The 57,671-nt window shown below is 62.4% G+C and carries 44 protein-coding genes, 1 other RNA gene and 1 pseudogene (2 of these 46 running past the window's edge); 34 read left to right on the top strand and 12 right to left on the bottom strand.

Annotated elements, in window-relative coordinates; translation table 11 throughout:
* The 6 genes from ACZ6YA_RS14760 to ACZ6YA_RS14735 form a co-directional block, all read left to right on the top strand.
* Positions 1-12,632 carry the 3' portion of an immunoglobulin-like domain-containing protein gene (locus tag ACZ6YA_RS14760; protein WP_465897853.1) on the top strand. The gene continues 2,131 nt to the left of window position 1, outside the view, so 12,632 of the gene's 14,763 nt are visible here — the last part of the coding sequence; its start codon lies off the left edge, out of view; its stop codon occupies positions 12,630-12,632.
* 156 nt (positions 12,633-12,788) lie between these two features.
* Complete coding sequence (locus ACZ6YA_RS14755) at positions 12,789-13,130, top strand: tryptophan synthase subunit beta (protein ID WP_465897864.1); 342 nt, start codon at positions 12,789-12,791, stop codon at positions 13,128-13,130.
* A gap of 192 nt (positions 13,131-13,322) precedes the next feature.
* Positions 13,323-14,222 (top strand): TauD/TfdA dioxygenase family protein, encoded by a 900-nt coding sequence (locus tag ACZ6YA_RS14750; RefSeq protein WP_465897852.1) that lies wholly within the window; start codon positions 13,323-13,325, stop codon positions 14,220-14,222.
* A 17-nt stretch (positions 14,223-14,239) separates the two neighbouring features.
* Entirely contained in the window at positions 14,240-15,259 is a 1,020-nt protein-coding gene (locus ACZ6YA_RS14745; RefSeq protein WP_465897851.1) for an ABC transporter substrate-binding protein, read from the top strand.
* Positions 15,260-15,265: 6 nt separating this feature from the next.
* Positions 15,266-16,129: an ABC transporter ATP-binding protein gene (locus ACZ6YA_RS14740; RefSeq protein ID WP_465897850.1), complete on the top strand. Its 864-nt coding sequence runs from the start codon at positions 15,266-15,268 to the stop codon at positions 16,127-16,129.
* A gap of 14 nt (positions 16,130-16,143) precedes the next feature.
* A complete protein-coding gene (locus ACZ6YA_RS14735) occupies positions 16,144-17,007 on the top strand; it encodes an ABC transporter permease (RefSeq protein WP_465897849.1) in 864 nt (287 codons plus the stop codon).
* 17 nt (positions 17,008-17,024) lie between these two features.
* Here ACZ6YA_RS14735 and ACZ6YA_RS14730 read toward each other — a convergent pair whose 3' ends face one another.
* The gene (locus tag ACZ6YA_RS14730; protein ID WP_465897863.1) at positions 17,025-17,582 is read right to left on the bottom strand and encodes a WYL domain-containing protein; all 558 of its coding nucleotides are present in this window, start codon (positions 17,580-17,582) and stop codon (positions 17,025-17,027) included.
* A gap of 206 nt (positions 17,583-17,788) precedes the next feature.
* Here ACZ6YA_RS14730 and ACZ6YA_RS14725 point away from each other — a divergent pair, with 206 nt between their 5' ends.
* The 8 genes from ACZ6YA_RS14725 (at position 17,789) to ACZ6YA_RS14690 (ending at position 26,467) form a co-directional block, all read left to right on the top strand.
* Positions 17,789-18,583, top strand: a complete 795-nt coding sequence (locus ACZ6YA_RS14725; RefSeq protein ID WP_465897848.1) for a tetratricopeptide repeat protein — start codon at positions 17,789-17,791, stop codon at positions 18,581-18,583.
* Between the two features lie 244 nt (positions 18,584-18,827).
* The gene (locus tag ACZ6YA_RS14720) at positions 18,828-19,280 is read left to right on the top strand and encodes a MarR family winged helix-turn-helix transcriptional regulator (RefSeq protein ID WP_465897847.1); all 453 of its coding nucleotides are present in this window, start codon (positions 18,828-18,830) and stop codon (positions 19,278-19,280) included.
* Entirely contained in the window at positions 19,277-21,364 is a 2,088-nt protein-coding gene (locus tag ACZ6YA_RS14715) for an FUSC family protein (protein WP_465897846.1), read from the top strand. The genes ACZ6YA_RS14720 and ACZ6YA_RS14715 overlap by 4 nt, the downstream gene beginning before the upstream one ends.
* Positions 21,361-21,573: a DUF1656 domain-containing protein gene (locus tag ACZ6YA_RS14710; RefSeq protein ID WP_274908143.1), complete on the top strand. Its 213-nt coding sequence runs from the start codon at positions 21,361-21,363 to the stop codon at positions 21,571-21,573. Before ACZ6YA_RS14715 ends, ACZ6YA_RS14710 begins: the two co-directional genes overlap by 4 nt.
* Positions 21,570-22,445, top strand: a complete 876-nt coding sequence (locus ACZ6YA_RS14705; RefSeq protein WP_465897845.1) for an efflux RND transporter periplasmic adaptor subunit — start codon at positions 21,570-21,572, stop codon at positions 22,443-22,445. Before ACZ6YA_RS14710 ends, ACZ6YA_RS14705 begins: the two co-directional genes overlap by 4 nt.
* Positions 22,442-23,860 (top strand): efflux transporter outer membrane subunit, encoded by a 1,419-nt coding sequence (locus tag ACZ6YA_RS14700; protein WP_465897844.1) that lies wholly within the window; start codon positions 22,442-22,444, stop codon positions 23,858-23,860. Before ACZ6YA_RS14705 ends, ACZ6YA_RS14700 begins: the two co-directional genes overlap by 4 nt.
* Positions 23,861-23,957: 97 nt before the next feature.
* Entirely contained in the window at positions 23,958-25,898 is a 1,941-nt protein-coding gene (locus ACZ6YA_RS14695) for an FTR1 family protein (RefSeq protein WP_465897843.1), read from the top strand.
* A 116-nt stretch (positions 25,899-26,014) separates the two neighbouring features.
* Entirely contained in the window at positions 26,015-26,467 is a 453-nt protein-coding gene (locus ACZ6YA_RS14690; protein ID WP_400803978.1) for a YaiI/YqxD family protein, read from the top strand.
* Here the strand turns inward: ACZ6YA_RS14690 and elbB are convergent, their stop codons facing one another.
* A complete protein-coding gene (gene elbB / locus ACZ6YA_RS14685; protein ID WP_465897841.1) occupies positions 26,468-27,133 on the bottom strand; it encodes an isoprenoid biosynthesis glyoxalase ElbB in 666 nt (221 codons plus the stop codon).
* Positions 27,134-27,247: 114 nt separating this feature from the next.
* Here elbB and ACZ6YA_RS14680 point away from each other — a divergent pair.
* Positions 27,248-27,826 (top strand): annotated as a pseudogene (locus tag ACZ6YA_RS14680) (sterol desaturase family protein); the annotation flags it as partial.
* 549 nt (positions 27,827-28,375) lie between these two features.
* Here the strand turns inward: ACZ6YA_RS14680 and ACZ6YA_RS14675 are convergent.
* Complete coding sequence (locus ACZ6YA_RS14675; protein WP_465897840.1) at positions 28,376-29,020, bottom strand: DedA family protein; 645 nt, start codon at positions 29,018-29,020, stop codon at positions 28,376-28,378.
* 214 nt (positions 29,021-29,234) lie between these two features.
* Between ACZ6YA_RS14675 and ppk1 the strand changes: the two genes are divergently transcribed.
* On the top strand, positions 29,235-31,487 hold the full coding sequence (ppk1, locus tag ACZ6YA_RS14670; RefSeq protein ID WP_465897839.1) for a polyphosphate kinase 1: 2,253 nt from the start codon (positions 29,235-29,237) through the stop codon (positions 31,485-31,487).
* Here the strand turns inward: ppk1 and ppx are convergent.
* Positions 31,474-32,976 carry an exopolyphosphatase gene (gene ppx / locus ACZ6YA_RS14665; RefSeq protein ID WP_465897838.1) on the bottom strand — a complete coding sequence of 501 codons (1,503 nt, stop codon included), beginning with the start codon at positions 32,974-32,976 and terminating at the stop codon, positions 31,474-31,476. The two genes, ppk1 and ppx, sit on opposite strands and share 14 nt — an antisense overlap.
* Before the next feature lie 243 nt (positions 32,977-33,219).
* Here ppx and trxA point away from each other — a divergent pair, with 243 nt between their 5' ends.
* The 5 genes from trxA (at position 33,220) to ACZ6YA_RS14640 (ending at position 38,568) form a co-directional block, all read left to right on the top strand.
* On the top strand, positions 33,220-33,549 hold the full coding sequence (gene trxA, locus ACZ6YA_RS14660) for a thioredoxin TrxA (protein WP_009684153.1): 330 nt from the start codon (positions 33,220-33,222) through the stop codon (positions 33,547-33,549).
* 227 nt (positions 33,550-33,776) lie between these two features.
* The gene (rho, locus tag ACZ6YA_RS14655) at positions 33,777-35,036 is read left to right on the top strand and encodes a transcription termination factor Rho (protein WP_003253661.1); all 1,260 of its coding nucleotides are present in this window, start codon (positions 33,777-33,779) and stop codon (positions 35,034-35,036) included.
* Between the two features lie 200 nt (positions 35,037-35,236).
* A complete protein-coding gene (gene ubiD, locus ACZ6YA_RS14650) occupies positions 35,237-36,703 on the top strand; it encodes a 4-hydroxy-3-polyprenylbenzoate decarboxylase (protein ID WP_465897837.1) in 1,467 nt (488 codons plus the stop codon).
* Complete coding sequence (locus tag ACZ6YA_RS14645; RefSeq protein ID WP_465897836.1) at positions 36,703-37,671, top strand: CDP-6-deoxy-delta-3,4-glucoseen reductase; 969 nt, start codon at positions 36,703-36,705, stop codon at positions 37,669-37,671. Before ubiD ends, ACZ6YA_RS14645 begins: the two co-directional genes overlap by 1 nt.
* A gap of 246 nt (positions 37,672-37,917) precedes the next feature.
* On the top strand, positions 37,918-38,568 hold the full coding sequence (locus ACZ6YA_RS14640) for a gamma-glutamylcyclotransferase (protein ID WP_465897835.1): 651 nt from the start codon (positions 37,918-37,920) through the stop codon (positions 38,566-38,568).
* A gap of 134 nt (positions 38,569-38,702) precedes the next feature.
* Here ACZ6YA_RS14640 and ACZ6YA_RS14635 read toward each other — a convergent pair whose 3' ends face one another.
* Positions 38,703-39,680 carry an NADPH:quinone oxidoreductase family protein gene (locus tag ACZ6YA_RS14635; protein ID WP_465897834.1) on the bottom strand — a complete coding sequence of 326 codons (978 nt, stop codon included), beginning with the start codon at positions 39,678-39,680 and terminating at the stop codon, positions 38,703-38,705.
* A 157-nt stretch (positions 39,681-39,837) separates the two neighbouring features.
* Here ACZ6YA_RS14635 and ACZ6YA_RS14630 point away from each other — a divergent pair, with 157 nt between their 5' ends.
* Together ACZ6YA_RS14630 and ACZ6YA_RS14625 are read left to right on the top strand one after the other, a co-directional pair.
* Complete coding sequence (locus ACZ6YA_RS14630; RefSeq protein WP_465897832.1) at positions 39,838-40,242, top strand: flagellar basal body-associated protein FliL; 405 nt, start codon at positions 39,838-39,840, stop codon at positions 40,240-40,242.
* Positions 40,243-40,372: 130 nt separating this feature from the next.
* Positions 40,373-40,813: a type II toxin-antitoxin system PemK/MazF family toxin gene (locus tag ACZ6YA_RS14625; protein WP_465897831.1), complete on the top strand. Its 441-nt coding sequence runs from the start codon at positions 40,373-40,375 to the stop codon at positions 40,811-40,813.
* A gap of 161 nt (positions 40,814-40,974) precedes the next feature.
* Here ACZ6YA_RS14625 and ACZ6YA_RS14620 read toward each other — a convergent pair whose 3' ends face one another.
* Positions 40,975-41,427 carry an EVE domain-containing protein gene (locus ACZ6YA_RS14620; protein ID WP_465897830.1) on the bottom strand — a complete coding sequence of 151 codons (453 nt, stop codon included), beginning with the start codon at positions 41,425-41,427 and terminating at the stop codon, positions 40,975-40,977.
* A gap of 178 nt (positions 41,428-41,605) precedes the next feature.
* Between ACZ6YA_RS14620 and ACZ6YA_RS14615 the strand changes: the two genes are divergently transcribed.
* A complete protein-coding gene (locus tag ACZ6YA_RS14615) occupies positions 41,606-41,755 on the top strand; it encodes a hypothetical protein (protein ID WP_403133620.1) in 150 nt (49 codons plus the stop codon).
* A gap of 17 nt (positions 41,756-41,772) precedes the next feature.
* On the opposite strand, the gene ACZ6YA_RS14610 is transcribed toward ACZ6YA_RS14615, so the two are convergent.
* The 4 genes from ACZ6YA_RS14610 to ACZ6YA_RS14595 all read right to left on the bottom strand — a co-directional run bounded on the left by ACZ6YA_RS14610 (position 41,773) and on the right by ACZ6YA_RS14595 (position 43,141).
* Positions 41,773-42,381 (bottom strand): 5-formyltetrahydrofolate cyclo-ligase, encoded by a 609-nt coding sequence (locus tag ACZ6YA_RS14610; protein WP_465897829.1) that lies wholly within the window; start codon positions 42,379-42,381, stop codon positions 41,773-41,775.
* Positions 42,382-42,444: 63 nt separating this feature from the next.
* Positions 42,445-42,624, bottom strand: a non-coding RNA gene (ssrS, locus tag ACZ6YA_RS14605) — 6S RNA.
* A gap of 17 nt (positions 42,625-42,641) precedes the next feature.
* Complete coding sequence (locus tag ACZ6YA_RS14600; protein ID WP_465897828.1) at positions 42,642-42,962, bottom strand: cell division protein ZapA; 321 nt, start codon at positions 42,960-42,962, stop codon at positions 42,642-42,644.
* Positions 42,959-43,141 (bottom strand): TIGR02449 family protein, encoded by a 183-nt coding sequence (locus ACZ6YA_RS14595; protein ID WP_029886233.1) that lies wholly within the window; start codon positions 43,139-43,141, stop codon positions 42,959-42,961. The genes ACZ6YA_RS14600 and ACZ6YA_RS14595 overlap by 4 nt, the downstream gene beginning before the upstream one ends.
* A 184-nt stretch (positions 43,142-43,325) precedes the next feature.
* On the opposite strand from ACZ6YA_RS14595, the gene ACZ6YA_RS14590 reads away from it, so the two are divergent.
* The 10 genes from ACZ6YA_RS14590 to gcvP all read left to right on the top strand — a co-directional run bounded on the left by ACZ6YA_RS14590 (position 43,326) and on the right by gcvP (position 55,711).
* On the top strand, positions 43,326-43,880 hold the full coding sequence (locus tag ACZ6YA_RS14590; protein WP_465897827.1) for a YecA/YgfB family protein: 555 nt from the start codon (positions 43,326-43,328) through the stop codon (positions 43,878-43,880).
* 22 nt (positions 43,881-43,902) lie between these two features.
* Positions 43,903-45,237, top strand: coding sequence for a Xaa-Pro aminopeptidase (pepP, locus tag ACZ6YA_RS14585; RefSeq protein ID WP_465897826.1), 1,335 nt, complete (start codon positions 43,903-43,905; stop codon positions 45,235-45,237).
* On the top strand, positions 45,234-46,433 hold the full coding sequence (gene ubiH, locus ACZ6YA_RS14580) for a 2-octaprenyl-6-methoxyphenyl hydroxylase (protein ID WP_465897825.1): 1,200 nt from the start codon (positions 45,234-45,236) through the stop codon (positions 46,431-46,433). The genes pepP and ubiH overlap by 4 nt, the downstream gene beginning before the upstream one ends.
* Positions 46,430-46,912, top strand: coding sequence for a DUF4442 domain-containing protein (locus tag ACZ6YA_RS14575; protein ID WP_465897824.1), 483 nt, complete (start codon positions 46,430-46,432; stop codon positions 46,910-46,912). Before ubiH ends, ACZ6YA_RS14575 begins: the two co-directional genes overlap by 4 nt.
* A gap of 9 nt (positions 46,913-46,921) precedes the next feature.
* Positions 46,922-48,139 (top strand): 2-octaprenyl-3-methyl-6-methoxy-1,4-benzoquinol hydroxylase, encoded by a 1,218-nt coding sequence (locus ACZ6YA_RS14570; protein ID WP_465897862.1) that lies wholly within the window; start codon positions 46,922-46,924, stop codon positions 48,137-48,139.
* Positions 48,140-48,236: 97 nt separating this feature from the next.
* Complete coding sequence (locus ACZ6YA_RS14565; protein WP_465897823.1) at positions 48,237-49,238, top strand: extracellular solute-binding protein; 1,002 nt, start codon at positions 48,237-48,239, stop codon at positions 49,236-49,238.
* Between the two features lie 144 nt (positions 49,239-49,382).
* Positions 49,383-51,005: an ABC transporter permease gene (locus ACZ6YA_RS14560; protein ID WP_465897822.1), complete on the top strand. Its 1,623-nt coding sequence runs from the start codon at positions 49,383-49,385 to the stop codon at positions 51,003-51,005.
* A gap of 123 nt (positions 51,006-51,128) precedes the next feature.
* Positions 51,129-52,211 carry a glycine cleavage system aminomethyltransferase GcvT gene (gene gcvT, locus ACZ6YA_RS14555; RefSeq protein WP_465897821.1) on the top strand — a complete coding sequence of 361 codons (1,083 nt, stop codon included), beginning with the start codon at positions 51,129-51,131 and terminating at the stop codon, positions 52,209-52,211.
* A gap of 47 nt (positions 52,212-52,258) precedes the next feature.
* Positions 52,259-52,642 carry a glycine cleavage system protein GcvH gene (gcvH, locus tag ACZ6YA_RS14550; RefSeq protein ID WP_465897820.1) on the top strand — a complete coding sequence of 128 codons (384 nt, stop codon included), beginning with the start codon at positions 52,259-52,261 and terminating at the stop codon, positions 52,640-52,642.
* A gap of 195 nt (positions 52,643-52,837) precedes the next feature.
* Complete coding sequence (gene gcvP, locus ACZ6YA_RS14545; RefSeq protein ID WP_465897818.1) at positions 52,838-55,711, top strand: aminomethyl-transferring glycine dehydrogenase; 2,874 nt, start codon at positions 52,838-52,840, stop codon at positions 55,709-55,711.
* An 83-nt stretch (positions 55,712-55,794) separates the two neighbouring features.
* Here gcvP and ACZ6YA_RS14540 read toward each other — a convergent pair whose 3' ends face one another.
* Both ACZ6YA_RS14540 and ACZ6YA_RS14535 read right to left on the bottom strand, forming a co-directional pair.
* Positions 55,795-56,109, bottom strand: coding sequence for a DUF2388 domain-containing protein (locus ACZ6YA_RS14540; protein WP_465897816.1), 315 nt, complete (start codon positions 56,107-56,109; stop codon positions 55,795-55,797).
* A gap of 89 nt (positions 56,110-56,198) precedes the next feature.
* Positions 56,199-57,671 carry the 3' portion of a GspE/PulE family protein gene (locus ACZ6YA_RS14535; RefSeq protein ID WP_465897815.1) on the bottom strand. The gene runs 213 nt beyond the window's last position, so the window shows 1,473 of its 1,686 coding nt (coding positions 214-1,686); its start codon lies beyond the right edge, outside the window; it ends in the stop codon at positions 56,199-56,201.

The raw sequence follows: 57,671 nt of genomic DNA, 5'->3' as shown, positions 1-57,671 counted from the left end.
AGCCTGCGATTATCAACAAGCTGGAATCTGTTGAGGGTGCGGACAGCTTCGAGAAGTTGACCCTCGGCCAGGAACAAGTGAAGACCGAAGTCACCGACGAACCCGGCACCGGCACGCCGGGCACGGGTAACGAAGGCGACAAGGTGTCGGTCACCATCGTCAGCAACGGCAATGTCACTGAAGACCAGCAGCCAAGCTTCACCGTCAAAGTCAGCCAGAAGCTCGACCACGACCTGACCGTCAACCTGTCTAACGGCGGCCAGGTGGTGATCGCTGCCGGCCAGACCGAGGCGATCTACAAGGCCCCGGCCCAAGGCGACGACGTCTTCAAGGACGGCGGTTCGCTGACCGTCGGCATCACTGACGCCACTGTTGTTGGGGAAACCTTCGAGAACCTGGAGCTGGATGGCAACGCCACGGTGCAGATTACCGACACCACCAGCGAAGTTGTCGCCACCCTGACGGCCGACAAGACCACCGTCGCCGAAGGTGGTCAGATCACTTACACCGTGACCCTGACCAACGCCCAAGGTCTGTCGGTCACTGGCCACAATGGCCTGACCTTCACCCTGTCCGATGGCACCAAAGTCACCGTTCCGGCCAACAGTGCCACCGGCACCTTCACCATCACCGCTAACGATGATGTGTATGTTGGCGGCCAGCCGGCGATTACCAACAAACTGGAATCGGTCGAGGGTGCGGACAACTTCGAGAAACTGACCCTCGGTCAGGAACAAGTGAAGACCGAAGTCACCGACGAACCTGGTACCGGCACGCCGGGCACGGGTAACGAAGGCGACAAGGTTTCGGTCACCATCGTCAGCAACGGCAATGTCACTGAAGACCAGCAGCCAAGCTTCACCGTCAAAGTCAGCCAGAAGCTCGACCACGACCTGACCGTGAACCTGTCCAACGGCGGCCAAGTGGTGATCGCTGCCGGCCAGACCGAAGCGATCTACAAGGCGCCGGCCCAAGGCGACGACGTCTTCAAGGACGGCGGTTCGCTGACCGTCGGCATCACTGACGCCACTGTTGTTGGGGAAACCTTCGAGAACCTGGAGCTGGGTGGCAACGCCACCGTACAAATCACCGACACCACCAGCGAAGTTGTCGCCACCCTGACGGCAGACAAGACCACCGTGGCCGAAGGCGGTCAGATCACTTACACCGTGACCCTGACCAACGCTCAAGGTCTGTCGGTAACCGGCCACAATGGCCTGACCTTCACCTTGTCTGACGGCACCAAGGTTACCGTCCCGGCCAACAGCGCCACCGGCACCTTCACCATCACCGCTAACGATGATGTGTATGTCGGCGGTCAACCCAATATCGTCAACAAGCTGGAATCGGTTGAGGGTGCGGACAACTTTGAAAAACTGACGCTGGGCGACAGCTCCGTCACCACCACCGTGACTGACGAGCCGGGTACGGGCACTCCTGGCACTGGCAACGAAGGCGACAAAGTGTCGGTCACCATCGTCAGCAACGGCAATGTCACTGAAGATCAGCAGCCGTCGTTCACTGTAAAAGTCAGCCAGAAGCTGGATCACGACCTGACCGTCAACCTGTCCAACGGCGGCCAGGTAGTGATCGCTGCCGGCCAGACCGAGGCGATCTACAAGGCCCCGGCGCAAGGCGACGACGTCTTCAAGGACGGCGGTTCGCTGACCGTTGGCCTCACTGACGCCACTGTCGTTGGGGAAACCTTCGAGAACCTGGAGCTGGGTGGCAACGCCACCGTACAAATCACCGACACCACCAGCGAAGTCGTTGCCACTCTGACTGCGGACAAGACCACCGTCGCCGAAGGCGGCCAGATCACTTACACCGTGACCCTGACCAATGCCCAGGGTCTGTCGGTCACCGGCCACAATGGCCTGACCTTCACCTTGTCTGACGGCACCAAGGTTACCGTCCCGGCCAACAGCGCCACCGGCACCTTCACTATCACCGCTAACGATGATGTGTATGTTGGCGGCCAGCCTGCGATTACCAACAAACTGGAATCGGTCGAGGGTGCGGACAACTTCGAGAAACTGACCCTCGGTCAGGAACAAGTGAAGACCGAAGTCACCGACGAACCCGGTACCGGCACCCCGGGCACCGGCAACGAAGGCGACAAGGTGTCGGTCACCATCGTCAGCAACGGCAATGTCACTGAAGATCAGCAGCCGTCGTTCACTGTAAAAGTCAGCCAGAAGCTGGACCACGACCTGACCGTCAACCTGTCCAACGGCGGCCAGGTAGTGATCGCTGCCGGCCAGACCGAAGCCATCTACAAGGCCCCGTCCCAAGGCGACGACGTCTTCAAGGACGGCGGTTCGCTGACCGTCGGCATCACTGACGCCACTGTCGTTGGCGAAACCTTCGAGAACCTGGAGCTGGGTGGCAACGCCACGGTGCAGATCACCGACACCACCAGCGAAGTCGTTGCCACTCTGACTGCGGACAAGACCACCGTCGCCGAAGGCGGCCAGATCACTTACACCGTGACCCTGACCAATGCCCAGGGTCTGTCGGTCACCGGCCACAATGGCCTGACCTTCACCTTGTCTGACGGCACCAAGGTTACCGTCCCGGCCAACAGCGCCACCGGTACCTTCACCATCAATGCTCCGGACGACGTTTTCGTTGGCGGCCAGCCTGCGATTACCAACAAACTGGAATCGGTCGAGGGTGCGGACAACTTCGAGAAACTGACCCTCGGTCAGGAACAAGTGAAGACCGAAGTCACCGACGAACCCGGCACCGGCACGCCGGGCACTGGCAACGAAGGCGACAAAGTCAGTGTCACCATCGTCAGCAACGGTGACGTGAACGAGGCTGAACAGCCAAGCTTCACCGTCAAGGTCAGCCAGAAGCTCGACCATGACCTCACCGTGAACCTGTCCAACGGCGGCCAAGTCGTGATCGCTGCCGGCCAGACCGAAGCGATCTACAAGGCGCCGGCGCAAGGCGACGACGTCTTCAAAGACGGCGGTTCGCTGACCGTTGGCATCACTGACGCCACTGTCGTTGGGGAAACCTTCGAGAACCTGGAGCTGGGTGGCAACGCCACTGTACAGATCACCGACACCACCAGCGAAGTTGTCGCCACCCTGACCGCCGACAAGACCACCGTGGCCGAAGGCGGCCAGATCACTTACACCGTGACCCTGACCAACGCCCAAGGTCTGTCGGTCACTGGCCACAATGGCCTGACCTTCACCTTGTCCGATGGCACCAAAGTTACCGTTCCGGCCAACAGTGCCACCGGTACCTTCACCATCAGTGCTCCGGACGACGTCTTCGTCGGCGGCCAGCCTGCGATTATCAACAAGCTGGAATCGGTCGAGGGTGCGGACAGCTTCGAGAAGTTGACCCTCGGCCAGGAACAAGTGAAGACCGAAGTCACCGACGAGCCCGGTACCGGCACCCCGGGCACCGGCAACGAAGGCGACAAGGTGTCGGTCACCATCGTCAGCAACGGCAATGTCACTGAAGATCATCAGCCGTCGTTCACTGTAAAAGTCAGCCAGAAGCTGGATCATGACCTGACCGTGAACCTGTCTAACGGCGGCCAGGTAGTGATCGCTGCCGGCCAGACCGAAGTCATCTACAAGGCCCCGGCGCAAGGTGACGACGTCTTTAAAGACGGCGGTTCGCTGACCGTTGGCATCACTGACGCCACTGTCGTTGGGGAAACCTTCGAGAACCTGGAGCTGGGTGGCAATGCCACCGTGCAGATTACCGACACCACCAGCGAAGTGGTCGCGACCCTGACGGCCGACAAGACCACTGTGGCCGAAGGCGGTCAGATCACTTACACCGTGACCCTGACCAACGCCCAAGGTCTGTCGGTCACTGGCCACAATGGCCTGACCTTCACCTTGTCCGATGGCACCAAAGTTACCGTTCCGGCCAATAGCGCCACCGGCACCTTCACTATCACCGCTAACGATGATGTGTATGTTGGCGGCCAGCCTGCGATTACCAACAAACTGGAATCGGTCGAGGGTGCGGACAACTTCGAGAAGTTGACCCTCGGTCAGGAACAAGTGAAGACCGAAGTCACCGACGAACCTGGTACCGGCACGCCGGGCACTGGCAACGAAGGCGACAAGGTGTCGGTCACCATCGTCAGCAACGGCAATGTCACTGAAGATCAGCAGCCGTCGTTCACTGTAAAAGTGAGCCAGAAGCTGGATCATGACCTGACCGTGAACCTGTCTAACGGCGGCCAGGTAGTGATCGCTGCCGGCCAGACCGAAGTCATCTACAAGGCCCCGGCGCAAGGTGACGACGTCTTTAAAGACGGCGGTTCGCTGACCGTTGGCATCACTGACGCCACTGTCGTTGGGGAAACCTTCGAGAACCTGGAGCTGGGTGGCAACGCCACGGTGCAGATTACCGACACCACCAGCGAAGTGGTCGCCACCCTGACGGCCGACAAGACCACTGTGGCCGAAGGCGGTCAGATCACTTACACCGTGACCCTGACCAACGCCCAAGGTCTGTCGGTCACTGGCCACAATGGCCTGACCTTCACCTTGTCCGATGGCACCAAAGTTACCGTTCCGGCCAATAGCGCCACCGGCACCTTCACTATCACCGCTAACGATGATGTGTATGTTGGCGGCCAGCCTGCGATTACCAACAAACTGGAATCGGTCGAGGGTGCGGACAACTTCGAGAAACTGACCCTCGGCCAGGAACAAGTGAAGACCGAAGTCACCGACGAACCTGGCACCGGCACGCCGGGCACTGGCAACGAAGGCGACAAGGTCAGTGTCACCATCGTCAGCAACGGTGACGTGAACGAGGCTGAACAGCCAAGCTTCACCGTCAAGGTCAGCCAGAAGCTCGACCATGACCTGACCGTCAACCTGTCCAACGGCGGTCAAGTCGTGATCGCTGCCGGCCAGACCGAAGCCATCTACAAGGCCCCGGCCCAAGGCGACGACGTCTTCAAGGACGGCGGTTCGCTGACCGTCGGCATCACTGACGCCACTGTCGTTGGCGAAACCTTCGAGAACCTGGAGCTGGGTGGCAACGCCACCGTGCAGATTACCGACACCACCAGCGAAGTCGTCGCGACCCTGACTGCGGACAAGACCACCGTTGCTGAAGGCGGCCAGATCACCTACACCGTGACCCTGACCAACGCCCAAGGTCTGTCGGTCACCGGCCACAATGGCCTGACCTTCACCTTGTCTGACGGCACCAAGGTTACCGTCCCGGCCAACAGCGCCACCGGCACCTTCACCATCACCGCTAACGATGATGTGTATGTCGGCGGTCAACCGAATATCGTCAACAAGCTGGAATCGGTTGAGGGGGCGGACAACTTCGAGAAACTGACGCTGGGCGACAGCTCCGTCACCACCACCGTGACTGACGAGCCGGGTACGGGCACTCCTGGCACTGGCAACGAAGGCGACAAGGTTTCGGTCACCATCGTCAGCAATGGCAATGTCACTGAAGATCAGCAGCCAAGCTTCACCGTCAAAGTCAGCCAGAAGCTCGACCACGACCTGACCGTGAACCTGTCCAACGGTGGTCAAGTGGTAATCGCCGCCGGCCAGACCGAGGCGATCTACAAGGCCCCGGCGCAAGGCGACGACGTCTTCAAAGATGGCGGTTCGCTGACCGTTGGCATCACTGACGCCACTGTTGTTGGGGAAACCTTCGAGAACCTGGAGCTGGGTGGCAACGCCACCGTACAAATCACCGACACCACCAGCGAAGTTGTCGCCACCCTGACGGCCGACAAGACCACCGTCGCCGAAGGCGGCCAGATCACCTACACCGTGACCCTGACCAACGCCCAAGGTCTGTCGGTCACTGGCCACAACGGCCTGACCTTCACCCTGTCCGACGGCACCAAAGTCACCGTTCCGGCCAACAGCGCGACCGGCACTATCACCATCACCGCCAAGGATGATGTGTATGTCGGCGGTCAGCCAACCATCGTCAACAAGATCGAAACGGTCACCGGTGGCGACAACTTCGAGAAACTGACCCTGGGCAGCAACACCGTGACCACCGCGGTCACCGACGAACCAGGCTCGGGCACTCCAGGCACCGGCAACCAGGGCGACAAAGTCAGCGTAACCATCGTCAGCAATGGCAATGTCACCGAAGACCAGCAGCCGTCGTTCACTGTAAAAGTGAGCCAGAAGCTGGATCAGGACCTGACCGTGAAGCTGTCCAACGGCGGCCAGGTAGTGATCGCTGCCGGCCAGACCGAAGCCATCTACAAGGCCCCGGCCCAAGGCGACGACGTCTTTAAAGACGGCGGTTCGCTGACTGTTGGTATCACTGACGCCACTGTCGTTGGCGAAACCTTCGAGAATCTGGAGCTGGGTGGCAACGCCACCGTGCAGATCACCGACACCACCAGCGAAGTCGTCGCCACCCTGACCGCCGACAAGACCACTGTTGCCGAAGGCGGTCAGATCACCTACACCGTGACCCTGACCAACGCTCAAGGTCTGTCGGTCACCGGCCACAACGGCCTGACCTTCACCCTGTCCGACGGCACCAAGGTCACCGTTCCGGCCAACAGCGCGACCGGCACTATCACCATCAATGCCCCGGACGACGTCTTCGTCGGTGGTCAGCCAGCGATTGCCAATAAACTGGAAACCGTCACCGGCGCGGGCAACTTCGAAAAGCTGACCCTGGGCAGCAATACCGTGACCACTTCGGTCACCGACGAACCAGGTTCGGGTACTCCAGGCACCGGCAACCAGGGCGACAAGGTCGGCGTGACCATCGTCAGCAATGGCAATGTCACCGAAGACCAGCAGCCAAGCTTCACCGTCAAAGTCAGTCAGAAGCTGGACCGCGACCTCAACATCACGCTGTCCAACGGCGGCAAGGTAACCATCCTCGCGGGCCAGACCGAAGCGATCTACAAGGCCACAGCGCAGGGCGATGACGTCTTCAAAGATCCAGGCTCGCTGACCGTGGGTATCACCGAGGCGAGCGTGGCGGGCAAGACCTTCGAGAATCTCGAAATCGGCGGTTCGGCCACCGTGCAGATCACCGACACCTTCAGCGAAGTGGTCGCGACCCTCACTGCCGACAAGACCACCGTCGCTGAAGGTGGCCAGATTACCTACACCGTCACCCTGAGCAACGCCCAGGGCCTGTCGGTCACCGGCCACAACGGCCTGACCTTCACCTTGAGCGATGGCACCAAGGTGACCATCCCGGCCAACAGCGCGACCGGCACCATCACCATCACCGCCAAAGATGATGTGTATGTCGGTGGCCAGCCGAACATCGTCAACAAGATCGAATCGGTCACCGGTGGTGACACCTTCGAGAAACTGACCCTGGGCAGCAACACCGTGACCACTTCGGTCACCGACGAACCCGGCTCGGGCACCCCAGGCACCGGCAACCAAGGCGACAAGGTCAGCGTGACCATCGTCAGCAATGGCGATGTGAACGAGGCCCAACAGCCAAGCTTTACCGTCAAGGTCAGCCAGAAACTGGACCAGGACCTGACTGTCAAGCTGTCCAACGGCGGCCAGGTGGTGATTGCCGCTGGCCAGACCGAAGCCATCTACAAGGCGCCGGCGCAAGGCGACGATGTTTTCAAGGACAATGGTTCGCTAACCCTGAACATCAGCGAAGCATCCGTCGCGGGCAAAACGTTCGAGAACCTGGAACTGGGTGGCAGTGCCACCGTGCAGATCACCGACACCCTCAGTGAAGTGGTCGCCACCCTGACGGCGGACAAGACCACCGTTGCCGAAGGCGGCCAGATCACCTACACCGTGACCCTGAGCAACGCCCAAGGCCTGTCGGTCACTGGCCACAACGGCCTGACTTTCACCCTGAGCGATGGCACCAAGGTCACCATTCCGGCCAACAGCGGGACCGGCACCATCACCATCACCGCCAAGGATGATGTGTACGTCGGTGGCCAGCCGAACATCGTCAACAAGATCGAAACGGTCACTGGCGGGGATAGCTTCGAGAAGCTGACCCTGGGCAGCAACACTGTGACCACCTCGGTCACCGACGAGCCCGGTTCGGGCACCCCAGGCACCGGCAACCAGGGTGACAAGGTCAGCGTGACCATCGTCAGCAATGGCAATGTCACCGAAGACCAGCAGCCAAGCTTCACCGTCAAGGTCAGCCAGAAGCTGGACCGCGACCTCAACATCACGCTGTCCAACGGCGGCAAGGTGACCATCCTCGCGGGCCAGACCGAAGCCATCTACAAGGCTTCGGCTCAGGGCGATGACGTGTTCAAAGACCCAGGCTCGCTGACCGTGGGTATCACTGACGCCACTGTCACCGGCAAAACCTTCGAGAACCTGGAGCTGGGTGGCAACGCCACCGTGCAGATCACCGATACCACCAGCGAAGTCGTTGCGACCCTGACGGCCGACAAGTCCACTGTCAACGAAGGCGGTCAGATCACCTACACCGTGACCCTGACCAATGCCCAGGGTCTGTCGGTCACCGGCCACACCGGCCTGACCTTCACCCTGAGCGACGGCACCAAGGTGACCATCCCGGCCAACAGCGCGACCGGAACCATTACCATCACCGCCAAGGATGATGTCTATGTCGGCGGCCAAACTGCCATTGCCAACAAACTGGAAGCGGTCACCGGCGCGGACAACTTCGAAAAACTGACTTTGGGCAGCAACACCGTGACCACTTCGGTCACCGACGAGCCAGGTTCGGGCACCCCAGGCACCGGCAACCAGGGTGATAAAGTCAGCGTCACCATCGTCAGCAATGGCAATGTCACCGAAGACCAGCAGCCAAGCTTCACCGTCAAGGTCAGCCAGAAGCTGGACCGTGACCTCAACATCACGCTGTCCAACGGCGGCAAGGTGACCATCCTCGCGGGTCAGACCGAAGCCATCTACAAGGCCCCGGCCCAAGGCGATGACGTCTTCAAGGACCCAGGTTCGCTGACCGTCGGCATCACCGAGGCCACTGTCACCGGCAAAACCTTCGAGAACCTGGAGCTGGGTGGCAATGCCACCGTGCAGATCACCGACACCACCAGTGAAGTGGTTGCGACCCTGACGGCCGACAAGTCCACCGTCGCCGAAGGCGGCCAGGTCACCTACACCGTGACCTTGACCAACGCCCAAGGCCTGTCGGTCACTGGCCACAACGGCTTGATCTTCACCTTGAGCGATGGCACCAAGGTCACCATCCCGGCCAACAGCGCCACTGGCACCTTCACCATCACCGCCAAGGATGATGCGTATGTCGGTGGCCAAGCGAATATCGTCAACAAGATCGAAACGGTCACCGGGGGCGACAACTTCGAGAAGCTGACCCTGGGCAGCAATACCGTCACCACTACCGTCACCGACGAACCAAGCGGCCAGGGCGACCTGACCACCGTGGGCATCAGCGGCGATACCTCGGTGGACGAAGGCAATACTGCCCACTACACGCTGACCCTGAGCAACCCGTCGAAAACGGAAGTTACCGTCACCCTGAGCTACAGCGGCACAGCCAGCAACGGCCAGGACTACACGGGTGTGGTTACGGTGAAGATCCCTGCCGGCAGCAGCAGTGCGACCTTCGACATCAAGACCATCGACGACCAGCTCGTCGAAGGTTCGGAAAACTTCGTGGTCAAGATCAGCGGTGCCACCGGCGGTGGCTTCGAGAACCTGCAGGTCGACCCGAGCAAGACGTCGGTCACCACCACGATCGTCGACAACGACCACGCGCCAGTGTCGACCGGTGGTGCCGTGACGGGCAACGAAGATACTGACTACGTATTCCAGTGGAACAACTTCAACGTCACCGATGCCGATGGCAACACCGGCCTGGGCGTGACCATCACCAAGCTGCCGGACCTCGGCAGCCTGAAGTTCTTCAACGGCACCGCATGGGTCGACGTGGCCCTGAACCAGACCATCAGCCAGAGCGACATCGCCGCCGGCAAGCTCAAGTTCGTGCCGCTGGCCAACCAGTCGGGCGTTGATGGCTACGGCGGCACCGGGGTGGGCAACAAACAGGCCGACTACGCACAGATCAAGTTCAAGCCGTTCGATGGCACCAACTCGGGCAGCGAAGCGACGCTGAAGGTCGACATCACGCCGGTCGCCGACAGGCCGGACCTGGCTATCGGCAACAACAACGTCAACTCGCTCGGCCTGACCAAGGAAACCTGGACCAGCCTCACCGGCCTGGGCACCAACGGCAACGGCATCACAGGCGATGCGTTGAAGAACGTGTTCGCTAATTCCGGTAGCGCCAGCAAGAGCGAGCAGGTGACCACCGTCGACACCGTGGCCACCGTCACCCCTGGCACAGGCTCGAAGACCTCCGGCCTGATCTACCTGGAAGCCGGCAAGACCTACACCTTCAGCGGCACCGCCGACGACAGCCTGCAGATCGTGATCGGCGGCAAGAACGTCGCCGGCGCCACCTGGGGCTCGGCAAGCGGCAGCATTTCCGGCAGCTTCACCCCGACCACCAGCGGTTATTACACCCTGGAAATTTACAACGCCAACCAGGCCGGCGCAGGCAGCCTCGACGTCAACATCAAGGTGGGCAATGGTGCGGTCACTGACCTCAACAGCGCCAACATCCCGATGTACCCGAACGTCGGTGCGCTGGCCAATGCCGGTGTGACCGTCTCGGACCTGCATGGCAGCAACGGCCAGGGTTACTACGACGGCTACAAGCTCAACGAAGGCGGCGAGAACGGCGCGCCGGTCAAGCTGGTGAGCATCAGCACCGGGCTGACCGACACTGATGGTTCGGAAAGCCTGAGCGTCAAGCTCAGCGGTATCCCGGCAGGTTCCGTGGTTGCCGACAACGCCGGCCACACCTTCACTGTCGGTACCGCTGCGGTGGACGTGACCGGTTGGAACCTCGGCAGCCTGACCATCAAGCCACCGGCCTACTATTCCGGCCAGTTCGACGTTAAGGTCACCTCGACCTCCACCGAAAGCGTCGGCGGCAGCACCGCGACCAACGAAGGCAGCATCAAGGTCACGGTCTACCCGCAGAGCTACACCACCAGCAACCTGTCGGCCGACAACGACAACATCACTGGTACCGATGGCAATGACATCGTCGTCGCGGATGTCAGCGGTCTGCACGTGGTGCCGGGCAAGGACTACAACATCGCCTTTATCGTCGACACTTCGGGCAGCATGGGGTCGTCCGGTGTGAACGCAGCCAAGTCGTCGCTGGAGTCGGTGTTCAAGACCCTGGCAGCGAGCGTCAAGGGAGCGCAGTCCGGTACCGTGAATATCTTGCTGGTGGACTTCGCCAGCCAAGTGAAGACCAGCGTATCGGTGTCCCTCAACGATGCTGGCCTGAAGACGCTGCTGAACGCGCTGAACAGCATGAGCTCCGGTGGCGGTACCAACTACGAAGATGCGTTCAAGACCACTGCCAATTGGTTCACCAACCTCAAGGCTGCGGGCAGCACCGGTGACAACCAGACCTTCTTCATCACCGATGGCAAGCCGACCTATTACCAGAGCGGTGAGCAAGGCAACCCGACCCTTGGCAGCACCAACCAGACGTTCGACAGCTACCTGGCCTCGATCAACTACAAGGCAGGGGTGACGGTCAGCAAGTATCTGGATAATACCAACTACCTGACCATCGACAGCGATGGCAGCTTGACGGTGCAAACCTACAGCTACTGGAGCGGCAGGTGGACCACCAGCCTGTCCGGCGACATTCGCGCCGAAGGCAACGGCGGCTACGAGCTGTCCAACCGTTCTGGGTCCGGCAGCAGCACCAGCGATGCCACCTGGAACAACTCTACCGACAGCTTCAAGATCTTGTCCGGCCTGTCCAGCGTCGAAGCCATTGGTTTGAACGACGACGTCAAGACCAGCGATCTGAAGCCGTTCGACTCCGACGGCAAGCCGCAGACCAACATCGATCCGAGCAAGCTCGCCGATGCCATCCTCGGCCATACCGAAGTCACCAACCCGGGTAACGACACGGTCAACGGCGGGGATGGCAATGACATCATCTTCGGAGACCTGCTGACCTTCCCATCGATCGCTGGGACCGGGGTCGAGGCGATCCAGGGTTACGTCGCCAGCAAGCTGGGCGTGGATGCCGGTGACGTGGATGCGCGCGCGATGCACAAGTACATCAGCGAGCACTACACCGAGTTCGACGTCTCGGGCAGCAATGACGGCGCCGACACCCTGATGGGTGGGGCAGGCAATGACATCATCTTCGGTCAGGGTGGCAACGACACCCTCGATGGCGGCAAGGGTAATGACATCCTGCTGGGCGGTAGCGGCAACGACACGCTGATCGGCGGCCAGGGCAATGACATCCTGATCGGTGGCAGCGGCGCCGATACCTTCGTGTGGAAGGCCGGTGACATCGGCAACGATATCATCAAGGACTTCAAGGCCACCGAAGGTGATCGCCTTGACCTGCGCGACCTGCTGCAGGGCGAGAAGGCCAGCACCATCGACAACTTCCTGAAGATCACCACCGTCGATGGTTCGTCGACCTTGCAGGTGAGTACTGAAGGCAAGCTCAATGCGGCCGGCGGCCTGGCCAATGCCGATGTGTCGATCAAGCTGGAAGGCGTCAACTGGTCCAACACCACGATCAACTCGCTGATCAGCGGTGCCGACCCGACCATCAAGATCGACAACAACTGACCCACGCCTGCGGTGGCCGCATCAGGCCACCGCAGGGGCGGTCTTTTCTACCACCCCTCCTGCAGCGCATACTCATGCGCCGGGCTTACACGCCTGGTGAAAGTTGCCTATGCTGCTGTCTACCAACAAGGAATCATCGTGACGAGGGACGACGCCATGTTCTACGTGCAACGCGACGCCGAGGGCCAGTTGCAGCGAGTAGAAGCCGCCTCCTACGAAGGCTTTAGCGAAATTCTCCCGGCGGACCACGCCGAGATCCAGGAGTGGTTCGCTGACGATCTGGTCGAGAACAGCCTCAAGCAGCTCAAACAGAGCGACCTGGACATGATCCGGGTGCTCGAGGACTTGATCGAAGTGCTCACTGCCAAAGGCGTGTTCAGCATCACCGACCTGCCGCCCGGCGCCCAGGCCAAGCTGCTCAGCCGTTCCACGGCGCGAAAGGCACTCGGCAGCTTGACCAACCTGATCGAGGAAGAAGAGGAGGGCGGGCTGATCTAAGGGCCTGCTCAGCCCGCTCATATCGTTATTCTTTAACGGTATTTAAAGTATTTTTCTTATGACTTTATAGTCACCCCACTGCGTACCCGTCGACCAATCGATGCGCCGCACGACTTGAACCCACACGGGAAATCCCCGTGCGTTTCTGATCGTTGCGCGCCATTGAAGTCGCGCACTGCGTGGGAGTGAACAATGTCTGCCGCCTCGAATGCCTTGTCGTCCATCGACAGCGCCCAGCCGCAATCCATCGAAATTCGCCCGTTTTCCGGTGCCGTCGGCGCCGAGGTCATCGGCCTGGACCTGGCCAAACCGGTAAACGCCGAGGATTTCCAACGTATTCATCGCGCCCACCTCGACCATCACGTCCTGGTGTTCCGCGACCAGCGCATCAGCCCTGAACAGCAGATCAGCTTCAGCCGCCGCTTCGGTGAGCTGCAGATCCACGTGCTCAAGCAGTTTCTGCTGGCCGGCCACCCGGAAATCCTGATCGTCTCCAACATCATCGAGAACGGCCAGAACATAGGCCTGGGCGATGCCGGTAAGTTCTGGCATTCGGACCTGTCGTACAAAGAACTCCCCAGCCTTGGCTCCATGCTGCACGCCCAGGAGCTGCCCAGCGAAGGCGGCGACACCCTGTTCGCCGACATGCACAAGGCCTGGGACGCGGTGCCAGAGGCGTTGCGCAAGGTGGTCGAAAATCGCAGTGCCGCCCACTCCTACACCGCCCGTTACGCCGAGACCAAGTTCGAAGGCAACTGGCGCCCGACCCTGACCGCCGAGCAGCTGGCGCAGGTCAACGAAGTCATCCACCCGGTGGTGCGTACCCACCCTGAAAACGGCCGCAAGGCGCTGTTCGTCAGCGAAGGCTTCACCACCCGCATCGTCGGCCTGCCGGATGATGAAAGCCGCGACGTGCTGCAGCAGCTGTATGCCCTGAGCGTGCTCGAACAGAACATCTATCGCCATCAATGGCAGCCCCACGACCTGGTGTTCTGGGACAACCGCTCGTTGATTCACCTGGCAGCCGGTTGCCCTGCGCACCTGCGGCGCAAATTGTTCCGTACCACCATCCAGGGCGACGCCCCGTTCTGACGACTGAGGACACCATCATGCGCAAATCCATCAGCCGCCTGGCGGCCAGCATCGGCCTGGGCGCCAGCCTGGTTATCGGCAGCCTTGCTGCCCCCACCGTGGCCCATGCCGAAGGCGAGATCCGCATCGCCGAGCAGTTCGGTATCGTTTACCTGCTGCTCAACGTGGTGCGCGACCAGCACCTGATCGAGAAGCACGGCAAGCAGCAGGGCCTCGACATCAAAGTCGACTGGGCTCAGCTGTCCGGTGGCGCCGTAATCAATGACGCGTTGTTGTCCGGCTCGGTAGACATTGCCGGTGCCGGCGTCGGCCCGCTGCTGACCGTCTGGGACCGCACTCGTGGCCGGCAGAACGTCAAGGCCGTGGCCTCGCTGGGTAACTTCCCGTACTACTTGGTCAGCAGCAACCCGAACGTGAAAACCGTGGCCGACATCTCCGACAAGGACCGCATCGCCGTGCCGGCCGTGGGCGTCTCGGTGCAGTCGCGTTTCCTGCAGTACGCCGCTGCGCAGCAGTGGGGCGACAAAGAGTACAACCGCCTCGACAAGTACACCCTGGCCGTGCCGCACCCGGATGCCACCGCTGCCTTGCTGGCCGGTGGCACCGAACTCAATGGGCACTTCTCCAACCCGCCGTTCCAGGACCAGGCGCTGGCCAACAAGGACGTGCACGTGGTGCTCAACAGCTACGACCTGCTGGGCCCCAACTCGCCGACCCTGTTGTTCGCCACCGAAAAATTCCGCAACGACAACCCAAAAACCTACAAGGCCTTCGTCGATGCGCTGGCAGAAGCCGCGGACTTTGCCCAGAAAGACAAGGCGGCCGCCGCCGACACTTACATTCGCGTGACCAAGGCCAAGATCGACCGCGACGCGCTGATCAAGCTGATCGACAACCCGCAGTACGAATTCACCGTCACGCCGAAGAACACCTACAAACTGGCCGACTTCCTCTATCGAGTTGGCGCCATCAAGCACAAGCCGGAATCGTGGAAGGACTACTTCTTCCAGGATGAACGCCCGCTGCAAGGGAGCTGACCGACCATGACCGCCCCATTGCCAGGCCACACGGCCAGCAACCTGAGCCGTGTCGCGACACCGCCGTTGCTCGAGGTGGACAACCTCAGCCTCGAATACCGCACCGCGCAGCGCGTGGTGCGGGCCACCCACCAGGTCAGCTTCGAAGTCGACCGTGCCGACCGTTTTGTCTTGCTGGGCCCCTCGGGGTGCGGCAAGTCCACGCTGCTCAAGGCCGTGGCCGGGTTCATCAGCCCGCAGGAAGGGCAGATCCTGCTGCAGGGTCAGCCGGTCAAAGGCCCGGGCCCCGATCGCATCGTGGTATTTCAGGAGTTCGACCAGCTGCCGCCGTGGAAGACGGTGAAGCAGAACGTCATGTTCCCGTTGCTGGTGTCCGGCCAGCTCAAACGTGTCGAGGCTGAACAGCGGGCCTTGCATTACCTGGAGAAGGTCGGCCTGGCGAGCTTTGCCGACGCTTACCCGCACACCCTGTCAGGCGGCATGAAAGCACGTGTTGCAATTGCTCGGGCGCTGGCCACGCAACCGAAGATTCTGCTGATGGACGAACCGTTCGCCGCACTCGATGCGCTGACCCGGCGCAAGATGCAGGAAGAACTGTTGCTGCTGTGGGAAGAGGTGCGCTTCACCTTGCTGTTCGTCACCCACTCCATCGAGGAGGCGCTGGTGGTCGGTAACCGCATCTTGCTGCTGTCGCCTCACCCGGGGCGGGTACGGGCCGAAGTGCACAGCCATCAATACGACCTCGGCAGCCTCGGCGCCAGTGACTTCCAGGCCTGCGCGCAGCGCATCCATCGTTTGTTGTTTGACGAGGCCGAGGCCCCGCAACAGCCAGACGAACTGGGCTTCAACGACATCCGCATCGCCTACTGACAGGAGCTTCAACCGTGACCACTACACCTGTACGTCAGGAATACGAGGTGCAGCTGGAGCCGCTGCTCAGTGTGCCTCTGGAACGCAACCTGCCGCTGGCCCAGCGCCTGTGGCAGCAAGGCTGGCTGCGCAAGGCGGTGATCCTCGTGGTGATCGCCGTGTTGTGGGAGGCCATCGCCCGCTACCAGGACAACGACCTGCTGCTGCCAACCTTCCTGCAGACCGCGGCAGCACTTTGGGACGGCCTGGCCAGCGGCGAACTGCCGGCCAAGGTCGGCGTGTCGCTGGTGATCCTGCTCAAGGGTTACCTGCTGGGTATCGTCCTGGCCTTCGGCCTGACCAGCCTGGCGGTATCGACCCAGATTGGACGCGATCTGTTGGGCACGCTGACCTCGATGTTCAACCCGCTGCCAGCGATTGCCCTGCTGCCGTTGGCCCTGCTGTGGTTCGGATTGGGCGACAACAGCCTGATCTTCGTGCTGGTGCACTCTGTACTCTGGGCGCTGGCGCTGAATACCTACGCGGGCTTTCTCGGGGTCTCGGAGACCCTGCGCATGGCCGGGCGCAACTATGGCCTGAAGGGGCTACGGCTGGTGCTGCATATCCTGGTGCCGGCGGCACTGCCGTCGATCCTGTCGGGGCTGAAGATTGGCTGGGCGTTTGCCTGGCGTACGCTGATCGCCGCCGAGCTGGTGTTCGGCGCCAGCAGCGGCAAGGGCGGGCTGGGGTGGTACATCTTCCAGAACCGTAACGAGCTGTATACCGACAAGGTGTTTGCTGGGCTGGCGGTGGTGATTCTGATCGGGTTGCTGGTCGAGGGCCTGGTGTTCAATACCCTCGAGCGGCTGACGGTTCGGCGCTGGGGGATGCAGCGCTAGCGCACCTGTACAGGCAACTAATTCTGGTACTGGGCAGCCGCATTGTTCAGGGTCTTGGCAATCTCATCCCGCAGCTGATCCGGCTGTTCCACCATCACCCCATCCCCCTGGCTCAGCACCCACCAGCGCAGCGCCCAGCCATCCTCCACCGTGGCCCGCAGCCGATGGCCTTGCTCCAGGGCGATCAGTTGCATGTCCGCGCTCAATGGCGCATCGCGCAGCTGCCGCGCCACGGGGTCACTGACCCAGGCCTGCAGCTCCAGCCCATCACCCGGCGCCGGCTGTTGCGTTTCACCTCGCAGATAACCCAACAGATCGAAATTCCCGCGCAACTCCCCCACGACACTTGCCGACCAATGCCAGCCAAACGGAATGCTCTTGTCGTTGCGCTCCAGTGGAAAGATCAGCGACAGCTCGTTGAGGTCGCGTTCCACCGTGCGTTTGCTGACATTGAAGCCCACATCACGCAGGCGCCAGACGAGGTCGGCGCTGGTGGTACCCGGCGAGCGACTGGGGAGCTGGCGCAGCAGCGCCCACTGACGGCTGAGGGTGGCGCGGGTGGTGGCGAACGGCAAAAGGTAACGTCCTTGTCTAGGCTTGCCGCAACAGGATGGCGGCATGGGCGGGTCATGGCAATTAGCCACGACCCTCTCAGATCAAGGTTCCGCCATTTGGTTGCCTTGCGGCGGTTCGTTCGCGACAGGTTTTGACGTGACGTCGCGCAAAATCACGCCTCATCACAGCCGAGGTCGGGCCTGTGGGTCGTTCAATGAGGATGAACATGTCTGCTGTCAGCAATATCCATTCGCTGCTCGCCCGCCTTCTGCCAGAGCAGGTCACGCCGTCCCCAACACCCGCTGGGCGGCGACAGCGGCTGTTCGCCGGGGTAGGGTTACCGAGCCAGCGGACACTGCTGGTCAGGCGCCTGGACGAAGCGGCGGACCTGCAGGCGGTGTATGCCGACCTGCGCCAGCAAGCGCTGGCCGGCAATGTGGCTGCGCTCAACGACCTCGGCTGGATCTGGCTCAATGGCAAGTACTGGCGTGCCGACACCGTGCTGGCCGGGCATCTGCTGCGCATGGCGGCCCTGCAGGGCAATGCAGCGGCCTGGTTCAACCTGGGGCAGCAGCACTACTTTGGCAAAGGTGTCGATACGTCCTATGTCCAGGCCGCGGAATGTTATCGCCAGGCTTTTGAGCGGGGCATGCTGCACGCGGCAGCCGCGCTCGGAGACCTGTATGAAGAAGAGGTCTGCGATGCCGAACTGGGCTGGCAGGTGGACCTGGTCCAGGCTTACCAGTGGTTTCTACGAGGTGCCGAGCGGGGTGAGGTGCGTTGCCGGTTCGAAGTGGGGTATCGGTTGTTGCATGGACTGCATGTGGTGGCGGATACCAGGGCGGCGCTGTACTGGCTGGAGTTGGCGGCTGCCACCGGGGTGATGCAGGCGGCCGAGGAGTTGGCGGTGCATTTCAGCCGACGTGACGGAACGCGGTATCTGGATTGGCGCGATAGGGCTGTGCAGATGGGTAGCACACTGGCGTTGGCGATGAAGCTCGAAGACCAGGTTCAGCCCTGAGCTTTGTATTGACTGATCAGACCCTTTCGCGGGCAAGCCCGCTCCCACAGGTACACCGCAATGTTTGCATCAGCGGGGTCTCTGTGGGAGCGGGCTTGCCCGCGAAAGAGCCCGATGCGGCAACCTTGATCCTTCAGGATGAACAACAATTTATCCAAACCCCCCGTCACCCCCGGTTGACGACAGGGGGAGGGCCAGGCGTATATTGATAGTTAGCAAACTATGAATATCATTGGTTCCTCACATGACGCTTGATTCCCTGCGCCTGCAAGTCAGCAGCGGCATGGTCGTTGCGGCACGCCATTGGCGGCGCATCTGCCATACGGCTTTGACCAGCTACGGTATCTCCGAAGCCTGCGCCGCACCCTTGCTGATGATCGTGCGCCTGGGCGATGGCGTGCACCAGGTCGCCGTAGCCCAGGCTGCAGGCCTGGAAAGCCCGTCGCTGGTGCGCCTGCTCGACCAGCTGTGCAAGGCCGGCCTGGTATGCCGCAGCGAGGATCCCCTGGACCGCCGCGCCAAGGCCCTGAGCCTGACCGCCGAAGGCCGCGCCCTGGCCGAAGCCATCGAAGCCGAGCTGGTGCGAGTGCGCCAGGACGTGCTGCAGGGCCTCGACGAGGCCGACCTGCAAGCCGCCTTGCGCGTGTTGCGCGCCTTCGAGGCCGCCGGCCTGGGCACTGCTGGCGGGGTGGCATGAACGGCTTCTTCAGCTCGGTACCACCGGCGCGCGACTGGTTCTACGGCGTACGTACCTTCGCCGCGTCGATGATCGCCCTGTACATCGCCCTGCTGATGCAGCTGCCGCGCCCGTACTGGGCGATGGCGACCGTGTACATCGTCTCCAGCCCGTTTGTCGGGCCAACCAGTTCCAAGGCCCTGTATCGCGCCGTGGGTACGCTGCTGGGGGCCGGAGGGGCGATCTTCCTGGTGCCGCCGCTGGTGCAGTCGCCCTTGTTGCTGACGGTGGCCATCGCGCTGTGGACGGGGACCTTGCTATACCTGTCGCTGAACCTGCGCACAGCCAACAACTACGTGCTCATGCTGGCCGGCTACACGCTGCCGATGATCGCCCTGGCAGTGGTCGACAATCCACTGGCGGTGTTCGACGTGGCCTCTTCCCGTGCCCAGGAAATCTGCCTGGGGATCGTCTGCGCAGCGGTGGTCGGTGCGATCTTCTGGCCGCGGCGCCTGGCACCAGTGGTGGTCGGCGCGACCGGCAGCTGGTTCAGCGAAGCGATCCGCTACAGCGACACTTACCTTGCCCGAGATGTGGCCGCCGACAAGGTCGGCGGCATGCGCGGCGCGATGGTTGCCACGTTCAACTCGCTGGAATTGATGATTGGCCAGCTCGGCCACGAAGGCGCCGGCCCGCACACCCTGAAGAACGCCCGGGAGCTGCGCGGGCGGATGATCCACCTGTTGCCGGTGATCGATGCCCTCGACGACGCCCTGGTGGCGCTCGAAGGCCGCGCGCCTGCCCAATTCGCCCAGTTGCAACCGGTGCTGGCTGCCGCCCGCGAATGGCTCAAAGGCACCGCCGACAGCGCCTCGGTAGCACGCTGGACCGCCCTGCACGAGAAGATCGACCGCCTGCAACCCGGCGCGGCTGCCCTCGACCAGCGCGCCGAGCTGCTGCTGTCCAACGCGCTTTATCGCCTGGCCGAATGGGCCGACCTCTGGCAGGACTGCTGCACCCTGCAACATGCTCTGCGCACAGACGACCCCAAACCTTGGCGGGCGGTATATCGCCACTGGCGCCTTGGCCGACTGACACCGTTCTTCGACCGTGGGCTGATGCTCTACTCGGTGGTGTCCACCGTGCTGGCGATTATCGTTGCCTGCGGCCTGTGGATCGGCCTGGGCTGGAATGACGGCGCCAGCGCGGTGATCCTGGCCGCGGTGTCGTGCAGCTTCTTCGCGGCCATGGACGACCCGGCGCCGCAGATCTACCGATTCTTCTTCTGGACGTTGATGTCGGTGATCTTCTCCAGCCTGTACCTGTTCCTGGTACTGCCGAACCTGCATGACTTCCCGATGCTGGTACTGGCCTTCGCTGTGCCATTCATCTGCGTTGGCACCCTGACTGTGCAGCCGCGCTTCTATCTGGGCACCTTGCTGACCATCGTCAATACCTCGACCTTCATCAGCATCCAGGGCGCTTACGACGCCGACTTCTTCACTTTCCTCAACTCCAACCTGGCCGGCCCTGTGGGACTGCTGTTCGCCTTCATCTGGACCCTGGTCATGCGCCCGTTCGGCGTCGAGCTGGCGGCCAAGCGCATGACCCGCTTCTTGTGGCGCGACATCGTCGAGATGACCGAGCCGGCGACCCTGGCCGAACATCGCCAGGTCGGGGTGCAAATGCTCGACCGCCTGATGCAGCACCTGCCGCGCCTGTCGCAGACCGGCCAGGACAGCGGCGTAGCTCTGCGCGACCTGCGCGTGGGCCTGAACTTGCTCGACCTGCTGGCCTACCTGCCACGTGCCGGCAACCAGGCCCGCGAGCGCCTGCAAACGGTGATCGAGGACGTGGGTGGCCATTACGCCGCCTGCCTGCGCGCCGGTGAACGCCTGCATGCCCCCGCAGCGCTGTTGCGCAACATGGAGCGGGCACGCCTGGCGCTGAACCTTGACGAGCTGTACGAACGCGGCGACGCCCGCACCCACCTGCTGCATGCCCTGAGCGGCCTGCGTCTGGCGCTGCTGCCGGGAGTCGAGGTGATGCTTGAGCCAGCCGAACAACCGCAACTGCCCCCCGGCCTGGACGGAGCGCCCCTGTGATCGGTGAACTGGATATCAGCGGGGTGTTCCTGCCCACGCTGCTGGTGATGATGTTTGGCACCTACCTGCTGTTCCTTGGGGTGCACGCGGTGCTGGTGCGTGTGCATTTCTACCGCCTGGTCTGGCACCGGGCGCTGTTCAACGTTGCTTTGTATGCCGTGCTGCTTGGCGCGGTGGACCATTTTTGCCGAAGCCTGATGCTGCCATGAAAAAACCTTTGCTGACCCTGGGCCGTGTGGTCCTGACCTTGCTGGTAGTGACCTTCGCCGCCGTGCTCGTGTGGCAGATGGTGGTGTACTACCTGTTCGCCCCCTGGACCCGTGACGGTCACATCCGCGCCGACGTCATCCAGATCGCCCCGGATGTTTCCGGGTTGATCCAGAACGTCGAGGTGCGCGACAACCAGACCGTCAAGCGCGGCGACGTGCTGTTCACCATCGACCAGGACCGCTTCAGCCTGGCGCTGCGTCAGGCCAAGGCGACCCTCGGCGAGCGCCAGGAAACCCTGGCCCAGGCTTCCCGTGAAGCACAGCGCAACCGCAAGCTGGGCAACCTGGTGGCGGCCGAGCAACTGGAAGAGAGCCAGTCCCGCGAAGCGCGCGCCCGGTCGGCGGTCAGCGAGGCGCAGGTGGCGGTCGATACTGCCCAGCTCAACCTTGACCGTTCGGTGGTGCGCAGCCCGGTGGACGGCTATCTCAACGACCGCGCCCCACGTAACCACGAATTCGTCACCGCCGGCCGCCCGGTGCTGTCGGTGGTCGACAGTGCTTCTTACCACGTCGATGGCTACTTCGAAGAAACCAAGCTTGGTGGCATCCACATCGGCGACGCGGTGGACATCCGTGTGATGGGCGACAACACCCGCCTGCGCGGCCATGTGCAGAGCTTTGCCGCCGGTATCGAAGACCGTGACCGCAGCAGCGGCGCCAACCTGTTGCCCAATGTCAATCCGGCGTTCAGCTGGGTGAGGCTGGCCCAGCGCATTCCGGTGCGCATCGCCTTCGACGACGTGCCGGCAGACTTCCGCATGATCGCCGGGCGCACTGCCACGGTGTCGATCATCGAGGGGCAGCAGCCATGAAACAGCTGATCCTGGCTGGTTTCTGCCTGTCGCTGGGCGCTTGCATGATGGTCGGCCCGGACTATGAAGTGCCCAAGGACGCGGCTGTGCAGCGCAGCGACCTCAACGGCCCGCTGCGTCAGGACGCCGACAGCGTGGTGTCGGCGCCGGTACCCGAGGACTGGTGGCAGCTGTATCAGGATCAGCGTCTGAACGAACTGGTGCGCCAGGCGTTGAGCGCCAACACCGAGTTGCGCGTGGCGGCGGCGAATATCGCCAAGGCCCGCGCTCAGGTCGAAGTGGCCGAGTCGCAGGGCGGCTTCAATGGCGGCGTCAAGGCGGGTGCACAACGCTTGCAGGAGTCCGGCGAAGCTTTCCTGCTGCCGGAAAAGGTGCCGGTGGCCAATATCGGTGAGGCGATCATCAGCGCCTCGTACCAGTTCGACCTGTGGGGCACCCTCAAGCGCGGCACCGAAGCCGCCAAGGCCAATGCCGACGCCGTCCAGGCCGCTGCCGACACCGCGCGCATCACCCTGGTGGCAGATGTGGTCAAGGCTTACACACAGGTGTGCTCGGCCAACGAGGAATACCACATCGCCCGTGAGTCGCTCGATCTGCAGCAGCAGAGCGTGCAGCTCAACCAGCGCCTGCGCGACGCTGGGCGCGGTGATGAAACCCAGGTCACCCGTTCGCAGACTCAGTTCAAGTCGTTGCGGGCCGAATTGCCGCGCTTCAAGGCCGAGCGCGAAACCGGGCTGTACACCTTGGCTGCATTGCTTGCGCAGCCTGTGGATAAGTTGCCTGCCGGCACCGCCGATTGTGCAGAGTTGCCGCACCTGAACCAGCTGGTCCCAGTTGGCGATGGTGCAGCGCTGCTCAAGCGCCGGCCTGATGTGCGCCAGGCTGAACGCCAACTGGCGGCGGCTACCGCGACCATTGGTGTGGCCACAGGGGCGCTGTACCCAGATATCAGCATCGGCGCCCAGGTCGGCACCATCGGTATCCTCGAGAACCTCGGCGAGCCTGCGACCAACCGCTGGGGCTTTGGTCCTCAGATCAGCTGGAGCATTCCCACCAACGGCACCCGTGCGCGCATTCGCATGGCCGAGGCTTCGACCCAGGCGGCATTGGCGCATTTCGATGGGGTGGTGCTGAATGCCATTCGCGAAACCCAGACCCGGTTGGCGCAGTACAGCGCCTTGCTTGACCGGCGTGATGCGCTGGCCGAGGCGGAGCAGTCGGCCAAGGAAGCGGCTGATCAGACGCATCGGTATTACCAGGCTGGGCGTGAGTCGTTCCTGGCGGACTTGCAGGCTACGCGGACTTATACCGATGTGCGTGCACAGCTGGCAGCGGCGAATAGCCAGGTGGCGGTTGGGCAGATTGGGGTGTTCCTCGCGCTTGGTGGTGGTTGGAAGGAGGGCGCCAAGCCTTGAGGCCCATTGCCGGTAAACAGGCGCTCAACTGATTTGTAGCAAGATTTTTCATGAAATCCGCCCACAAGCCTTGAGCGAAGCAAAGTGGAAGTGAACAATGTTCTCTTTCGTATTCCCTTCGAGACTGGCCATGAAAACCCGTTCCCGCCTGCTTGCCTGGTTGCCGGCTTTGCTGCTTGGCCCGGTGCTGGCGCTGTGCAGCACCTTGGCCGTGGCCGAAGCGCCTGCCGAGGCCACCAAGGCCCTGCACTTGCTCGACTACATCGGTGCCGACTACCCGCCAACCGTCAGTAACGGCAAGGTCATCGACAGCGGCGAATACCGTGAGCAACAGGAGTTCAGTGCCGTGTTGGCCGACCTGGTCAAAGGCCTGCCGGCAAACGCTGAGCAAACTGCTCTTGAGGAAGGTGTTCAAGCACTGCGCCAAGCCATCGAGCAACGCCAGAATGGCCCCACAGTCGCCAAACAGGCCCGCCAGCTAGGCGCGCGCCTGGCAGTGGCCTACGAGGTCAGCCAGGCGCCGGTGATCACCCCGGACCCTGCCCGTGGCGCGTCGCTGTATGCGCAGAACTGCTCGATCTGCCACGGTGACACGGGGGCGGGTGACGGCCCGGCAGGCGTCGGTCTGGAACCGGCACCAGCCGACCTGCGCAATAAGGCGCGTCTCGATCAGTTGAGCCTGTTCGACCTCTACAACACCCTGGCCCTCGGCATCGACGGCACCGAGATGCCGTCCTTCGCCGACCAGCTCGATGACCGCCAGCGCTGGGACGTCGCAGCCTATATCGCCAGCTTCACTGCCGACCCGCAGGCGGCTAAAGGTGACAAGACCTGGAACCTGGCCGACCTGGCCCGCCAGACACCGGCTGAGGTCGCCAGCAACGAAGGCGCCGACACCGTGGAGGCCTTCCGCGCCCAGCGTGCCCAGCCGCCGCAAGTCAAACGTGGCCCGGCGCAGTTGCTCGAATACACCGCCAGCACCCTGGACAAGAGCCTCGCGGCCTATCGCGCGGGTGACCATGATCAGGCCTACGACCTGTCGGTAGCGGCCTATCTGGAAGGTTTCGAGCTGGTCGAAAGCTCGTTGGACAACATCGACACCCAGGCGCGCAAAGACACCGAAAAGTCGCTGATGGCCTACCGTCAGTCACTGCAAGATGGCTTGCCGGTCGCCCAGGTCGAACAGCGTTTGGCCGAAGCCAAGAGCAAACTCGATGCAGCGGCCAAATTACTCGGCAGCGATGGCCTGAGCTGGTCGCTGAGCTACATCTCCGGCCTGCTGATCCTGCTGCGTGAAGGCCTTGAAGCCATTCTGGTCCTGGCCGCGATCCTGGCCTTCCTGCGCAATACCGGCCAACAGTCGGCGGTGCGCAGCGTCAATATCGGCTGGGCGCTGGCGCTGGTGGCCGGTTTCGCTACCTGGGCCCTGGCGGCCTATGTGATCGATGTCGGTGGTGCCCAGCGTGAGCTGCTGGAAGGCTGCACGGCGCTGTTCGCGGCGGTGATGGTGCTGTGGCTGGGGGTGTGGATGCACGACCGCCGCCACGCTGCGGCCTGGCAGGATTACATCAAGAGCAGCCTGGTCAGTGGCGGCGGGCGTTTCGGCTTTGCCATGCTGGCGTTCTTCTCGGTGTACCGGGAGCTGTTCGAAGTGATCCTGTTCTATGAAACGCTGTGGCTACAGGCGGGCCCTGCAGGGCATCAAGCGGTATTGGCCGGTGGCGCCACGGCACTGGTGCTGTTGGTTGGCCTGGCCTGGGTGATTCTGCGCGGTTCGGCCAAGTTGCCGCTGTCGCTGTTCTTCAGCATCAACGCCGCCTTGTTGTGTGCGCTATCGGTGGTGTTTGCCGGGCATGGCGTCAAGGCGCTGCAAGAGGCCGGCGTGCTGGGTACGCGGCCGGTGGCGTTCTTCGAATTCGACTGGCTGGGGATTCATGCCGATGCGTACTCGCTGGCCGCACAGGCGGTGGCCTTGCTGGCGATTGTGGTGTTGTATGGACGCAGTCGCCTGGCCGAGAAGCGGCGGGCTGCGGTTTAGTAGTTGTTGCAGCTGGCCTCTTCGCGGGGCAAGCCCGCTCCCACAGGATTGCATAGAACCTTGTGGGAGCGGGCTTGCCCCGCGAAGAGGCCAGTACTGACAGAAGAGATTGCTACATGCGCATATGGATCGACGCCGACGCCTGCCCCAAGGCAGCCAAGGACCTGATCGTCAAATTCGCCCTCAAGCGCAAGCTCGAGGTGATCATGGTCGCCGGCCAGGCCGTGGCCAAGCCGGCATTCGCCGTGGTACGGCTGATCGTGGTGCCCAGCGGCATGGACGCCGCCGACGATTACCTGGTCGAGCACGCCGAGCCCGGCGAACTGGTGATCTGCAGCGACGTCCCGCTGGCCGACCGGTTGATCAAGAAAGGCGTGGCGGCCTTGGACCCACGTGGCCGCGAATTCGACGAGCGCAACATGGGCGAGCGCCTGGCCGTGCGCAACCTGTTCACCGAGTTGCGCGAGCAGGGGCAGGTCGGCGGTGGGCAGGCGCCTTATGGCGAACGTGAGAAGCAAGCGTTCGCCAATGCGCTGGACCGTATCCTTACCCGCCTGAGCAAGGGCTGATCAGTCGCCTTCGTGGGTCAACTCCAGCACCCGGTCCACCAGCTTGTAAATCCCACCAGCCGCCTCACTGATCGACTTGGCCGACATGTAGGCCGGGGTGGTTACCAACTTGCGTTGGGTGTCCTCGACGATGTCATGCACATCGCACTCTTCATGGGTGCCACCCATCTTGACCACCGCCGCGGCGGTACCGGCATCGATACCGATGGTGCAGACCACGCCCGGCCCGTAGATTTTCGCCGCCAGTGCCGGTGAGATGCACATCAGGCCGACCGGTTTGCAGGCTTCGGCGAAGGCCTCGGCCAGGGCCAGAACATCCGGCTGCACTGTGCATTCGGTGCCTTTCACGGCAAAATCGGAGAGGTTCTTGGCTGCACCAAAGCCACCCGGCACGATCAGCGCATCAAAGTCCTGAACATTGGCTTCACGGATATCTTTCACCTCGCCCCGAGCGATACGTGCCGACTCCACCAGTACGTTGCGCGACTCGGGCATTTCTTCTCCCGTCAGGTGGTCGATCACGTGCAGTTGCGCGATATTCGGCGCAAAGCACTGCACCTGCGCGCCGCGCTGGTCGAGGCGCAGCAGGGTGATCACGCTTTCATGGATTTCAGCGCCGTCGTAGACGCCACAGCCGGAAAGAATCACCGCTACTTTTTTCGTCATGCTCATTACTCCAGTGTCGAGGCGCTAAATGTCCTCTAGTTTGGCAGATGTGGCCATAGGGATTGCTCGGGGCGCATCCTAATCTCTGTGGATATCCTTCGAGGCTGCTGTCCCATGGACCTGATACTGCTGGCCGTGCCCTTTTTCTTCGTGTTGATCGCGGTTGAACTGGTCGCCGACCGTATGCGTGGCCAGCGCAGTTTCACCCTGGCCGATTCGATCAACAGTCTGAGCACCGGTGTACTGTCGACCAGTACCGGATTGCTGACCAAAGGCGTCGGGCTGCTGACCTATGCGTTGGCCTGGGAGCACCTGGCGCTGCTGCGTTTGCCAGCGGACACGTGGTGGGTGTGGCTGCTGGCCTTCGTGCTCTACGACTTCTGCTACTACTGGCTGCACCGCCTTGGCCACGAGCGCAACGTGCTGTGGGCAGCGCATTCGGTGCACCACCAGAGCGAGGAATACAACCTCACCACCGCGCTGCGCCAGACCAGCAGCGGCTTCATCTTTTCGTGGATTTTCTATCTGCCACTGGCGCTGATCGGTGTGCCGCCGTTGGTGTTCATCACCGTGGCGTCGCTTAACCTGCTGTACCAATTCTGGGTGCATACCCGGCACATTCCCAAGCTGGGCTGGCTCGAATGGGTGCTGATCACGCCGTCCAACCATCGGGTCCACCATGCGCAAAATCCTGCTTATTTGGATCGTAACTATGGCGGAGTGTTCATTCTCTGGGATCGTCTGTTCGGCACATTCAAGGAGGAGGATCCGGCCGAGCCCGTGGTATTTGGCGTGACGACGCCGCTGGCCAGCTGGAATCCGCTGTGGGCCAACCTGCAGTTCTATGCCCAGCTCTGGGCCGATGCCCGACGCAGCGAAAGCCTGTGGGACAAACTGCGGATCTGGTTCATGCCCACCGGCTGGCGGCCGGCCGACGTGGCCGCCCGTTATCCACAGGCCAAGCAGAACCTGGCGCTGTTCCGCAAATTCGAAATCGCCCTGGGGCGGGCGCAGCAGGTCTACGTAGTGCTGCAGTTTGGTGTTTACGTGGCCTTGGGCAGTTACTTGATGGACGTCGCCGAGCGGGTGCCGATGGCGGCCCTGGTACTGGGCTGGTCGGTGATGGCGCTGGGGTTGTTCGCCTTGGGCGCGGCCTTGGAAAATCGGCCGTGGGCAGGGCGCCTGGAGCTGGCGCGCCTGCTGGTGAATGCGCCGGCCCTGTATCTGGCTGGCGCTCTGGGCTTAGGGCTGGTTACGCCGCTGGCCTGGCTCTTGCTCGTGCTTTACAGCCTGCTCAGCCTCTGGGGCCTGGCTCTCTGCCGCCGCCTTGCGCTCCGCGCGCATTGTGCGAAAACGCCGCCGCAGCCACAGCAGACCACCGAGCAGCAGCAAGCCGCCGAGCACCCATAGCTCGTATTTCTTCACGTTGCCGAGCATGCCTTCGAGAATGGCGCCGAAGTGGTACGCGGCAGCGCCCAGGGCCAAAGCCCAGATGGCTGCGCCAATGCCGTTGAGCAGCAGGTAGCGGCGCGGCGGGTAGCCGGACAGGCCGATGGCCACGGGCATGACCGTACGCAGGCCGTAAACGAAGCGGAAACTCAGCACCCAGATGTCGGGGTGTCGGCGAATGTGCTCCAACGCGCGGTCGCCCATGGCTTGCCAGCGTGGCTTGCGCGCGAGGATCTTGCGCCCATGGCGGCGGCCCATGAAGTACCACAGCTGGTCGCCGGCGTAACTGCCGAAGAACGCCACGACCACCACCAGGCTGATGTCCATGTAGCCGCGGAACGCAAGAAACCCTGCAAGCACCAGGATGGTCTCGCCTTCGAAGAAGGTGCCTAGAAAAAGGGCAAAGTAGCCGAAATCCTGCAGGAATTGTTGAAGCATTTTCTGAGGTGCTGGCGAAATGAACGCGCAGCCTACCCCTTCGCGGGCATTCGTGAAAGTGTCCAAATGTGTCTCGACGTGAACAATTCCTACAAGGACAATGGCTTTGCCCCGTGCAGCGCCTTTCGCCAGACTGTCACACAGGCGTCATAATGGCTGCTTATCGTCCCGCTCAATAGATGATAGGGCGTTAACGTCCTCCAGGAACGTCCAGATGAATAATGAAGTGCTTACACCTGTCGTGATCAAGGATGCCGAGGCTGTCCCCGAAGAGCTGGTGCAGACCCCACCGGATCTGCCTGAAGCGCCGGAAACAGCGGTCCCGCAGCCCGCAGCCGAAGCTGCCGCGCCGGCCCCTGTAACGACAGCCGCGCCGGCTATCGCCGCCACGAGCCTTGACGACAGCAGCCTGTATATTCATCGCGAGCTGTCGCAGCTGCAGTTCAACATCCGCGTGCTGGAGCAGGCGCTGGACGAGTCCTACCCGCTGCTCGAACGCCTGAAATTCCTGTTGATCTTCTCCAGCAACCTGGACGAATTCTTCGAAATTCGCGTGGCGGGCCTGAAGAAACAGATCAACTTCGCCCGTGAGCAGGCCGGTGCCGACGGCCTGCAGCCGCACCAGGCGCTGGCGCGCATCAGCGAGTTGGTGCATATCGAGGTAGATCGCCAATACGCGATCCTCAACGACGTACTGCTGCCAGAGCTTGAGAAGCATGCAATCCGCTTCATCCGCCGCCGCTACTGGACGCCCAAGCTCAAGACCTGGGTACGCCGCTTCTTCCGCGACGAGATCGCGCCGATCATCACCCCGATCGGCCTCGACCCGACGCACCCGTTCCCGTTGCTGGTGAACAAGAGCCTCAACTTCATCGTCGAGCTTGAAGGTGTCGACGCCTTCGGTCGCGACTCGGGCCTGGCGATCATCCCCGCGCCGCGCCTGCTGCCGCGGGTCATCCGCGTGCCAGAAGAGGTCGGCGGTGCCGGCGACAACTATGTGTTCCTGTCGTCGATGATCCACGCCCATGCCGACGACCTGTTCCAAGGCATGAAGGTCAAGGGCTGCTACCAGTTCCGCCTGACCCGTAACGCCGACCTGGCGCTGGACTCCGAAGAAGTCGACGACCTGGCCCGTGCCCTGCGCGGCGAGCTGTTCTCGCGCCGCTACGGCGATGCCGTGCGCCTTGAAGTGGCCGATACTTGCCCGAAACACCTGTCCGACTACCTGCTCAAGCAGTTCAGCCTGAGCGAGAGTGAGCTGTACCAGGTCAACGGCCCGGTCAACCTGACCCGCCTGTTCAGCATTACCGGTCTGGATAGCCACCCAGAGCTGCAGTACACGCCATTCACCCCGGCGATCCCCAAGCTGCTGGTCAATGCCGACAACATCTTCAGCGTGATCAGCAAGCAGGACATCCTGCTGATGCACCCGTTCGAGTCCTTCACCCCGGTGGTCGACCTGCTGCGCCAGGCTGCCAAGGACCCGCACGTGCTTGCCGTGCGCCAGACCCTGTACCGCTCCGGGGCCAACTCGGAAATCGTCGACGCCCTGGTCGACGCGGCGCGAAATGGCAAGGAGGTCACTGCGGTGATCGAATTGCGTGCGCGTTTCGACGAAGAGTCCAACCTGCAGATGGCCAGCCGCCTGCAGGCAGCCGGTGCGGTGGTCATTTATGGCGTGGTCGGATTCAAGACCCACGCCAAGATGATGCTGATCCTGCGCCGCGAGCAGGGCGAGATTGTCCGTTACGCGCATCTGGGCACCGGTAACTACCACGCCGGCAACGCCCGCCTGTACACCGACTACAGCCTGCTGACCTCCGACGACGCCCTTACCGAGGACGTCGGCAAGTTGTTCAGCCAGCTGATCGGCATGGGCAAGACGCTGCGTATGAAGAAGCTGCTGCACGCGCCGTTCACCCTGAAAAAGGGCATGCTCGACATGATCGCGCGGGAAACCCAGTTCGCCCTCGAAGGCAAGCCTGCGCACATCATCGCCAAGTTCAACTCGCTGACCGACGCCAAGATCATCAAGGCGCTGTACAAGGCCAGCCAGTCGGGTGTGAAGATCGACCTGGTGGTGCGTGGCATGTGCTGCCTGCGCCCAGGCATTCCAGGGGTGTCGCACAATATTCAGGTGCGCTCGATCATCGGCCGCTTCCTGGAGCACACCCGGGTGTTCTACTTCCTCAATGGCGGCGAAGAGCAGATCTACCTGTCCAGCGCCGACTGGATGGAGCGCAACCTCGACAAACGTGTCGAGACTTGCTTCCCGGTGGAGGGCAAGAAGCTGTTGCTGCGGGTGAAGAAGGAACTGGAAGGCTACCTGACCGACAACACCCACGCCTGGACACTGCAGCCTGACGGGCGCTACGTGCGTAGCAGCCCGACCGGTAACCAGAATCCGCGCAGCGCTCAGGCGACCCTGCTGGAGCGCCTGAGCAACCCGGTCCTCAACGTACGCTGAGGACGAAGTTGACCCGGGCCAACCACTCCGCCTCGTTGGCGAAGTCGGCCTGGGTCAGCTGGTTCTCTTCAAGCCAGCCCTTCGGAAACACCACGTCGAGGCGGTTGTCGCCGGCTTCGAGTTGCACCTTCGGCATCTGCTGCGTGCCGCGGATGTGGTGGAACAGAATGGCGAAGCGCAGCAGCACGCACAGGCGCAACAACTTCACGCCTTCATCGCCCAGTTCGGCGAACTTGTCTTTGGGAATATTGCGACGGTGGCCGCGTACCAACAGGGCCATCATCTGCTGATCTTCACGAGAAAAACCCGACAAGTCGGAGTGTTCGATCAGGTAGGCGCCATGCTTGTGATAGTGATAGTGCGCAATATCCAGGCCGACTTCATGAACCTTCGCAGCCCAGCCCAGTAGATCGCGCCAGTTTCCATCTTCCAGGTCCCACGCCTTGGCCACTTGGTCGAAGGCATGCAGTGCCTTGCGCTCGACGCGCGCCGCCTGGCCCTGGTCGACGTGGTAACGCTCCATCAATGAGTTGAGGGTGCGCTCGCGTACATCTTCATGGTGATGGCGGCCAAGCAGGTCGAACAGCACGCCTTCACGCAGGGCGCCATCGCAGTGGTCCATGCGTTGCAGTTCCAGTGCGTCGAAGATCGCTTCAAGAATCGCCATGCCGGCCGGGAAGATGGTACGGCGGTCGGGTTTCACGCCTTCAAAGTCGATCTTGTCGACCTCGCCGAGCTTGAACATCTTGCGTTTGACCCAGGCCAGGCCTTCAGCGTTGACCTCGCCATTGCCCAAGCCACCGGCCTTGATCGCGGCGCCGATGGCGCGGATCGTCCCGGACGAGCCGATGGCTTCGTCCCAGGTCAGGCGGTGCAGGGCGTTTTCGATGCTCATCAGTTCCAGGCGTGCGGCGGTGTAGGCTTGGGCGTAGCGCGCCGGGGTGATTTTCCCGTCGCGGAAATAACGCTGGGTGAAGCTGACGCAGCCCATCTGCAGGCTTTCGCGCAGCAGCGGCTCGAAGCGCTGGCCAATGATGAACTCGGTGCTGCCGCCGCCGATGTCGGCGACCAGGCGTTTGCCGGGCGTATCAGCCAGGGTATGCGAAACACCCAGGTAGATCAGGCGCGCTTCTTCACGGCCGGAAATCACTTCGACCGGGTGGCCGAGAATGGCTTCGGCGCGCAAGATGAATTCGTTGCGGTTGCGTGCTTCGCGCAGGGCATTGGTACCAACGATGCGCACGGCACCGGCCGGCATGCCATTGATCAGTTGGGCGAAGCGCTTGAGGCACTCAAGGCCTCGTTCCATGGCTTCTTCGCTGAGCATGCGCGCTTCGTCGATGCCGGCGGCCAGCTGAACCTTCTCACCGAGCCGCTCGAGAATGCGGATCTCGGTGTGGTGCGCCTTGGCCACGACCATGTGGAAACTGTTGGAGCCGAGGTCGATGGCGGCAATCAGGGACAGGTTCTTCGCGGAGGTATGCGGCATGATCTGAGGATTCTCGGTCGTTAACCTGGCAATCGTGCCACGTTCCTGGGCTGTCGCCAACGCGCGGCATGCCAAGGTTTGATGCAAGGCAATGTGCCATTCGATGCTATGACACTTGTGTGACAGTTTCGATTCGTGGCGTCTTGCACAACTATAGTTACACTCAATCGTCAGTGACTTCCTGTAGACAGCCTCTGCGGCTATCATGGGCCACGTTTTTTGCTTACGACCCTGGAGATATCCATGAGCAGCGATCTGATCAAACACGTCACCGACGCCACCTTCGAGGCCGAAGTCCTGCAAGCCCAAGGCCCGGTGCTGGTTGATTACTGGGCTGAATGGTGCGGCCCATGCAAGATGATCGCGCCAGTCCTGGACGACATCGCCTCCACCTACGAGGGCAAACTGACCGTCGCCAAGCTGAACATCGACGACAACCAGGAAACCCCAGCCAAGCACGGCGTGCGTGGCATCCCGACGCTGATGCTGTTCAAGAACGGCAACGTCGAGGCCACCAAGGTCGGCGCACTGTCCAAATCGCAGCTGGCCGCGTTCCTCGACGCCCACCTGTGATGTTAAAAAGCCCCGGAAATCCCGGGGCTTTTCTTTTGTAACCCACTAGACGTCGAAAAAAGCAAGTGTTACATTCGGCCTCGCACTGCTTCTCCAGTGCCCCCTGCACGCCGTCGCCGACGCACTCCTAATTAGAATCAGTGCGCGATCCTATCGCCTTCTAGCGGCGCGGCTTCATTAAGCCAGAGCTTAATCCTCCCTTCTTACATGATTACCTCACTCCCCTTATGAACCTGACTGAACTCAAGCAAAAGCCGATTACCGATCTGCTGGAAATGGCCGAACAGATGGGCATCGAAAACATGGCCCGTTCGCGCAAACAGGACGTGATTTTCGCCCTGCTGAAGAAGCACGCGAAAAGCGGCGAAGAGATCTCGGGTGACGGCGTGCTGGAGATTCTCCAGGATGGTTTCGGTTTCCTGCGTTCGGCTGATGCGTCCTACCTGGCCGGCCCCGACGACATCTACGTCTCGCCTAGCCAGATCCGCCGCTTCAACCTGCGTACCGGCGATACCATCGTCGGCAAGATCCGCCCGCCGAAGGAAGGGGAGCGTTACTTCGCCCTGCTGAAGGTCGACACGATCAACTTCGATCGCCCGGAAAACGCGAAGAACAAGATCCTGTTCGAAAACCTGACGCCGCTGTTCCCGAACAAGCGCCTGAAGATGGAAGCCGGCAACGGTTCCACCGAAGACCTGACCGGTCGCGTCATCGACCTGTGCGCCCCGATCGGCAAAGGCCAGCGTGGCCTGATCGTCGCCCCGCCGAAAGCGGGTAAAACGATCATGCTGCAGAACATCGCGGCGAACATCACCCGTAATAACCCTGAGTGCCACCTGATCGTTCTGCTGATCGACGAGCGCCCGGAAGAAGTGACCGAAATGCAGCGCACCGTGCGCGGCGAAGTGGTCGCCTCGACGTTCGACGAGCCGCCAACCCGCCACGTGCAGGTTGCCGAGATGGTCATCGAGAAGGCCAAGCGCCTGGTCGAGCACAAGAAGGATGTGGTCATCCTGCTCGACTCCATCACCCGTCTGGCGCGCGCCTACAACACCGTGATCCCGAGCTCCGGCAAGGTCCTGACCGGCGGTGTCGACGCCCACGCACTGGAGAAGCCGAAGCGCTTCTTCGGCGCCGCGCGTAACATCGAGGAAGGCGGTTCGCTGACCATCATCGCCACCGCGCTGGTCGAAACCGGCTCGAAGATGGACGAAGTGATCTACGAAGAGTTCAAGGGTACCGGCAACATGGAGCTGCCCCTGGACCGTCGCATCGCTGAAAAGCGCGTGTTCCCGGCCATCAACATCAACCGCTCGGGCACCCGCCGCGAAGAGCTGCTGACCGCCGACGACGAACTGCAGCGCATGTGGATCCTGCGCAAGCTGCTGCACCCGATGGATGAAATCGCCGCCATCGAGTTCCTGGTCGACAAGCTCAAGCAGACCAAGACCAACGACGAGTTCTTCCTGTCGATGAAGCGCAAGTAAGTTTTAGCTTTGTGAATTGGGGCTGCTGCGCAGCCCTTCGCGGGGCAAGCCCGCTCCCACAGGGATTGCATAGCACCTGTGGGAGCGGACTTGCCCCGCGAAGGGTTGCGCAGCGGCCCCAAGTCATTTTTGCCCCCCAAAAAAACCGATCAGCGCTACACTCTGCACCCCGACCGATACGGCCAACACGAGGCTCATGCATGCAGTATCGCGATTTACGCGACTTCATCCGTGGCTTGGAGCAGCGCGGCGAACTCAAGCGCATCCAGGTTCCGATCTCCCCCGTTCTGGAAATGACCGAGGTGTGCGACCGCACCCTGCGTGCCAAGGGGCCGGCGTTGCTGTTCGAAAAGCCCACGGGCTTCGACATCCCGGTACTCGGCAACCTGTTCGGCACCCCGCAGCGGGTGGCCATGGGCATGGGCGCGGAGTCGGTCGATGAGCTGCGCGAGATCGGCAAGCTGCTGGCCTTCCTCAAGGAGCCGGAGCCGCCCAAAGGCCTGAAGGATGCCTGGTCGAAACTGCCGATTTTCAAGAAAGTCGTGTCGATGGCGCCGAAAGTGGTCAAGGACGCGGTCTGCCAGGAAGTCGTGGTCGAGGGCGACGACGTCGACCTCGGCCTGCTGCCGATCCAGCACTGCTGGCCGGGCGACGTGGCACCCCTGATCACCTGGGGCCTGACCGTGACCCGCGGGCCGAACAAGGACCGCCAGAACCTGGGGATCTATCGCCAGCAGGTCATTGGCCGCAACAAGGTCATCATGCGCTGGCTGAGCCATCGTGGCGGGGCGCTGGATTATCGCGAGTGGTGCGAGAAGAACCCTGGCCAACCGTTCCCGGTCGCCGTGGCGCTGGGCGCCGACCCTGCGACCATCCTCGGCGCCGTGACGCCGGTGCCCGATACCCTGTCCGAGTACGCCTTCGCAGGCCTCCTGCGCGGCAACCGCACCGAGCTGGTCAAGTGCCGTGGCAGCAACCTGCAGGTGCCGGCCACCGCCGAGATCATCCTCGAAGGTGTGATCCACCCGGGTGAAATGGCGCCGGAAGGCCCTTACGGCGACCACACCGGCTACTACAACGAGGTTGATAGCTTCCCGGTGTTCACCGTGGAGCGCATCACCCACCGGCAGAAGCCGATCTACCACAGCACCTACACTGGTCGGCCGCCAGATGAGCCGGCGATCCTGGGTGTAGCGTTGAACGAAGTATTCGTGCCGATCCTGCAGAAGCAGTTCCCGGAGATCGTCGACTTCTACCTGCCGCCTGAAGGCTGCTCGTACCGCATGGCGGTTGTGACCATCAAGAAGCAGTACCCGGGCCACGCCAAGCGCGTGATGCTGGGCGTGTGGTCGTTCCTGCGACAGTTCATGTACACAAAATTCGTTATCGTCACCGACGACGATATCAACGCCCGCGACTGGAACGATGTGATCTGGGCCATCACCACGCGCATGGACCCCAAGCGTGATACGGTGATGATCGACAACACGCCGATCGACTACCTGGACTTCGCGTCGCCGGTATCGGGGCTGGGGTCGAAGATGGGCCTGGATGCCACGCACAAGTGGCCGGGCGAGACGACACGCGAATGGGGCCGGGTCATCGTCAAGGACGAGGCCGTCACCCGCCGCATCGATGAGCTGTGGGATCAGTTGGGAATAGATTGATGCAGGTAACGTTGCAGCCGTCCGGGGCAGTGCTGGCGCTCGAACCCGGGGAACGGATCCTGGATGGGGCGCGGCGGCTGGGCTATGAATGCCCGAACAGCTGCCGCAATGGCAACTGCCATGTCTGCGCCGCGTTGTTGGTCGAAGGTCGTGTTCGCCAAAATGGTGAGGTGCGCGACCATGGCGAACTGTTCACCTGCATCGCCGAACCGCTGGAGGACTGCGTTTTGCTCTGGGATGGTGCGCTGGCCCTGGGCGAGCTGCCAGTGCGCAAACTGGCATGCACCGTCAGTGAATGCGTCGAGGTCGGTGGCGACGTCTGGCGTGTGCGTCTGCGCGCGCCAGCCGGCAAGCCGCCGCGCTATCACGCTGGGCAGTACCTGATGATTGAGCGCGAGGGCGGCAAGCCGGCAGCCTTCTCGCTGGCGTCGGCGCCCCACGGTGGGCGTGACCTGGAGTTGCACGTGCTGGCGCGCGAGGCCAGTGCCATACAGTTGCTCGATCAACTGCGGCGCAACGGTTTGGCGCGGATCGAGATGCCGTTCGGCGACACCCACCTGGCCGAGCTGCCAGACGGGCCGCTGGTGTTGATCGCTGCGGGTACCGGTATGGGGCAGATGCACAGCCTGGTCGAGCATTGCCGCGCCCAGGGCTTCAAGCACCCTGTGCATCTCTACTGGGGCGTGCGCCGTCCTGAAGACTTCTACGCCATCGAGCACTGGGACGAATGGCAGCGCTTGCCCAACCTCTTCCTGCACAAGGTGGTCAGCGACCTGTGTGGCTGGGAAGGCCGTTGCGGGATGCTGCATGAGGCCGTGTGCGAAGACGTGCAGGACCTGAATACAGTCCATGTCTATGCGAGCGGTTCGCCGAACATGGTCTATGCCACCCTGGACGCTCTTGTCGAGGCCGGCATGGATGCACACCGCATGCGTGCGGATGTGTTTGCCTACGCGCCACGGGGTTAATAACCGAAGTTTCAGGGTTTGGGTATAAGGCGGTAAATTTTACCGCCTGGACTAATAACTCTTACTACACTTGAAACAATGCTATCCAATCGTCGGAAGTTGGCGTGAAACTTAGACCTCAGGGCTTGAGTGTTGGCGCGCTTCTATCCTAAGGTGACTGCAGACGCCTGAGGCCCGGCGCATGTGCTATGGCTTGCAGCGATTTTCGTTATATCGGTAGTTCACAGGGAATAATGGCGGCAGCTTATGTCGGCACTTGATAGTTTATCCTGGGAAAGTGCTTACCCGCCGGCGCTCGACTTCGGCCAACAATTGACGCGCGAGCAATTGCTCAACTCCATGCAAATGACCATGTCGCGCCATGAGGGTGGGCCGGTTTGGCTGTTCGCCTATGGTTCGTTGATCTGGCGCCCGGAGTGCAGTTCGGTCGAACGTCAGCGTGCCCGCGTGCACGGCTATCACCGTGGGCTTTACCTGTGGTCGCACGAGCACCGTGGTACGCCGGAAACCCCGGGCTTGGTATTCGGCCTGGACCGTGGAGGATCGTGCAGCGGATTTGCCTATCGCCTGGATGAAAGCAATCTGGACGATTCGCTGATGGCTTTGTGGCAGCGGGAAATGCCCTATCCGGCATATCGGCCGCATTGGCTCAGTTGCCGGCTGGGCGATGGCAGCAAGGTTCAGGCTCTGGGTTTTGTGCTGGAACGGCACTTGCCGTGCTATGCCGGTAACCTGCCGGACACCTTGCTCAGTCAAATTCTTGCCAGTGCCAAAGGGCGGTATGGCACCACCCGTGAGTATGTCGAACAGACGTTGAATGCGCTACGCAATCATCAGATGCCGGATCGTAATCTTGAAGCGCGTTTCAGGCGGTGCCATAACTTGCGCGAGGTTTGAGTCGCTTGTACCGGCCTCTTCGCGGGGCAAGCCCGCTCCCACAGGTACCCCACTGCCCTCAGGCCTGGTGAAGTACCTGTGGGAGCGGGCTTGTCCCGCGAAGAGGCGGTTACCCTCAATACAACTGCAGCGTCTTACTTGGTCAACACCACCAACTTGCCCACAGCCTTGCGCTGCCCGAGTTGCTCGATCGCAGCCCCTGCCTCGGCCAGTGGATAAGTTTGCGACACCAGCGGTTTGAGCTTGCCTTCGGCATGCCAGGCAAACAGCTGTCGGAAGTTGGCTGCGTTATCCTCCGGCTGGCGCTGGGCAAACGCTCCCCAGAACACCCCCAATACCGCCGCCCCCTTGAGCAGCACCAGGTTCGCAGCCATCTGCGGAATGGTGCCGCTGGCGAAACCGACCACCAGCAACCGGCCATTCCAGGCAAGTCCGCGCACGGCCTGGTCGAACAGCTCGCCGCCGACCGGATCGTAGATCACATCCACTCCCTGGCCGCCGGTCAGGCGCTTGATCTCGTCCTTGAGGTTGGCCTGGCTGTAGTCGATCAGCTCGTCGGCCCCCGCATGCTTGGCCACCGCGAGTTTCTCGGCGCTGCTGGCCGCGGCGATCACCTTGGCGCCCATGGCCTTGCCGATCTCCACCGCCGCCAGGCCGACACCACCGGATGCACCCAGCACCAGCAGGGTTTCCCCGGGCTGCAGCTGGCCGCGCTGCTTGAGTGCGTGCATCGAGGTTCCGTAGGTCATGCCAAAAGCGGCGGCGGTGGTGAAGTCCATGCTGTCGGGGATGGGCAGCACATTGTAGAACGGCACGGCTACCTGCTCGGCGAATGCGCCCCAACCGGTCAAGGCCATCACCCGCTCACCGACTTTGAATGTGCCGGCGCGCTCACCGATCGCGGCGACCACGCCTGCAGCCTCGCCACCTGGCGAAAACGGCAGTGGCGGCTGGAACTGGTATTTGCCTTCGATGATCAGGGTGTCGGGGAAGTTGACCCCTGCCGCCTGCACGTCGAGCAGGATTTCGTTCTTCTTCGGTGCCGGGCTGGCCACCTCTTCCAGCACCAGGTCGCGAGCCGGGCCCAGGGTTTTGCACAACACAGCTTTCATCGGGGCTATTCCTTTGCGTGTAGTGGCCGATAAGTGTAGGAGGGGCGCCTGCCGGGTCAATGAGCATGGTCCGTCCTGATGGGCTGGCATAAGCCGGGGCTTGGGTTTGAGCGAAGTGCTGGGTAAGCTGGCGCCAATTGTTTTGAGGAGCGAATTCGTGAAAGCGTGGATCTTGATGGTGCTGGCCCTGATGCTGCCAGCGGCGGCCATGGCCGAAGAAGCCAAGGAAGGGGCCCCCAAGGTCTCCTACATCAGCCTGAGCCCGCCCTTCGTCGGCAACTACGCCCTCGACGGTGGCCCCAAGCTGCGCGTGTACAAGGCCGACGTGGCCCTGCGCGTGACCGGTGATGAAGCCGCCAAGGCGGTGAAGCACCACGAACCCTTGATTCGCAACCAACTGGTGGCGCTGTTCACCCAGCAGGGTGTGGATAACATGAACAACGTCGAGGCCAAAGAGGCTTTGCGTCAGCAAGCGCTGAAGCAGGTGCAGCAGGTGATGGAAGCGGAAGAGGGCAAGCCGATTGTTGAGGATTTGCTGTTCAATAACTTAATTGTGCAGTGATTGCCTTGAGCGGTGGCGCATCCGGCGTAGGAGATTTCTATCTTTTCAGTGAGTCTGCCAATTTTTGATTTACGAGGTCTCGACCACGCTAGATTGCGCAAGGTCTTCAGATTTCCGAGAGAAATTGGTAATGCCATTGAAGTATCAGCCGAAGGAAGCGACTGTATTAATGTGTGACTTTTCAGGCTTTCAGGTGCCTGAGATGGTCAAGGTCCGACCGGTCGTTGTGCTTCGCAAGCACAGCCACAATCATCAGTTGGTTACAATAGTGCCGCTGAGTACAACACAACCTGAGCGATTGGCCAGGCATCATGTGGTGTTACCAAGCTACCTGCCAGGCCCCGCCCAGAAATGTTGGGCCAAGTGCGACATGATCTACACCGTTTCCATTTGCAGATTGGACAGGTGTCGGGTCAAGTTGCGCCAAGGTGGAGGTCGAGCGTTTGTTGTGCTTTCAATGCAGCCAGAAGATTTTGCTGCCGTGCGGGCCGCCGTTGGGTTTACGTTAGGCTTCACACATCCGGCAACAGTGCGATCAGTTGTCAGCAGCGTACCGGATGCACCATACTGAGCGCGTTCCCGAAAGGGGCTTGTGAGACTCTGCGGATCCTGGTTAATCCAGCAATTACAGAGCCAGGCAGGTGTCAGGCGATGACAAGCCTTCCTGTCTGTGAGTAGGGCGCCGAAAGGCGCCCTTTGTCGTTGTGAGGCAAGTGAGTGCAGGCCAGTAATTTAACGTGCCAGCGCAACAATCGCCGCCCACTGCTCCTCGGTCACCGACATCACCGACAACCGCGTCCCTTTCTGCACCAACGGCAACTGTGCCAACGCGTTTTGCTGCTTGAGCAATCCCAAACCCAGCACCTGCCTGAACGTCTTCACATGCGCCACATCCACCGCGCTCCACGGGTTCTTGTCCGCAGTGGCCTTGGCGTCATGGTAATGGCTCTCAGGGTCCAGGGCCGTCGGGTCCGGATACGCCGCGGCAGTGACGCGGGCGATACCGGCAATGCCGGGTTGCGGGCAACTGGAGTGGTAAAAGAAAAACTCATCGCCCACGCTCATGGCGCGCAGGAAATTGCGCGCCTGGTAATTGCGCACGCCATCCCAGCGTGCCTCGCCCAATCGACCCAAGCCTTCGATCGACAGCTCGTCGGGCTCGGATTTCATCAGCCAATAGGCCATGGATACTGCTCCTGAAAAGGTTTGAAATAACCTGTTGCACGAAACCGACAGCCGGTTGGCGTCAACGTTTGCGTGCAGGCGCAGGTTGGCGGAAAATGCGCCGATTTTAACGCTAGACGCTCTGGCGACACCAAGAAGGTCGTCGAGCCGGAACAGTATGCCTGGGGGGCATTCTTCGATGAATCAACGTAAACCGGACCTGCTTTGGGTCCTGGTCTTCATCTTCGGTTTGGGTGTGGTCACCACCGGTTATGCCCAGGGTATCTGGGAGCGTAAGCTCGATATCGCCTACCAAACGCCGGTAGAAGCCGCTCAGCCGCAACGTTGATCCCCTGCTGGCGCCACTCAACCCGGCGCTAGGTACCAGCCTCGGTCCGAGACCGTACCCTGCAGTGGTACATCCCAACTGGCCTGCGCCAGTCGTTCGACCTTCTGGCATTCATGGGCCAGCCCCAGCAGCAGGGGTTTTTTCCAGGTTTTTCGGCGTGCCTGGTAGGCCAGGCTGCGGTCATAGAACCCACCGCCCATGCCGAGTCGCCCGCCCACTTCATCGAACCCCACCAGCGGCAGCAGAATCAGGTCCAGTGACCATATCGGGCGTTGGCGCCTGCGGTCGGTCAAGGGCTCTGGAATACGGAAGCGGTTAGGCTTGAGTTTTTCACCCTGTTCGAAACGCTGAAACACCATGCGCGTGCGCGGCCAGGCGTGCAGCACCGGCAGGTAGACGCGTTTGCCCCGGCGCTGGGCTTCGCGCAGCAGCAGGCGCGGGTCGATTTCACCGTCGTTGGGCAGGTACAGGGCAATATGCCGGGCGCGGCGGAACAGCGGGTCCTGCGCCAGTTGCCGATACAGGCCCAATGAGGCCTGACGTTGCTGGGCGAGCGTGAGTGCGCGGCGGGCATTGCGTAGCAGGCGACGTAGCTGGGGGCGGGTGAGCGGCGCGGTGTCGGTCATGGCACAGGCGTTCCCAGGCTACGGGTGTGGTATCTGCCCGCGACAACAGCGGGCAAAAAAATGAGGCTCCCCGATAAGACCGCTATCGGTGTAGCCCTTGAACCCGAAAGTTCAAGGTGGAGATTGCAGGGGGCGTTAAGGCTTTCCGTCGGGCGGACATGCACACCGGCCCCAGCGTGCAACCCCCGTGGTTGTGCGTATCGGCTCAGGGACATAACCGACTGGCGCATCCCCCAGGGAGTGGCGCCAGTATACCAATCTCAGCCGTTTTTGATACCCGCGTCGTCGGACAATGCCACATCGACTCGCTCCAGCAGGTCACGCACCTGTTCGCGGGTGGCACCGCCTGCGGGGGCGTCGGTGCGGTCCTCCTGGCGGTGCAGCATCTCGTGAGTGATGTTCAAAGCTGCCATCACCGCGATGCGGTCGGCACCGATCACCTTGCCGCTGCTGCGGATCTCGCGCATCTTGCCGTCCAGGTAGCGTGCGGCGCTGACCAGGTTGTTGCGTTCTTCCGGCGGGCAGATGATCGAGTATTCCTTGTCCAGGATCTGCACGGTGACGCTATTGCTTGAACTCATGAGTCTTGCTCCAGGGCCTTGAGGCGTAAGATCATCGACTCGACCTTGCGCTTGGCGATCTCGTTCTTTTCGATGAGGTGGGCGCGCTCTTCGCGCCAGGATTTTTCCTGAGCTACTAAGAGTGCATTCTGCCGTTTTAGTTGCTCGACGCGCTCGATCAGCAACTCGAACCGGCTCATCAATGCTTGCAGGTCGTTCTCTTGCGTGGGTTGCACTCGATTCGCTCCGTCATTGAATCACACCCGTCGATGATGCCTCTCCCTGAGCGGTGGCGGCCAGTGCCGATGGTCTTGGCGCGCCTGCCGGTGCTAGGATACAAGGTCTCCATTCTAGTCAAATGCGCCGTCTGGCGCCTAGCCGACCATGCCTAATACCCAATCGCCTTACATCGCCTTCGCCATGCTGCTCTCGAGCAATGGCCATCCTGTCACTCCTGCCGAGCTGCATGGCTTGCTGGTCGGGCGCAGCTGCGCCGGTGCCGGCTTCGATGCCGAAGCCTGGCTGGCCGACGCCGCCCAATTGCTGGAAACCGAACCCGGTGACACTGTCCGCAATGCTCTGATCGGCCTGCAAGAGATGGTCAAGGGCGAGCTGACCAGTGACGACATGGCCATCGTCCTGCTGCTGCCAACCGATGACGCCGCGCTGGCTGACCGTGCTGCGGCACTGGGCCAGTGGTGCCAAGGCTTCATCACCGGCTTCGGTCTGAACGCGGGTGGCAAGGACCTTTCCGACGAGGCCAAAGATGTTCTGCAGGACCTGGTTGCCATTTCCCAGGTGCAGGAAGCCCTCGAAGAGTCCGAAGACGGCGAAAGCGACTACATGGAAGTCATGGAATACCTGCGTGTGGCGCCGCTGCTGCTGTTCTCCGAGCTGGCCAAGCCGGCGGCACCCGCCTCCAAGCCATCGCTGCACTGATCAACCGGGGGTCGTTCTGCCCATGAGCCACATACCCAAGGCCGAGTATGCCCGTCGGCGCAAGGCGCTGATGGCGCAGATGGTCCCCAACAGCATTGCCATCTTGCCGGCTGCCGCAGTCGCCATTCGCAACCGCGATGTCGAGCACGTTTACCGCCAGGACAGCGATTTCCAGTACCTCAGCGGCTTCCCCGAGCCCGAGGCGGTGATCGCCCTGATCCCCGGGCGCGAACATGGCGAGTACGTGCTGTTCTGCCGCGAGCGCAACCCGGAGCGTGAGCAATGGGATGGCCTGCGTGCGGGCCAGGAAGGCGCGATCCGTGACTTCGGTGCGGACGATGCCTTCCCGATCACCGACATCGACGAGATCCTGCCCGGCCTGATCGAAGGCCGCGAGCGGGTCTATAGCGCCATGGGCAGCAATCCCGAGTTCGACCGCCGGCTGATGGACTGGATCAACGTGATCCGCTCCAAAGCGCGCCTTGGCGCCCAGCCGCCGAACGAGTTCGTTGCCCTGGATCATCTGTTGCACGATATGCGCCTGTATAAATCGGCGGCAGAAGTGAAAGTGATGCGTGCGGCTGCGGACATTTCCGCACGTGCCCACGTGCGGGCCATGCAGGCCTGCCGGGCGGGGCTGCACGAATACAGCCTGGAAGCCGAGCTGGACTACGAATTCCGTAAAGGCGGGGCGAAAATGCCCGCCTACGGTTCGATTGTCGCTGCCGGGCGCAATGGCTGCATCCTGCACTATCAGGAGAACGATGCGCCGCTCAAGGACGGTGACCTGGTGCTGATCGACGCTGGCTGCGAAATCGACTGCTATGCCAGCGACATCACCCGCACCTTCCCGGTCAGCGGGCGTTTTTCGCCTGAGCAGAAGGCCATCTACGAGCTGGTGCTCAAGGCCCAGGCCGCCGCATTCACCGAGATTGCCCCTGGCAAGCACTGGAACCACGCGCATGAAGCAACCGTGCGCGTGATCACCGAGGGACTGGTCGAACTCGGTCTGCTCAAGGGCGAGGTGCAGGCGCTGATCGATAGCGAAGCCCATCGTGCCTTCTACATGCATCGCGCCGGTCACTGGCTGGGCATGGATGTGCACGATGTCGGCGAATACAAGGTAGGTGGCGAGTGGCGGGTGCTGGAACCTGGCATGGCGTTGACCGTCGAACCGGGCATCTACATTGCCGCCGATAACCAGAATGTCGCGAAGAAATGGCGCGGCATTGGCGTAAGGATCGAGGACGACGTGGTGGTGACCAAGCAGGGTTGTGAAATTCTGACGTCGGGCGTGCCGCGGACGGTCGCCGAGATCGAGGCGCTGATGCAGGCGGCACGTAAGGACGCAGCATGAACCGCGTGAATCTGGCGATCATCGGCGGCGGCCTGGTCGGCGCCAGCCTGGCCCTGGCTCTGCAGGCGGGTGCAAAGGCGCGTGGCTGGAAGATCTTGCTGATCGAGCCGTTCGCCCCGGGCGACAGCTTCCAGCCCAGCTACGACGCGCGCTCCTCGGCGCTTTCGTTCGGTACCCGGCAGATTTATCAGCACCTGGGTCTGTGGCAAACCATCAGCCCGCGCGCCGAGTCGATCCGGCAGATTCAAGTGTCCGACCGTGGGCGCTTCGGTTCCACCCGCCTGGATGCGCTGGAAGAAGGCGTGCCGGCTTTGGGCTACGTGGTCGAAAATGCCTGGTTGGGCCAGTGCCTGTGGCAAGGCCTGGACAATGAAGTGGTGAGCTGGCGTTGCCCCGCCGAAGTGAAAGCGATGCAGGCGATTGCCGGTGGCTACCGCCTGCAGCTGGACGACGACACCAGCCTGGAATGCGACCTGGCGGTGCTGGCCGATGGCGGCCGCTCCGGGTTGCGCGAGCAATTGGGCATCCATGTGCGCCGCACGCCCTATGAGCAGAGCGCGCTGATTGCCAACATCACCCCGGGCGAGGCCCATTGCGGTCAGGCCTTCGAACGTTTTACCGAGCAAGGCCCCATGGCGTTGCTGCCGTTGCCTGATAACCGCTGCGCGCTGGTCTGGACCCGTCAGGGTATGGACGCCAAGCGCCTGGCCGAAGTCGACGACCGCAGCTTCCTGCGCGAGCTCCAGGATGCGTTCGGCTACCGCCTCGGCGCCTTGCGCCAGGTCGGCGCACGGCACCTGTACCCGCTGGCGCTGGTCGAGGCCGAGGAGCAAGTCCGCCCGCACCTGGTGGTGCTGGGCAATGCCGCGCATAGCCTGCACCCCATCGCCGGGCAGGGTTTCAACTTGTCCCTGCGTGATGTCCAGTCGCTGGCCGACGCGTTGCTGGCCGGCCCGCAGCAGCCAGGTGACCTGGCGACTCTGCAGGCGTACCAGCAGCGCCAGCGTCTCGACCAGACGCTGACCATCGGCTTCTCCGACCAGGTCACTCGGCTGTTCGGCAGCAATCAGCCGTTGCTGGCGGCGGGGCGCAACCTCGGCCTGCTCGGGCTCGACTTGCTACCCCCGGCGAAAAGCTGGTTCGCCCGCCAGGCCATGGGCTTGGGCACCCGCCCCGATTCGCGGGGGCAGGCATGAGCAACCCGCGCCGGTTGGCGCGACGGGCACGCATGTTGCGCTGGCTGCTGAACCTTTACCCGCCGTACCTCGGTGCCGGCATCCGCATCCAGCACATCAGCCCGGACATGCGCAGCGTCAAGGTGCGCATGAAACTGACCCGCTGGAACCGCAACTACGTCGGCACGCAGTTCGGTGGCAGCCTGTATTCCATGGTCGATCCGTTCTACATGCTGTTGCTGATCGAGCAGCTCGGCCGTGAGTACATCGTCTGGGACAAGGCCGCCAGCATCGACTTCATTTCACCGGGCAAGGGCCCGGTGTATGCCGAGTTCCACGTCGATGACGCGCTGCTGGACGAAATCCGCCAACAGACCGCCAGCGGCAAGAAGTACCTGCCCCGTTTGCAGGTCGATATCCGTGACGCTGCCGGCGAGCTGGTGGCGCGGGTCGATAAAACCCTATACGTGCGGCTCAAGCCGCAAGCGAGGCAGGCGTAAAGCATGGAAATGCGCGCAGATCTGTTGATTGTCGGTGCCGGTATGGTCGGCAGCGCCCTGGCCCTGGCATTGCGCCACAGCGGCCTGGACATTCTCCTGCTCGACGGTGGCCCGCTGTCGGTGAAACCGTTCGATGAGCAGGCGCCGTTCGAGCCGCGGGTCAGTGCCCTGTCGGCCGCCAGCCAACGCATTCTCGAACGCCTGGGCGCCTGGGACGAAATCGCCAAGCGGCGTGTATCGCCGTACTCGGACATGCATGTGTGGGACGGCAGCGGCACTGGGCAGATTCACTTTTCCGCAGCCAGCGTGCACGCACAAGTGCTCGGCCATATCGTCGAAAATCGCGTGGTGCAGGACGGTTTGATGGAGCGTCTGCACGACAGCGACATCGGCCTGCTGCCCAATGCCCGCCTGGAACAGATGCGCCGCTCTGGCGACGAGTGGCTGCTGACCCTGGCCGACGGCCGGCGCCTGCGTGCACCGTTGGTAGTAGCGGCCGATGGCGCCAATTCGGCGGTGCGGCGCCTGGCCGGTTGCCAGACCCGTGAGTGGGATTACCTGCACCACGCCATCGTCACCAGCGTGCGCTGCAGCGCGGCGCACCAGGCCACTGCCTGGCAGCGTTTCACCGACGAAGGGCCGCTGGCCTTCCTGCCGTTGTCGCGTGACGGCCAACAGGATTGGTGCTCGATCGTCTGGTCGACCACGCCGGAGCACGCCGCGCAGCTCATGGAGCTGGAGGACGAAGCCTTCCTCAAGGCCCTGGAACGCGCCTTCGAGGGGCGTTTGGGCGAGGTGCTGCAGGCCGACCCGCGGGTCTGCGTGCCGCTGCGCCAGCGCCACGCCAAGCGCTATGTGGACGAGGGGCTGGCGCTGATCGGCGATGCCGCCCACACCATCCACCCGTTGGCCGGGCAGGGCGTCAACCTGGGCTTTCTCGATGCGGCGGTGCTGGCCGAAGTGCTGGTGAACGCCTGCGAGCGTGGTGAGCGGCTGGCGGATGAGAAGGTGCTCAGCCGTTATGAGCGACGGCGCATGCCACACAACCTGGCGCTGATGGCGGCGATGGAAGGTTTCGAGCGGCTGTTCCAGGCCAACCCGCTGCCGCTGCGCTGGTTGCGCAACAGTGGCTTGAAAGTGGTCGAAAAGCTGCCAGAGGCCAAGGCGCTGTTCGTGCGCCAGGCGTTGGGGCTGACGGGTGATCTGCCGGATTTGGCCAAGCCTTGAGGGCTCTTTGCAACATCCGGTAACTGCTGTGTAGATGAGCCGCAAAATGGGATTCACTACCATTTGCGCCTCTCATACGATCCGAGGAGTGCTTCCCATGTTGCCACGCAAGCCCCTATTGGCCGCTTTGGCCTTGACCCTGTTCGGCGGCACGGCCCAGGCGGCGGACGAAGTGGTGGTGTACTCCTCGCGCATCGACGAGCTGATCAAGCCGGTGTTCGACGCCTACACCGCCAAGACCGGGGTCAAGATCAAGTTCATCACCGACAAGGAAGCCCCGCTGATGCAACGCATCAAGGCCGAGGGCGAAAACGGCGTGGCCGACCTGCTGCTGACCGTCGATGCAGGCAACCTTTGGCAGGCCGAGCAGATGGGCATCCTGCAGCCGATCAAGTCGGACATCATCGACCAGAACATCCCGCCGCAATACCGTGCTTCGTCCCATGACTGGACGGGCCTGAGCCTGCGTGCGCGGACCATCATCTACTCCACTGATCGGGTCAAACCGGCGCAGCTGAGCACTTACGAAGCCCTTGCCGACAAGAACTGGGAAGGCCGCCTGTGCCTGCGCACGGCGAAGAAGGTCTACAACCAGTCGCTGACGGCCACCCTGATCGAGACCCACGGTGAAGCGAAGACCGAGCAGATCGTCAAAGGCTGGGTGAACAACCTGTCCACCGACGTGTTCTCCGATGACAATGCGGTGATCCAGGCCGTCGCGGCCGGCCAGTGTGATGTGGGTGTGGTCAACACCTATTACTACGGGCGCCTGCACAAGCAGAACCCGAACCTACCGGTGAAGATCTTCTGGCCTAACCAGGGCGACCGTGGTGTCCACGTCAACCTGTCGGGTATCGGTTTGACCAAGCATGCACCGCATCCGGAGGCCGCCAAGAAGCTGGTGGAGTGGATGACCGGCGAGGAAGCGCAGAAGCTGTTCGCCGACATCAACCAGGAGTTCCCGGCCAACCCGAAGGTCAAGCCTTCGGACGAAGTTGCGGCCTGGGGTAGCTTCAAGGCGGATAGCATTGCGGTTGAAGTGGCTGGCAAGCGCCAGGCCGAGGCTATTCGTTTGATGGATCGGGCTGGCTGGAACTAAGCGCTAGGCTCTATCCTTCCGGGGCCTTTTAGGGCCTCTTCGCGGGCAAGCCCGCTCCCACAAGGATCGACACCGAATCTTGTGGGAGCGGGCTCGCCCGCGAACGACCGCGCAGCGGTCGCCATCGCACTTGAGACTTGAGCCTTGCCCCACACCCCCCAACGCCGCTGGTACCTCCCCGTCACCCTGACCGCCGCCCTGGTGCTCCTGCCGCTGAGCGTCCTGCTTTTGTCCTGGCAGTCGATCGACCTGCAGATCTGGTCGCACCTGCTCGATACCCAGATGAGCCGCCTGCTCGGCAACACCCTCACCCTGGTGCTGGGGGTAGGCGTTGGCGTCACCGTGCTTGGCGTCAGCCTGGCCTGGCTCACCAGCCTCTGCGAATTCCCCGGCAGGCGCTGGCTGGATTGGGCGCTGATGCTGCCGTTCGCCATTCCCGCCTACGTGCTGGCCTTCGTCTTCGTTGGCCTGCTGGACTTCGCTGGCCCCGTGCAAAGTGCCTTACGTGAGGTATTCGGGCCCATGCGCCTGCCGCGGGTGCGCTCCACCGGTGGCGTGATCATCGTCCTGGTGCTGGTGTTCTACCCCTACGTCTATCTGCTCGCGCGCACGGCTTTCCTGGCTCAGGGCAAGGGCCTGATGGAAGCGGCGCGGGTCCTCGGCCTGTCGCCGCTGCAAGCCTTCTGGCGGGTTGCCCTGCCGATGGCGCGCCCGGCCATCGGGGCCGGCATCGCGCTGGCGCTGATGGAAACGCTGGCCGATTTCGGCGCGGTGGCGGTGTTCAACTTCGACACCTTCACCACCGCCATCTACAAGACCTGGTACGGCTTCTTCAGCCTGTCCAGTGCCGCACAGCTGGCCAGCCTGCTGCTGCTGGCGGTGATGCTGGTGCTCTACGGCGAACGCCGTGCCCGTGGCGCCACGCGTACTGGCAACGAACGCCCGCGCGGCCAGGCGCTCTATCATCTGCATGGCATGAAGGCGTTGCTGGCCAGTGGCTGGTGCCTGCTGGTGTTCGCCTGTGCCTTTGTCATCCCGTTGCTGCAGTTGCTGGTTTGGTTCTGGCAGCGCGGGCGGCATGACCTGGACGAACGCTACATTGGCCTGGTGCTGCACACCCTGTACCTGGGCGCCATGGCTGCGTTGATCACCGTGTGTGTGGCGCTGGTGTTGGCGTTTGCCCGACGCCAGGTGCCGAGCGCTGGTATCCGAGCCGGGGTTGGCCTGGCCAACTTGGGCTACGCCTTGCCAGGCTCGGTGTTGGCCGTGTCGATCATGCTGGCCTTCAGTTACCTCGACAATCAGCTGGTGATCCCGCTGTCCACGTGGCTGGGCGGTGCCGGCAAGCCGCTGTTGTTGGGCAGCCTCGCGGCGTTGCTGCTGGCCTACCTGGTGCGCTTCATTGCTGTGGCCTACGGGCCGTTGGAAGGCAGCCTGGAGCGTATCCGTCCATCGCTGCCGGAGGCTTCGCGCAGCTTGGGCGTCGGAGGCGCAAGATTGTTTTTCAAGGTGTATCTACCGCTGCTGGTTCCCGGCGCCCTTAGCGCTGCGCTGCTGGTCTTCGTCGATGTGCTCAAGGAAATGCCCGCCACCTTGCTGATGCGCCCGTTCGGCTGGGACACCCTGGCGGTGCGGGTGTTCGAGATGACCAGCGAAGGCGAGTGGGCGCGTGCTTCGCTGCCCGCCTTGACCTTGGTGCTGGTGGGCCTGCTGCCGGTCATCGGCCTGATCCGCCGTTCTGCGAAACGTCCCGGTCACAGTCACTGAGGGTGTCAGCCCGCGCCCTTGCGGCTACAATGCGCGGCATTCGCGCGACGGGTCCTACAAGAAGAGCTGACGACCAAACGTCAACGACCGCCGCCGCTTCGCCACGCCCGGAAGGAGAAACCCATGGGACAGCGCACGCTTTTATACGACCTGCACCTGGCGCTGGGCGCCAAGACGGTCGACTTTGGTGGCTGGGACATGCCCCTGCACTATGGCTCGCAGGTCGAGGAACACCATCAGGTGCGCAGTGACTGTGGGGTGTTCGATGTCTCCCACATGACGGTGATCGATGTCGATGGCAGCGATGCTACTCATTGGCTGCAACGTCTGTTGGCCAACGACGTCGGTCGCCTTGATGGCGTCGGCAAGGCTCTGTACAGCCCACTGCTCAATGAGAAGGGCGGAGTCATCGACGACCTGATCGCCTACCGCACTGAAAGCGGTTACCGCCTGGTCACCAACGCCGCCACCCGTGCCAAGGTGCTCGCTTGGCTGGAAGTCCATAGCAAAGACTTGGAGGTCGGTATCGAGGTGCGCCCCGACCTGGCCATTCTCGCCATTCAGGGCCCCCAGGCCCGGGAAAAGGTCGCAGCCTTGCTTAGCGCGCCGCGTGCGGCGCTGATCCGCGAGCTGCGCCCGTTCGAAGGGCGTGCCGACGGCGACTGGTTCATTGCCCGCACGGGCTACACCGGGGAAGACGGGCTGGAAGTTATTTTCCCAGGCGACGAAGCCGTGGCCTTCTACAACGACCTGGTCGGCGCCGGAATCGCCCCAAGCGGCCTGGGTGCCCGCGACACCTTGCGCCTGGAGGCCGGCATGAACCTTTACGGCCAGGACATTGACGAAAACCACACCCCGCTGACGTCCAACCTGGGCTGGAGCATCGCTTGGGAGCCAGCCGAACGCGATTTCATCGGCCGCGCCGGCCTGCTCGCGGAAATCGAGCATGGCGTGCAGGACAAACTGGTCGGCCTGGTACTGGAAGAACGCGGTGTTTTGCGTGCCCACCAGGTAGTTCGCGTGGCCGGGATTGGCGAAGGGGAGATCACCAGTGGTAGTTTCTCTCCTACGCTGAGCAAGTCCATTGCCCTGGCGCGTGTACCCATGGCCACCGGCGACCGTGCCGAGGTCGAGATTCGTGGCAAGTGGTACCCGGTGCGGGTGGTCAAACCGACCTTCGTGCGCCACGGCAAGACTCTGATCTGAACATTTTACGGCGGGCCGACCGCTGACCCAATCGAGGAATACAAGACATGAGCACTATCCCCGAAGAACTGCGTTTTGCCGAAAGCCATGAGTGGGCCCGCCTGGAAGCCGATGGCACGGTGACCGTGGGCATCAGCGACCACGCCCAGCAGGCCCTGGGTGACGTGGTGTTCGTTGAGTTGGCAGAAGTTGGCAAAGTGTTCGCCGCCGGTGATGCGGCGGGCGTGGTCGAGTCGGTCAAGGCTGCTTCGGATATCTATGCCCCGATCGGTGGTGAAGTGATCGCGGTCAATGAAGACCTGGCAGACAGCCCGGAACTGCTTAACGAAGAACCTTACGATTCGTGGATCTTCAAGCTCAAGCCAAGCGACCGCGCCGAGCTGGATAAGCTGCTGGACGCTGCTGGTTACAAAGCCGCTATCGGCGAGTGATAACGCGTCGTCTGCTTCGCGGCTAAAGCCGCTCCCACAGGTATGGCGGCGCATTCGATGCCGATGCAATCTCTGTAGGAGCGGCTTCAGCCGCGAAGAGGCCGGCACTGCAACAGCAAGATTCCCCGCAGAATCGGCAATCCTTCCTAGACTTATAAGTCTCCATGAGACCTGGTCTAGGAAGAGAGCGTCGTCATGTCACAGTCGCCATCCCTGCATCAACTGCAAGAACTCAACCCTTTTCTGCGCCGCCACCTGGGGCCCGATGCCTCGGAGCAGCAGGCCATGCTGGACGCCTTGGGCCTCGCCAGCCGCAGCGAGCTGATCGAGCAGACCGTCCCCCCAGGCATTCGCTTCAACCGCGCCCTCGACTTGCCCCCTGCCCTGGACGAGCAGGCCGCGCTTGCCAAACTTGCCGGCTATGCGCAACAGAACCAAGTCTGGACCAGCCTGATCGGCATGGGTTACCACGGCACTGTCACGCCCACCGTCATCTTGCGCAACGTGCTGGAAAACCCCGGCTGGTACACCGCCTACACGCCTTACCAGCCAGAAATCGCCCAAGGACGGCTGGAAGCGCTGCTCAATTTCCAGCAAATGGTCATCGATCTGACGGGCCTGGCTCTGGCTAATGCGTCGCTGCTCGACGAAGCCACCGCGGCCGCCGAAGCCATGGCCCTGGCCAAGCGCGTTGCCCGCAACAAGAGCAATGCGTTCTTTGCCGATGAGCACTGTCACCCGCAAACACTGTCGGTTTTGAAAACCCGAGCTGAAGGCTTCGGTTTCGAGCTGATCGTCGACGCTGTGGATAACCTCGGTCAGCACCCGGTATTCGGCGCGCTGTTGCAATACCCGGACACCCATGGCGAAGTACGCGACCTGCGTCCGCTGATCGATCAGCTGCACAGCCAGCAAGCCCTGGCCTGCGTTGCGGCCGACTTGCTCAGCCTGGTGGTATTGACCCCGCCCGGCGAGCTTGGCGCCGATGTGGTACTGGGCTCGACCCAGCGCTTTGGCGTGCCCATGGGCTACGGCGGTCCGCATGCGGCCTACTTTGCCTGCCGAGACGACTACAAGCGGGCAATGCCGGGGCGCATCATCGGTGTATCGCGCGACGCCCGTGGCAACACGGCGCTGCGCATGGCGCTGCAGACCCGCGAGCAGCATATCCGCCGAGAGAAGGCCAACTCCAACATTTGCACGGCCCAGGTGCTGCTGGCCAATATCGCCGGCTTCTATGCGGTGTATCACGGTCCTGAAGGCCTGCAGCGCATCGCCCAGCGCGTGCACCGGCTGACCTTCGTGCTGGCCGCCGGCCTCGAAGCCAAGGGTATGAAGCGCCTCAACCAGCATTTTTTCGACACCCTCACGCTGGATGTCGGCGGTGCCCAGGCGGCCATCATCGAAAGCGCGGAAGCGGCGCGCATCAACTTGCGCATTCTCGGGCGCGGGCACTTGGGCGTGAGCCTGGACGAGACCTGTAATGAAGACACCGTGCTGCGGTTGTTCGACATCTTTCTCGGCGTGGACCACGGCCTGGACATCGCCACGCTCGACCAGCAGGCCCTACCCGAAGGGATTCCCGCCGCGCTGGTTCGGCGCACGCCGTTCCTGGGCCACTCGGTGTTCAACCTGCACCACAGCGAAACCGAGATGCTGCGTTACCTCAAGCAGCTCGAAAACAAGGACCTGGCGCTGAATCAGTCGATGATCCCGCTGGGCTCCTGCACCATGAAGCTCAATGCCACCAGCGAAATGATCCCCATCACCTGGCCCGCCTTCGCCGATCTCCACCCCTTCGCGCCTGCCGCCCAGGCCACGGGCTACAAAGCGATGATCGACGAGCTGGAGCGCTGGTTGTGCGCTATCACCGGCTTCGATGCCATCTGCATGCAGCCCAACTCCGGAGCCCAGGGTGAATACGCCGGGCTAATGGCGATCACGCGCTACCATCGCAGCCGCCATCAGCCGCAACGCACGTTGTGCCTGATCCCCTCGTCGGCCCATGGCACCAACCCCGCTTCGGCACAGATGGCAGGCATGGAGGTGGTGATTGTCGACTGTGACGATGATGGCAACGTCGACCTCGATGACCTCAAGGCCAAGGCCACTGCTGCAGGCGAGCGTTTGTCCTGCCTGATGGTCACCTACCCCTCGACCCATGGCGTCTACGAGGAAGGCATCCGTGAAATCTGCGACGTCGTGCACCGGCACGGCGGCCAGGTGTACATGGATGGCGCTAACCTCAACGCGCAGGTGGGGCTGGCGCGTCCGGCGGATATGGGTGCCGATGTGTCACACATGAACCTGCACAAGACCTTTTGCATCCCTCACGGTGGTGGCGGCCCAGGCATGGGGCCGATTGGCATACGCGATCACCTCAAGCCGTTTGTTGCCAGCCACCCGGTGGTACCCGTGCCAGGTCTGGACCCCAGTAACACCGCGGTCAGCGCCGCGCCCTGGGGCAGTGCGAGCATTCTGCCGATCAGCTGGATGTACATCGCCATGATGGGGCCGCAACTGGCCGATGCCAGTGAAGTGGCAATCCTTTCGGCCAATTACCTGGCCGGCCAACTCGGCGGCGCTTTCCCGGTGCTGTACCGTGGTCGCAACCAGCGGGTGGCGCATGAGTGTATTCTTGACCTGCGGCCGCTCAAGGCACAGACCGGGATTACAGAGGAGGATGTTGCCAAGCGCCTGATGGACTATGGTTTCCACGCCCCGACCATGTCATTCCCGGTTCCGGGTACGCTAATGGTCGAGCCGACCGAGAGCGAATCCAAAGCCGAACTGGACCGGTTCGTCGAAGCGATGTTGGCGATTCGTGCGGAGATCGGCGAGGTGCAGGAGGGCAACTGGCCGGCAGAGGACAACCCGCTCAAGCATGCCCCGCATACGCTGGCCGATGTGTTGGCGCCGTGGAACCGGCCGTATAGCCTGGAACAGGCGGTCGCCCCCAGTGCTCACGTGCGCCAGCATAAATACTGGCCAGCGGTGAACCGGGTCGACAATGTGTATGGGGATAGAAACTTGTTCTGCGCGTGTGTGCCGGTGGAGGCGTATCGCTAGGCTTCCTTCCCGACTGAAGCCGCCCCCACAGATGTTTCATTGAGCCTGTGGGAGCGGCTTTAGCCGCGAAAAGGACGACGCAGTTATTCGGTTACTGCATTCTTGGCCAGGATGGCGTTGGCCAGTTCCATGTCGCTGGCTTGCAGGCTTGGGTTCTCGGCCCGTACCTGACGCATCGCTGCCTCCAGATATGGCCCACGAATCGCGCCCTCGCTGGCCACGAAGCTGCCGGCGTCATCCTGCGCCGCGATGACCAGCTTGTGATCTCTTGAAGTCAGGTAAGTCGATGCCGTGGTCGCACCGGAAGAAATCACATTGCGCCAGAAGGTGTCGGCAAAGGCAGAGCCAACGGGCAGCGAAAGCAGGGCTGCGGCTGCGATGGCGGTTTGGAGACGCATGATGAAACACCTCGAGAGATGAGGGTTGAAGATGCCCGCTTTGATCGTGCATAGGGGGCGCAAGTTCCTTGTATACAAGGGTTTTTGCTTCACGCACAAACCCGAAGAACTTCCCCTGGAAGGGTCAGCCCACGGGCCACTTTTGCTTCCCCGCAGCGGCGCAGGTCCAGTAGGCCTTCGTCCAAGGCGTGTTGCCGCAGGCTGGCCAAGTCGGCCCCTGCGCCGATCCGCGCACGCAGCTTTTCGCTGGGCACCAGCAGTTCGAACAAGCCCGTGCGGCCATGAAAACCGGTGCCGCGGCACGTCAGGCAGAGTTGGCCGCTGGCAGATGACGCATCCTTCTGGCACTCCCGACAGAGCAAGCGCACCAGCCGCTGGGCCATTACCCCGCCCAGGGTGGCCTTGATCAGGTAATCGGCCACCCCCAGCTCCAGCAGACGGGTAATGGCACTACAGCTGTCGTTGGTGTGCAGAGTCGATAGCACCAGGTGCCCGGTAAGTGCGGCCTGGACGGCAACCAGAGCGGTCTCGCGATCACGAATCTCGCCGATCATGATGATGTCCGGGTCCTGACGCAGCAGTGCGCGCACACCGTTGGCAAAGCCCAGGTCCAGAGCCGGTTGCACCTGCAGCTGATTGAACGCCGGCTCCAGTCGCTCGATCGGATCTTCGATGGTGCACAAGTTGACCTCCGGCGTGGCCAGCAGCTTGAGGCTGGCGTAGAGCGTGCTGGTCTTGCCCGACCCGGTGGGCCCGGTAACCAACAGGATGCCTTGACGGCGCTGCAACAGTGCCTGCCACTGTGCCAACTGCTGGCCCTCCAGGCCGAGGTGGTCGAAGTCCTCCTGCCGTTGCTGCGGGTCGAACAGCCGCAGCACCAGTTTTTCGCCGAACGGGGTGGGCAAGGTCGACAGCCGCAGCTCCACTTCACGGCCACCGGGCAGGGCGCTCTTCATCCGGCCGTCCTGGGGGCGGCGTTTTTCCGCCACATCCATGCGGCCCAGGTGCTTCAGGCGGCTGACCACAGCCAGGGTCACGCTGGCGGGGAACACATAGACCGTGTGCAACAGGCCATCGATGCGAAAGCGCAGCCGGCCCTGCTCGCGACGCGGCTCCAGGTGGATATCGCTGGCGCGTTGTTCGATGGCGTACTGCAGTAACCAGTCGACGATGTGCACGATATGCGCATCGTCGGCGGTGGCTTCACCTTGGCGTTTACCGGCTTCCAGCAACTGTTCGAGCTCGCCCAGGCTGGCCGCCTGCTGATGCTGTGCCCCCTGCACCGAGTGGGCCAGGCGGAACAATGACTGGGTGAGCTGGCGCAGTTGCAACGGGCTGGCCAGCACGTGATGGACAGGTTTCCCCAGGCTGCGGGCCAGGTCGGCTTGCCAGTCGCGCCGGTAGGGTTGGGCGCTGGCCACGGTAACGCCATGGCTGTCGTTGGCGAGGATGAGTATGCCGTGGCGTTGGGCGAAGGCCGGGGAGATCAGCCCGTTGACCTGGGACAGGTCGAGCTGCATGGGGTCGATGCGCTGGTAAGGCTGACCGACCTTGCTCGCCAG

Source organism: Pseudomonas sp. NPDC090752 (assembly GCF_055584805.1).
Note: the sequence above shows the minus strand (reverse complement) of the source record. Positions and strands in the feature narration are given on the sequence as shown.

Coding starts and splice junctions, on each gene's coding strand:
- ACZ6YA_RS14725 (WP_465897848.1), top strand. CDS start 17,789: ATGTCTGCTGTCAGCAATATCCATTCGCTGCTCGCCCGCCTTCTGCCA.
- ACZ6YA_RS14695 (WP_465897843.1), top strand. CDS start 23,958: ATGTTCTCTTTCGTATTCCCTTCGAGACTGGCCATGAAAACCCGTTCC.
- ubiH (WP_465897825.1), top strand. CDS start 45,234: ATGAACCGCGTGAATCTGGCGATCATCGGCGGCGGCCTGGTCGGCGCC.
- ACZ6YA_RS14755 (WP_465897864.1), top strand. CDS start 12,789: ATGTTCTACGTGCAACGCGACGCCGAGGGCCAGTTGCAGCGAGTAGAA.
- ubiD (WP_465897837.1), top strand. CDS start 35,237: ATGCAGTATCGCGATTTACGCGACTTCATCCGTGGCTTGGAGCAGCGC.
- ACZ6YA_RS14675 (WP_465897840.1), bottom strand. CDS start 29,020: ATGCTTCAACAATTCCTGCAGGATTTCGGCTACTTTGCCCTTTTTCTA.
- trxA (WP_009684153.1), top strand. CDS start 33,220: ATGAGCAGCGATCTGATCAAACACGTCACCGACGCCACCTTCGAGGCC.
- ACZ6YA_RS14595 (WP_029886233.1), bottom strand. CDS start 43,141: ATGAGCCGGTTCGAGTTGCTGATCGAGCGCGTCGAGCAACTAAAACGG.
- ACZ6YA_RS14625 (WP_465897831.1), top strand. CDS start 40,373: ATGCCATTGAAGTATCAGCCGAAGGAAGCGACTGTATTAATGTGTGAC.
- ACZ6YA_RS14565 (WP_465897823.1), top strand. CDS start 48,237: ATGTTGCCACGCAAGCCCCTATTGGCCGCTTTGGCCTTGACCCTGTTC.
- ACZ6YA_RS14610 (WP_465897829.1), bottom strand. CDS start 42,381: ATGACCGACACCGCGCCGCTCACCCGCCCCCAGCTACGTCGCCTGCTA.
- ACZ6YA_RS14640 (WP_465897835.1), top strand. CDS start 37,918: ATGTCGGCACTTGATAGTTTATCCTGGGAAAGTGCTTACCCGCCGGCG.
- ACZ6YA_RS14570 (WP_465897862.1), top strand. CDS start 46,922: ATGCGCGCAGATCTGTTGATTGTCGGTGCCGGTATGGTCGGCAGCGCC.
- ACZ6YA_RS14740 (WP_465897850.1), top strand. CDS start 15,266: ATGACCGCCCCATTGCCAGGCCACACGGCCAGCAACCTGAGCCGTGTC.
- ACZ6YA_RS14615 (WP_403133620.1), top strand. CDS start 41,606: ATGAATCAACGTAAACCGGACCTGCTTTGGGTCCTGGTCTTCATCTTC.
- ACZ6YA_RS14590 (WP_465897827.1), top strand. CDS start 43,326: ATGCCTAATACCCAATCGCCTTACATCGCCTTCGCCATGCTGCTCTCG.
- gcvP (WP_465897818.1), top strand. CDS start 52,838: ATGTCACAGTCGCCATCCCTGCATCAACTGCAAGAACTCAACCCTTTT.
- ACZ6YA_RS14600 (WP_465897828.1), bottom strand. CDS start 42,962: ATGAGTTCAAGCAATAGCGTCACCGTGCAGATCCTGGACAAGGAATAC.
- ACZ6YA_RS14645 (WP_465897836.1), top strand. CDS start 36,703: ATGCAGGTAACGTTGCAGCCGTCCGGGGCAGTGCTGGCGCTCGAACCC.
- ACZ6YA_RS14750 (WP_465897852.1), top strand. CDS start 13,323: ATGTCTGCCGCCTCGAATGCCTTGTCGTCCATCGACAGCGCCCAGCCG.
- ppk1 (WP_465897839.1), top strand. CDS start 29,235: ATGAATAATGAAGTGCTTACACCTGTCGTGATCAAGGATGCCGAGGCT.
- ACZ6YA_RS14575 (WP_465897824.1), top strand. CDS start 46,430: ATGAGCAACCCGCGCCGGTTGGCGCGACGGGCACGCATGTTGCGCTGG.
- ACZ6YA_RS14705 (WP_465897845.1), top strand. CDS start 21,570: ATGAAAAAACCTTTGCTGACCCTGGGCCGTGTGGTCCTGACCTTGCTG.
- ACZ6YA_RS14715 (WP_465897846.1), top strand. CDS start 19,277: ATGAACGGCTTCTTCAGCTCGGTACCACCGGCGCGCGACTGGTTCTAC.
- ACZ6YA_RS14635 (WP_465897834.1), bottom strand. CDS start 39,680: ATGAAAGCTGTGTTGTGCAAAACCCTGGGCCCGGCTCGCGACCTGGTG.
- ppx (WP_465897838.1), bottom strand. CDS start 32,976: ATGCCGCATACCTCCGCGAAGAACCTGTCCCTGATTGCCGCCATCGAC.
- ACZ6YA_RS14745 (WP_465897851.1), top strand. CDS start 14,240: ATGCGCAAATCCATCAGCCGCCTGGCGGCCAGCATCGGCCTGGGCGCC.
- gcvH (WP_465897820.1), top strand. CDS start 52,259: ATGAGCACTATCCCCGAAGAACTGCGTTTTGCCGAAAGCCATGAGTGG.
- rho (WP_003253661.1), top strand. CDS start 33,777: ATGAACCTGACTGAACTCAAGCAAAAGCCGATTACCGATCTGCTGGAA.
- elbB (WP_465897841.1), bottom strand. CDS start 27,133: ATGACGAAAAAAGTAGCGGTGATTCTTTCCGGCTGTGGCGTCTACGAC.
- pepP (WP_465897826.1), top strand. CDS start 43,903: ATGAGCCACATACCCAAGGCCGAGTATGCCCGTCGGCGCAAGGCGCTG.
- ACZ6YA_RS14700 (WP_465897844.1), top strand. CDS start 22,442: ATGAAACAGCTGATCCTGGCTGGTTTCTGCCTGTCGCTGGGCGCTTGC.
- ACZ6YA_RS14720 (WP_465897847.1), top strand. CDS start 18,828: ATGACGCTTGATTCCCTGCGCCTGCAAGTCAGCAGCGGCATGGTCGTT.
- ACZ6YA_RS14620 (WP_465897830.1), bottom strand. CDS start 41,427: ATGGCCTATTGGCTGATGAAATCCGAGCCCGACGAGCTGTCGATCGAA.
- ACZ6YA_RS14690 (WP_400803978.1), top strand. CDS start 26,015: ATGCGCATATGGATCGACGCCGACGCCTGCCCCAAGGCAGCCAAGGAC.
- ACZ6YA_RS14540 (WP_465897816.1), bottom strand. CDS start 56,109: ATGCGTCTCCAAACCGCCATCGCAGCCGCAGCCCTGCTTTCGCTGCCC.
- gcvT (WP_465897821.1), top strand. CDS start 51,129: ATGGGACAGCGCACGCTTTTATACGACCTGCACCTGGCGCTGGGCGCC.